The sequence below is a fragment of the Moorena sp. SIO3E8 genome (genome assembly GCF_010692445.1).
Classification (GTDB): domain Bacteria; phylum Cyanobacteriota; class Cyanobacteriia; order Cyanobacteriales; family Coleofasciculaceae; genus Moorena; species Moorena bouillonii.
Genome location: NZ_JAAHHM010000009.1, coordinates 46,192 through 96,580, shown reverse-complemented (window position 1 = coordinate 96,580; position 50,389 = coordinate 46,192). Strand labels below are relative to the sequence as shown.

Sequence of the window (50,389 nt, the reverse complement as noted above, 5' to 3'; positions counted from 1 at the left end):
TTTCAGACTTTTGCTCTTACGATTAGCGATACCACAAGCCTGAAGACATCTAGCTAGTAGCTATTACGGGTGGTTTCACCCATAGTTATGGCTACCATGGTTTTTTACTTGAGCTGACAGCAAGAGAACTAGTGATTTCAGCTCATCTACATTTGATAGAGTTGGGAAAATCAAAAATGGTAGAATTTGTTCTATTTAATTACCCATTCTTGATTTATTTTATAATCTTTAGATTTTATTTATATTTCTCTGGAGCTATCATCCCCAATTCCTCCTATTTTATATTTCTTAAAAAACGTCAAGTTTATGGTTAGCCAAGGTTTTTCTATGGTTTGGGGCAAGTTAATCCCTAGGCCCTTGGCGTATCTTAAAGTTTTGTAATGTAATTTTTGATTTTGAATTACATGAGAATTTTTGGCTATTAACTCATCCTTCCTCCCAGGTCATCTGCGATTGTTGATCAAGAACTCGGCGACATCAATCACCAAACTTGGCATCTTTGCGGTGCGACCCGTGGCGAATTTAATTCTTAATGGGTCAAGGGCACCGGAGACGTTTTGAAGCTAGAAGCTACTTGCAACTTGCTCCTAAATGCGACGAGATTCAAGTCATCTCCATGGGGGAAAACCTTGAGGTGTTTGGTTAGGTGTAATGTAAATTTATTAACACATAACCCTCTTAACACCTAACACCGGGACACTAATTTACTCCTTCTACCTTGGCGATATCCAGAAGTGTCTTGAGTACCGAGTCAGGGTTCAAGCTGATGGAATCAATTCCCAACTCCACTAAGAAGCAGGCAAATTCCGGATAGTCACTTGGTGCTTGACCACAAATACCAATCTTGCGGCCATTTTTCTTGGCTTTTTCTATCACCATCCGCACCATTTGTTTAACTGCTTCGTTACGTTCATCAAAGATATGGGCAACTAAAGCAGAGTCACGGTCTAATCCTAAGGTTAATTGAGTGAGGTCATTAGAACCGATGGAGAAGCCGTCAAAGATTTGGCTATACTCGTCGGCTAGGATGACGTTACTGGGGATTTCACACATCACATAGACTTCTAACCCATTCTCCCCCCGCTTCAAGCCATGTTTTTCCATTTCCGCCAGCACCCGGCGACCTTCATCAGGAGTGCGACAGAAGGGAATCATGGGGATAACGTTTGTGAGTCCCATCTCATCCCGTACCCGTTTGAGTGCCTTACATTCCAAACCATAGGCTTCCCGGTAGATTTCATCACAGTAACGAGACGCCCCTCGCCATCCTAGCATCGGGTTCTCTTCTTTGGGTTCAAACTGTTTACCCCCTAAGAGATTGGCGTATTCGTTACTCTTGAAATCTGACATCCTGACGATAACTGGTTTGGGATAGAAAGCAGCAGCGATGATGCTAATCCCGTTGGCTAGTTTATCCACAAAGAAGTCAGGTTTATGGTCATACAATGCTGTCAGCTGAGCAATTTCTTCCTTGACCGATGGATCTTCGAGTTTATCGAAGTGAATCAACGCCATCGGGTGTGCCTTAATGTGATTGGCAATGATGAACTCAAACCGGGCTAACCCCACCCCATCGCAGGGAAGAAAAGACAGACTAAAGGCTTTCTCTGGGTTACCCACATTCATCATGATTTTGGTGCGGGTGCGCGGTAGGTTGTCAAGGGGTGTTTCTTGCACCTCAAAGGGCACTAACCCTTGATAAACCTTGCCTTCATCTCCTTCTGCACAGGAAACTGTCACTGGTTGGCCTGTCTTCAACTGGTTAGTGGCATTGCCACAACCCACAATCGCGGGGATACCCATCTCACGGGCAATGATGGCAGCGTGACAAGTGCGGCCTCCTTGGTTAGTGACGATAGCACTCGCTCTCTTCATGATAGGTTCCCAATCCGGATCTGTCTTGTCCGTGACCAATACCTCTTTGGCTTGGAAACGGTCAATCTTGTTGACATCCAGAATTACCCTTGCTTTGCCTTGACCAATCATTTCACCGACGGCGCGACCGGTGACTAGCACAGACGTTGCCTGCAATGTCTCTACATCGCCTTTGAGTTGATAATGACAAATAACATTGGCAGATTTCTGGGATTGTACAGTTTCCGGACGGGCTTGAACAATAAAGAGTTCACCGGTTTTCCCGTCTTTCGCCCATTCAATGTCCATGGGGGTGTAGCTACCCCGTACCTGGGAATAGTGCTCTTCAATGATGCTAGCCCACTTGGCTAGGGTGAAAATTTCCTCATCATTGATCGCGTATTTTCCCCGTTCTGATGGCGGCACTGATATATTTTTCGTCAGTTTCCCGCCGTCATCATAGACCATTTTGACTTCTTTGCTGCCTAGACGTTTGTCTAGGATAGGGCGATAGCCATCTTGGAGAGTCGGCTTGAACACTAGGTATTCATCAGGGTTGACTGCTCCTTGGACAACGTTTTCACCCAAACCGTAAGCTGCTGTTACTAAAGCGGCATTTTTAAATCCGGTTTCGGTGTCGATGGAGAACATCACACCAGACGACGCTAGGTCTGAGCGCACCATTTTCTGGACACCGACAGACAGAGCAACATCAAAATGGTCAAAGCCTTTAACAGTTCGATAGGAGATGGCGCGGTTGGTAAAAAGGGAGGCAAAGCATTTGTGACAGGCTTGCTCAACCCCTTTTATTCCGTGGACGTTGAGATAGGTTTCCTGTTGACCAGCAAAGCTAGCATCAGGTAAGTCCTCAGCGGTGGCACTGGAACGAACTGCTACATCTGTATTGTAATTTGACTGTAGGCAAGTGTCCCGATATTCTGGGTCAAACTGCTCACAGAATTCCTGGGGATCATTCCCATAGCGTTGGCATAGTTGTTGGTATGCCAACGCGATCGCATTGGCTAGTTCTTTTGGGAATGGCGTATTGAGAATTAAGCTTCTCGCTTGCATCCCCCGTTGTCGCAAGTTATTGACATCTTCCACATCCAGGTCAGAGAATCCCTGGCGCAGCTTGGCTTCTAACCCAGCTTTCTCAATAAAATATCGATAGGCATAGGCTGTGGTAGCGAAGCCAGTGGGGACTCTCACTCCTACTGGTGTCAGTTGTCGGATCATTTCCCCCAAAGAGGCATTCTTTCCCCCCACTAGGGGGATATCGGCAATCCCAACTTCCTCAAACCAGAGGACGAAGGCTTTGTCTTTGGCAGATGGTTGGGCTTTTTCTGGAGCAGTGATGACCATATGATGCTTCTCCTAAGCTTGACTTCCAAGGGGAGTACAGATGGTTTTCTGCCTCAATGGGATTGTTCAATGGGATTGTGAAAAGTCCGATGAAGCACCTGAAGTTGTGGCAGTTGCTGAACTAGCATTAACTCAAGGCTTAGCCTGTTCGGCAGACAACGTCACCTTATGACAACCTCACCTTATGACAACGTCCACGAATATGCCATTGTCTTAACTCTAGCCTAGCAATTCGTTTCTCCCCTTCATTGAGCTATCAACTCTATCGGGGCTGATACTACTAGTTTAGAAAATTTTCCTCAAAGGAGGTCATCTTTCTTTACTTTATTTTATATACAACACAGATGTTGTTTAACTAGAAATCAGAAATGATTAAGTATAAGTCAGAAATGATTTAAATTTTTTATAGATATAAACAAGGGGATGAGTTTTAGTGAATTTCCAGGCTTTGGCTTATCTCACCAGATTTTTGTAGTTTATTTGACATAATTTTCCTGGCATTTGTAGTTTATTTGACATAAATTTCCTGGCAGTTGCTATATGGTAAAAAACCTGAGTAAAATAGTAATAAATTTCTCAATACCATTATTTTTCGTCTCTGGTGCAACAGGCACGGAAATACCTGACCGCTAAAAATTACCCCCTTACCCCCTTAGCCCTTCATCTGTTGCATTTCAGCTACAATCTCCTGTACTGGATTGGCGGTTGAGCAATGGATAGGGCAGACTTCTGGGCACTGCTGGATGGCATTCAAGAAGTTGAATGGGTATGCTTCTTTGAGTACAATCACGAAGCTATGTCCAGATGCGCTCCCACAGCGTGAGCAAAGCTGAATCCCTTGAGGATTCTGAGTTGGATTAGATTTAAGCGTTGGATCATTTCCTGTAGCTCGGATCAATTATGATCCAGATGCTTCACAGAAGACGATGCCGGATTTTAGCTGGGTCGAAGTTCCGATCATGACCTGATATAAGTCAACGACCGTTTTAATAAAGTGGGCGTTACCAATAATAATGATGTTACTCCCCCTGACGAAATTTCCATCCTAAGCACTTTGAGTTCGATTGTCACCGACCTCTGAGCCTCAGTGAAACAGTAAAAACACTAAACTCAACGTAAAAGCTGCATATTATCTCCAGTCGAAGTAAAATTACTGCCAAAATGCCAAATACCTACCGGCATCATAGATACTTCTTCTGATGGCAGGTGGTAACCTCTAGATCTAATTATCACCTCAGCATTGACAAAAATGCATAAGTATGGGTATAGCAAAGGGAACAGGGAACAGCGGATCTGGGAACAGGGAACTTGGGATCAAAATTTTTACAATTCCTACAGGGATTGCTATACAAGCAAACTAACATCAATAAGCCACAGTTGTTGAGAAAATCCTGGAGAAATAACTCCCACAACTTACACAAAACTGGACTCCAAAACCTATAACCAAAACCTATAAGTAGTAGGGTGCGTTAATAACGCACCCTACAAGTAGAGTTATTGTGGAATTCCTGCTCTCAAAAAGAGACTAGACTTCTGGTGGAAGTAAGAAAGATTAGTGAAATGATTAGTGATGAATCAGTCTATTTGATCCATCTATGTAAAAAATGCATAATTCCTAAAGCCTTCTTGATGCAAAGCGCGAGTGGGGGAAACCACGCCAGTTGCTCATGGTTTGTTCGCGTTCGCCTTTGGCGTGGCCTACGGCCAAGCGTCGCCAAAGGCGATAGTTACCGTAAGACAGGCTCGCCTTGTCTTGATGCAGTCGCTCATGGGGGAAACCCCCAAGACCGCGCTGCATCGCTAATCAATAAGTTAAAACCCATGCATCTGCATAGCCTACCAACCATAAAGGCTCAACGTAATCAGGTTTCGTCTGCGGGGGAACCACGGCAGTCGCTCATGGGGGAAACCCCCAAGACCGCGCTGCCTCCCCAAGACCGCACTGGCTCCCCAAGACCGCGCTGCATCGCTAGAATGTTAAGCCTGTCGGTCGCAAAGCGTGAGCTTTGCTCAATCGCAAAGCGTGAGCTTTGCTCAATCTCTACTTTGTATCTGTAGTTACTGGAGTGGCTGTAGTGGTTAACTCAATGCTTGGGGTTGCTACCCCTTGAACTACCAACACTGAGCAAGGAGCATGGTGAACAACATAGTTACTGACACTCCCGAGTACCATTTCTTTTAAACCCCCAAGCCCTCGACGACCTAGAACAATTAAATCCGCACCCCACTTTTGGGCTAGATCACAAATTCCTACACTCGGATCTGCCAATTGACAAGATACTTCGGCAGCGATACCATGATTATTGGCCTGTTGAGCATAACTCCTAAGCCACTCTTTGTTTTCCTCAACGTGTATTTGCAGATTTTCTTGGTGAACCTTTCGCAGACTACCATAGAGGTCTACATCAGCTATGGTGCCAAGACCTACGTAAGGAGTCATCATTTCCTGACGTTCCCAGTTAAGGAAGTGTACTAGCATCAGAGTACTCTGTTCCTTTTCGGCTAGGTCTAGGGCGTTTTCAAACACTGCTTCTGCTTGGGATGAGCGGTCGATTGCTACCAGAATTTTTTTGTAAGCCATGATTAGTTTTTCCTCGCCTCTTAAAATTATTCAGATGGGGGCTCGAAGATATGGAATTTAAGTACTTGCAGAAAATAAATTAAGGGTTGCCCTTGTCTAGTAAAGATAGGGAAGATGTGTAAGATACTGAGGTTCGCGCTTGAGCTATAATCCCTGACATTGAAGACGTTGAGTGAATAGTTTCTTGTAGTCAGTGGTGTAGTCAGTGCCGTAGTAAGATGCTACTCAATGTGATAGGGTTCTATAATTTAATTCTAGAAAAACTACTCACAGATATTAAATACTGGTTAACCATTTGTAACACTTATCGGCCTAGTTAAAAAAAATAGCAATGGGATGATCATTAGTAAGGTGAATGATTAAGAAAGCCTAAACGTAGAGAAAACTAGAGTTATTGCCCAAATGCTGTTACCGTACGCAATAATAAGGTGAAAACCAGGAAATGAAGGGACTCGACTGAGGTGAATCAGCCACTAACTCGACCACTCCGTCGTTATTAATAATCCATCGATTAGCTTCAATAACTCTAGACCGACGCCAGTTACCTGCATTAGAAGCATTGGAAGGTAAGATAGGATTTTTCCGGCGGCGAGCGCTGTGGCGAGGTAATGGACGTAAATCCACCCACAGGGTTTCACCCCGAAGCGGTTTAGTGGGGTCTGTGGGTAAACCACCCCGGCCAAATTGGGTAAATTGATTGCCATCCGAGGTACCGCAACCAGTGGCAACTAGGAGTTTGAGATTAACAAAATTTTCCGGTAGCTGGAATAATCCTGCGCTAGGGTCATCCGAAGGTGCATTAATTTCGACAGTACCGCTAAAGGAAGCTCCCAGTTGGGAAGAGGCGGTAATATCACTATCTGGAGTTTGTTGTTCTCTAAATTCAGTACCAAAGATGCCTAAAGCATTGATAATCACTCGTCCCCCAAAGCTATCTTCAGCATTGGCGGTGATATCGCTATTGTCTAAGGCAACTAGCAAGTCAGTATCAATAGTAATGTTACCGCCAGTGGCATCACCTTCGGCATTGGTAGTGATGTTACTGCGATCGCGCATCAAGATTAGCTGGGAATCCAGATTAATATTGCCGTTATCCCCAGCATTGACTTCAGCAGAAAGGGTAGCTTGATCTAATACAATCGAGGAGGCCGTAATGTCGAGATTACCGGCCTTGGCATTATCCCCATTACCACGAGCACTGACGGAAATTTCGGCACGATCACGAACTCTCAAGTTGTTGCTGGTAATGGTCACCGAACCGGCAGCTGAGTTTTCCTCAGAGAAGGCCGCAATCCGACTAGGAAACTGACCATCCTCTGAAATCCCAGTGACTTCTATGTCATTAACTTGGAGGAAGATATCCCCAGCTTCACCATCCCCTAAGCTAGAAGCAATCACCTCTCCACCATCACTGACCTCTAGCTCAGTTGCCCGAATGGTAATAGTGCCAGCATCCCCAGCTCCACGGGTAGAAGAGGACAATGCGGCTTCATCACTGACCAGCAAACGCTCAGTTTCAATGGTTAAATTGCCGCCAGGGCCGGTGCCGACGAGTGTAGCTGTAACCAAAGCGCTGGGAAATATACCATCAGGTGAGGTACCAATGGCTGAGACTTCCTTAGCTCTAACGGTTACACTGCCCCCATCCATATTATTCCCCCGATTAATCGAGCGGATTTGAGCGCCATCACGCAACTGCAAAACTCGAGTTTCAACAACCACTCTCCCTGCATTTCCAATTGCTCCAGGTCTGGCGTTGCTATCGATGCGCCCACGCTCTTCAACGGTTGTACCTGAGAGCATCACAGATTCTGTGGCGGTAATGGTAATCTCACCAGCATTACCGGAGCTAAAGGTGTCGGTACTTACAATACCCCCGTTCAGCTGTAATTGTTTGGTATCAATTACTAGGTTACCGGCATTTCCACTATCCCGGGCAATGCTTGAGATTAACGTTGATGCATTATTCACTTCCAGCAATGAGCCAACATTTAAAGTAATATTGCCACCATCACCAGCATCAAAGGCATCGGTGGAAATTCTGCCACCATTGTTCAGTATCAATTTGTCAGTATTAATTGTTAAGCTGCCACCATGGCCTGTACCTGTCGATTCCGAGAATAAGCCGCTCCTGGCTTCCACATTAAGATTAAAGTTAGCCCGATTGAAGGGGTCTTCCGGTAACGAGACTCCCTCCGTGCCCAGGTTTTCTAGAGACACTTGCAGGGTGTAAGTGTCCCCCACTTCTGGGGTTGCACCCTCGATCAATTCATTATTACTAGCATCAGAGGGGAAGGCACCAACTCCGAGTAAGTAAACCCCTGGCTCAGTGATGGTGGTCTCAATTAAGGAGTCTGTGCTGAAACTGCCAAAGACTTCTCTACTGCCACCAGCACCATCAGCAGCTTGAGAATCGTCATTGACTTCTAATAATTCTCCTGTACCTTGATTAAACAGGAAAATCTTGGTATCTACGTTGCCGTCTTCCCCTGTAAAGCCATTGTCAATGTCGAAAATAGCTCGACTGTTGCCATTCGTGATACTGAAGGAAAAGTAATCAACTTGATTTTCCGCTGCACCCAATACGGTGGTGCCATTAATAATCTGTTCTGGAGTCCGTTCAATGGAAACATAGGGAATTCCCAATGGTCCGGATTCAGCTACGTTGGGATTCGGTTCAGTAATAAACTCTAGAGGATTTAAGTCAAAGGTGTCTAAGTCTAAGAAAGGATTAGGGACAAAATCCCGACTTTCCCCAGATATGGTGACGCTTTCGCTAGCGTTAATGGTGATATCTCCAGCATTTCCGATGTTGGTGGTAGCAGTGATAATTTGTCCACCAGTTTCCAAGACTAAGTTATTGAGATTGAGTGCGATCGCACCGCCATTACTACTAGTCCGCGTAACTGTACCGATAAATCCCCGATTAGCTAGATTCAGTGACCCTTGGGCATTGTTAATGGTAATGTTGCCTCCAAAGCCACTAGTGTCAGCAGCGGAACGAGTCAGAATCCCGCTAAATAACCCATCCTCAGTAAAACCGGAGATATCAATGGCACCATTGGCATTAATCTCAATATCTCCTGATGCCCCATTGCTATTGGTAACGGTTTGAATTCTTGAGCCACCAGTGATGGTAAGAGCGCTAGTGGTTAGCTGAATGTTTCCGCCATTGCCGATGGCTGAGGTTAGTAAATCATTAGCAATCAAACTCTTGTCAATAAGATTGGTATTGCCTCTAGCGTTAATGGTAATGTTGCCAGCTACTGCATCTGGTATCGATGTCCCTGAAGTCAATCCAGCTTGTAAAGTGGATTGAGACATGTCGAAATTCGCACCATTGATGGCAATAGTTCCGCCATTTACTGAGGTCACATCTACCAAGCTACCGTTAGTCAACGAAACATCAGCTCGTTGGACTCCATCGGGAAAACTAACGGATGTCGCACCATTGAGCGTAACGGTTCCTGGATTAGATAATCCTCCTAATTCCACTTCCCTGGCACTTCAACGGTGGCACCATTGAGGTTAACTTCACCCCCAAGTAAAGCCATGGTTTGCCCAGTGTCGATGCCTAAAGTAGCTCCTATCACGTTGACTGAGCCAGGATTGCTACCATACCATATTGCAAACCCATGGGAATATTAATGGTTAACAATGGTGGAGCATTTGGATCACTAGCGCTAAAGTTGAAATCATTGTCAAATATTGCACTATCAGCAGTGCTAGCGAAAAAGGAGCCTGCTACATCTAAGCTCGCATTAGATCCAAATGCAATACCATTAGGATTCAGCAAGAATAAATTAGCGCTACCGTTTACTCCCAAAGTCCCCAGAATTTGAGAGAGGTTGCTACCAGTGACACGAGTCAAAATATTGGTAATGCCATCGGGATTAGCAAAATAGACTCGTTGACCATTACCAACATTAAATTCTAAAAAACTGTGGAAGAGGTTACTATCTCGTATTGCTCCCCCTTCAATTAAATCAGCTACTGCACCACGGATAGTCTGATTGGGAGTAACCTGAGAATTTTCATCCCCCAAGGTACTATCTGGGGTAATTTGAGCGATAGTGGGTAAGGCGAGTAATAACCATAGACTACTAACTTCGAGCAATGCCACTAAGCCTAATTGCATTAGTGAAATGGTATCTCTGGTTCGACTTGCGATGAGGTAATTAGTGTTGTAGTGCTTGCTAGATAAGGGATTAGTTTTGTGGGCAAAGGGGAAGCGTACGCATTTCATAGATAGACCTGACCGATTAGTCTCAGTCTTAGATTTCCCAGCACTTTTGCTCAGAGTAACAACTGTGATAAACTCAGAGCTTGCAGCTTTAGCAAAGGCAACAGGAACCCACCCCTAACCCCTCCCAGGAGGGGAAAAGAAGGAACAGGTAACAGTAATAATATTTGATTTTTTCAGTACTTAAATTTATTTTTATGACTTACGATATTAAGTCTATTTGTACTGCAGCAAGATTTAATATCAACAAAAAGTTAAGTCTAAAAAAAACTATAAATTATTAATTAAAAGCATAGTTTTACGATTTTTAAGTAGTTGTATAATCGTGCAAAATCTCAGTATTAATTCTCCCCTATATCCCCACACTCTTACCCCGATTCCCGATTCCCGATTCCCGATTCCCGATTCCCTTTGCTATAACTAATTATTGATGTTCAAGCAAGCATGGAAGCCTTGACTGAGATGGAAGGAAATCAAGACCAGCAACATCCTCAGGAAAAACGCGATCGCGAAATAGTTAACCGTCTTTTACAACAACAACCCAATGAATACAACTTGGCGGAATTAGCCCGACTGCGGATTCGCTATGACAGCTTTCCCGGTGCTAGAGCGATTCAAAGGGACTTGGATTTACTGCTCCAGCGATGGCAACTGACAGAACAACAGCTTTTTGAGAAAACCCTTCAGATTCATCAAGAGGGTCTTGCGTATAGACGAGACAACAGTTCTGGAAGCCAAGATGACTGGACTTAAGACTTCTTTGCTGAAGTCGCGAATAGGGAGTAGGGAGTAGGGAGTAGGGAGTAGGGAGTAGGGAGTAGGGAGTAGGGAGTAGGGAGTGGTAAAAAATCATTTTGGTTTTTCAGTACTGTCACAAGCCTTTTATGATAAATTTCCACTTAAAAAACTCAGAAAGCTTACTGTAAAAGCGATGCAGAGGTGCGACCCGTGGCGAATTTAATTACGGGTCAAACGCACCATTACGGTCTTGGGGAGGCAGCGCCGACCTGCGGGGGTCTCCCCCATGAGCGACTGCATCAAGACAGAAAAATTAGGCTCTTCAACTAACAAAATTTACTGAATACGGCCTCTTGCCACTGTTCCCTGTTCCCTGCTCCCTGCTCCCTGCTCCCTTTACTAAATTCATTTCATTTAACCGATTTCCTAGGGGCTGGGGGTAAAAGCTTAAACATCTGTTTTTCTTGATTCGGTTGAAGCTTCTGATCAGCTGGAGCTATTGGATCGATCTGAGGTGGATCGATCTTAGGGGGGGACTTAGGGATGGAAACGGTTTTAGCAGGATCATTAGACGAGGCGGTGTCTATAGCAGTATTGAGAGCTTCCAGTTGTTGAGATATCAAAGCCTGCTGTTGCAGCTGCTCGGTAGAAGACACTAAGCCGCTGAGTCCATTAACTAAATCCTTGACATTGCGGCGAAAAGCTGGATCCCCAGTCAGATCATCTAGGTCAGCGGTAATCTTTTGGGCATTTTCAAAGGTAACTCGTGCTGAGTCTAGGGTTTGTTGTAATACCAGTAAATTAGTAGGACTGTTGAGAGTATTGGAAACATTACGTAAGTTAGCAGATGCTTGGGCAGCATTAGCCGATAGGTTTTCTAAGTTCCGCAGCATCTGTGATACATCCGTTTGATAAACCGCTGAGTTAACCTGATTCGCGGTAATAGTTAAGTTGCTGGTCAATACACGCAGATCTTGACTGGCCTGAGAGATGCTATCCAAGGTGGTCACCAAATTTCCCCGATTGCTGACCAATAGTTGATTGGCAGAGGTAATCAACTGATTTAGTTCCCTTGCCGTTTGGCTGTATTGCTCAGACGTACTAGAAATGCTACTGGTTGCCAACCCAATTAGACTAGATGTTTGATTGGCAGCACTGGTCACAGCATTCGTTGCGTTGGACAAGCCTGCTACCTCTTGCCGCACTATCCGGGACAACTGGGTCATCTCTTTGCTAAGTTCTGACACGTCTCTGGCGGCATTGGAGGCATTTTCCGCAAGACTATTGATTTTGTCAAAAAAGGCTGGATCACCGAAGAGTTCAGCAATGCGATTTCCGTTCCGTAGGAGGTCAGCAAAGGTGGAACCCACATCACCATTAATCTGATCTTCTTCACAAATAACTAGGGAAGAATTACATTGTGCTCCGAAGGGTGTAAGACTTTGAGCAGTTGCAGGTAATTGTCCTAGGGGCATGATATCCACATTGGTAGCACCAATTAAACCCGATTGATTAGCTTCAACCTGGACTTTGCGGGGGATTAACAATCCAGGGTCATCAATTTCAACGGTGACATTGACCCCATTAGTACCGGGTTCAATGTTAGTGATTCTCCCAACTTGGACACCGCGATAGCTAACTGATGCCCCCACTTGCATCCCAGCAGCGTTGCCAAAATTGACAATAAATTTATAGCTCTTTCGACCGAAGCTAATCCCACTAATCCATACAACAAGTCCACCGAAAACAGCAAGTCCTGCTACTATCAATAAGCCAACGGAGCCTTCTCGAATCGTCCGCGATCGCATAGTTTAACCTTTTTTACCGTTTCCCCTCACATTTACTATGATGCTTCACCAACCACTGACATCCAAATTTGAACCCACTTGAGCTAGTTTCGAGTAGTCCATTGGGTCAGATAGATGAGGTAAAATCCCCAAAACCTTAACATTGGTTAGACTCTCGATTAAGCTAATCGGAGCCAACTGATTAATTTCTTCGGAGGTACGAGATTGGACGCAATTGAGGACAATGCCTTTGAGGTCAACTCGTGATGAGCGTGCCAGGGCAACATTAGCAACCACTTGTGCGATCGCTCCTAATTCTACCGGCGCAACCAATACCGTTGGCAATCGCCAATCCCTTGCCAAATCTGCCACAATCAGTTCATGAGTCACCGGTGAACCTAGTCCTCCCAAAGCTTCCACCAACACCACATCCCGCTGACTGCGCAGACTAACGAAGCCTTGCCAGACCTTTTCGAGGTCAACCTCTCGTCCTTCTAGATCTGCAGCAACTGGTGGTGCTGCAGGGGTTTTAAACTCCACGGGTGTGATCTCCTCCAGGGTTTGACCCAAGTCAAATAGTTGGTGGTAAATTTCGCGATCGCCAATTCCGGTTTGAATCGGCTTGAATATCCCCAGACTCTCTTGAGGACGGTAAGTCTGCCAATAAGCAGCGATCACAGAAGTCAAAACCGTTTTGCCGATCTCTGTATTGGTGCCAGTAATTAGTAATACGTTCAAGATTGACTCACTTTCAGTCAGTAAGGCTAATATCTACAGCAAAGTTTCTTTCCTGTTTAGCGATTACATCTACTATATACTCACCAGCAATAGGCAGCTTACCTTGCCACCGTTGCACCCCTGAAGCCTTTGCCACTAACTTCCCATTGGGATAGCGGATAGTTAAAGCCACATCACTTTCAATAACCTCTAGCTTCAATTGCTGACCCTGTTTAGCCTTCACCAAGTAGCGCTGAATCTTCTGGGGGCTAGTGCGACCCAGTAGCCGCAAACGCTTGGTTCCCTGTAACAAATTGACCCGTTTTATCTTATACTCAGCAGTTGGTTTAGGTTCTGGTTTCGGCTTCGGTGCTTCTGTTAACTTTAATCCTAGCTGATAATCGCTATCCGGTAGACCCTTAACTGGACTCAGTTGAATCGTGTAGTTGCCGGTGAACAGAAATTTCCCTTGCCATTGCCGCACCCGCTGAGCTCGATTGTCCACTGGTTTTCCGTCCGGGCCAAGCACAGTCATCAAAACCCCTTCATCACTGAGATATGCCTTGAGGGTTTGGTCTTGTTTACCCTCGATAATGTAGTTAATAGTGTGATTAGCCTTTAAATTGCTGGATTTTGAAAGGGTTTTACCAGCAGAAAGCTCTAGACGCTGACTGTAGATTTGAGGCTTACTCAGGGTTGGACTAGCGCTAGGTCTAGGAGTAGGAGTCGGACTAGGACTAGGACTAGGACTCACTGACACCTTAGGACTAGGGGATTTCCCAGTGTCCTGCTGATTAACATTGCTCACCCATACCCAAGAGCCTATTCCTGCCAGCGCTGCTAGTCCTGTAGCTATCCCAAGCAACGGCCAAGGACTATTCCAGATAGAGTTACCCGTGGCTTGAGACATCACCGGTTCACTCGGTTCTCCACCTCTGGCCTCCCTGGGTGTCCCACCTTGAGCTGATGCCACCGTTGTGCCAGGTATTGGCTTGCGCTTTGGCAGTTGCGGAGTTAACCCAGAAGCTTGAAAGGCATACAAGACTTCCCTAGCGGATTGGTAGCGATCGCTTGGTTGATCACTAAGCATCCGATTTAATATCTCAGCTAACTCATCGCTAACCCTAGCCCAGGGACGCCAGTTCCAAGTCAGATTAGCATCATCGACAAGTTCTTCTGGTTCTTTCCCAGTCAGGAGCACTATCGCAGTCACTGCTAGGGAATAGAGGTCACTACTCGGATACACCTGACCGGTCTGAATTTGCTCCCTGGGAGCGTAACCGCTTTTGCCAATACTAGTTGTTGGTGTGGGAGTATCTGGCAATTGAAGACGAGTTGCCAGTTCCTGTACCACACCCAAATTAATCAAAACGGGTATACTGTCTGTTTCCCCCATGATGATGTTATCGGGTGTGATATCTCGGTGGATAATCCCTTGGCTGTGGATGTAGTCCAAAACTGGCAAGGATTGCTGCAATAGCTGACGCACTTCCGTTTCTGATAAAACTCCCAAGTTGGTCGGGCTAGCCATTGGCGGTGATTGCACTTCCCGATCCGGATTAGAAGATAGAGGTTCACTTTGATTAAGAAGGGCTTTGCGTTGTTCTAGGAGGTCACCATAGGTTTTTCCCTCTACGTAGTCTCGCACCAGAAACAGCCGTCCTTCCTCTTCAAAGGTAGCTCGGAACTGAGGAATTTGCGGGTGTTCAATTTTATACAGGATACCTGCTTCTTGTTGAAACAGTTGCCTTGACTTATCTAGATTATTAGTTTCTGTCTGAGGGGGAATAAATTCTTTCAGGACACAAGGTTCATTGAAACGCCCTTGATCCTCTACCAGGTAAGTCCGATTGAATTCTCCTTGGTCAAGGACACGGAGCAAATGGTAGCGATTTTGCAGAATAGTTCCAGAAGCAATCGGTGGTTCCATCGGTGGTAGATCACTTGTTACGGACAATGAGGCCGGAGCAATATTCTTGAAGTTTAGACTTTATTCTGTTGCTTTGGAACTCCATCGATGGATTCCAACCCTTCCGTTGAGCCACAGAGTTGAGCCAAAGATAAGTTGATCAGCATATATATCAGGGTTTAGCCAACACTAGACTCCAAACACCCTTATGGTGTACAATCCGCAACCAGACCTTACAAATATCGTTATTAGAAAGCCTAACACTGAAAACTCCGCCACAAAGCGAGCGGAGATGAAAGTGTAAGCGCGACTTTAGTCGCCTTGAAGAAAATAAAAACAAATACTTGCTAATTTGTGCTAGGCATGTTAGCATAATAATATAACAGAAGAGGTCGAGTTCTGATGATTATACTTGAGTTCAAGGCATACGGAAACAAAACACAGTATCAAGCCATAGACAAAGCTATTCGGACTGTTCAGTTTATACGGAATAGCTGTCTTCGTTTGTGGATGGATAATAAAGGGTTAAGCAAATACGACTTAAATAAATATTGCAAAACCTTGGCCAAGAATTTCCCTTTTGCCAACGAATTGAACTCAACAGCTCGACAAGCTGCGGCTGAAAGGGCATGGTCATCAATCGCTCGTTTCTTTGAAAATTGTAAAAAGAAAGTACCTGGAAAGAAAGGTTTTCCTAAATTCCAGAAGCATTGTAGATCGGTCGAGTATAAACAGTCAGGATGGAAGTTGTCTCCTGAGAAAAAATCGATCAATTTTAGCGACAAGAAAGGAATCGGAAAACTGAAACTCAAGGGTACATGGGACTTGTGGCGCTTTGATAAGAAGTTAATCAAACGAATTCGCATAGTCAAGAGGGCTGATGGTTACTACGTTCAGTTTTGCATCTCTGTCGATGTAAAAGAGCAATTAAATCCTGCTGATGCGACTGTGGGACTGGATGTAGGATTGAAAGAGTTTTACACTGATTCCAGGGGCAAAACCGAACCTAACCCTCGTTTTTACAGGGCTGGGGAAAAGAAGCTAAAATTATATCAACGTCAAGTTTCTCGAAAGAAGAAAGGCTCATCCAATCGTAAAAAAGCGATTAATAGACTAGGCAGACAGCATCTTAAAATAAGTAGGCAACGTCAAGAACACGCCAAGAGACTGGCTCGTTGCGTAATCCGGTCTAACGACCTGGTCGCCTATGAAGATTTAAGAGTCAATAATCTAGTAAAAAATCACTGTCTTGCTAAATCTATTAATGACGCAGGTTGGTATCAATTTAGGAGATGGTTGGAGCATTTTGGTAAAAAATTTTGCAGGATAACTGTCGCAGTAAATCCTGCTTATACAAGCCAAAATTGTTCTGAATGCGGCGAGGTCGTGAAGAAGTCACTGTCAACCAGGACTCACATCTGTAAGTGTGGCTGTGAATTAGACAGGGATCACAATGCCGCAGTCAACATCCTTAACAGAGCCTTAGGTACGGTGGGGCACATCGGAACCTTGGTCACAGACCAGAACGCTTGTGGAGAATTGGCCTCTACTCTTCCTGACTCCGGTTTGGTTGAGCAAGCTGACTCGTTGAAGCAAGAATCCCCGCGTCTTTAGACCGGGGAGTGTCAAGTTGCTTTGGAACTCCATCGATGGATTCCAACCGTTCCGTTGAGCCACAGAGTTGAGCCACAGATAAGTTGATCACTATATACATCAAGGTTTACCCAAAACTAGACTCTAAACACCCTTATGGTGTAGGATACCGAATTAGACCTTACAAGTATAGTTATTGCGTAATTGCTGTAGGGAATAGTAAATAGGGAATAGGGAATAGTAAATAAATAGGGAATAGGTAAAAAATTCTCTGTACCTAATGAATAGGAGAACCGCTATATATGTTGTTCGGGTTTATTAGAACATCACTACATGTTCATTGCTATCTTATTTTGGGGTAGAACTATCTTAAATAACTACCTTACTTGAGTAGATATACAGTTGTTCTAATTAAGTACAATAGTTAATTTTCGTATTTTAGTAAGAAACTTAAAAAAAACTGCTTGAGTTCTCAGGTTCGTATGATAGCAAGACACTATATATAGTGTCTTTAGTCAACACCTCTGTCAGGTCAACGCTATAAAAATTAATAAAATATTAATTAAATTTAAATAAATAATTATAAAAATTATTATAAAAAGGATATTCTTAGAATGTTAAGATCGCGTTGAAATAAGCTTCGAGGGTTTGCTGTGAGCAGTTCAGTTACTTTAGAGCTTCAACCTATTCTGCCCCAGATTGCCGCTAACAATCGTTTAAGACTATTTTCTGGTTCGGCAAATGTTTCCCTTTCTCAGGAAGTAGCACGTTATCTAGGCCTCGACTTGGGACCGATGCTACGGAAACGATTTGCTGATGGGGAGCTCTATGTCCAAATTCAAGAATCGATCAGAGGGTGTGATGTTTACCTCATTCAACCGACTTGCTATCCGGTCAATGATTACCTGATGGAGTTACTGATTATGATCGATGCTTGCCGTCGAGCCTCAGCGCGGCAAGTTACTGCTGTAATTCCTTACTATGGTTATGCGCGAGCAGACCGTAAAACGGCGGGACGTGAGTCCATTACAGCCAAGCTGGTGGCTAACCTGATTACTGGAGCTGGTGCTAATCGCATTTTGGCAATGGATTTGCACTCCGCTCAAATTCAAGGTTATTTCGATATCCCCTGTGACCATGTCTACGGTTCACCAGTATTGCTACAATATCTTGCTTCTAAGCACCTAACTGATCTAGTAGTAGTTTCGCCCGACGTTGGTGGTGTGGCTAGAGCCAGAGCCTTTGCCAAAAAGCTATATGATGCCCCCCTTGCCATTATTGACAAGCGCAGGCAAGCTCACAATATCGCTGAAGTGATGAATGTGATTGGGGATGTCAAGGGCAAAACTGCGGTGCTAGTCGATGATATGATTGACACTGCTGGCACGATTTGTGAAGCTGGCAAAGTACTGCGTCAAGAGGGGGCTCGCCAAGTCTATGCTTGTGCAACCCATGCCGTGTTTTCGCCACCAGCTGTAGAGCGCCTCTCTAGTGGGGTGTTTGAAGAAGTAATTGTTACCAATAGTATTCCACTACCGGACGCCAAACGGTTTCCACAGCTGACAGTGCTTTCAGTGGCTAACTTATTGGGTGAAACCATCTGGCGTATTCATGAAGACTCTTCTGTCAGCAGTATGTTTCGTTGAAAATCCCCCCTACTCCAGGGGGGATTTTTAATTTTAAAAAGTTGTATTGAGTGTTGAGTTTTGAATAGATACAAGCAATGGTTAAGGGTTAACCAAGAACGCAATTGGATATCAGCCAAGAATCAATTAGCCACAGGAAATTATTCCTTGCTCCTGTATGGACTAACATCTAACTCACCATTAGTTTTAAATACTACTCGAAAATGACCAAGGGGCTTCTGGGGTACTAACCCAGTCCCTTCGCCACCAATTCCAGCTGCTGCTGGCTTGATTAGGCGTTCTAGAGGAGTTTCTTGGGAGTAATCCCAAGACTCTTTATCAATTGCTTCATAATCAGCAATGATACCCTCTTCAGTCACAGCTACTCGATACGTTAAATCTTTAGGATAGCTGGAGGTTTTATTCCAACTGTCACGAATTTGCTGAGACACCTTGCCTTTCAAATCGTTAATGACAGCGCTGTCAGTAATTTCTGGACCTAGGGTAATCTTACCCATATAACCATTCCAAGGACTGATTTCGAGAATCCCTTCGTCTTCCCCTTGTTTAAATAACACCTGAAACTGAGCAATAGGTTCTTGGGTAGCAATATTGCCTGTAGTTTTGGTGTACAGCAATTCAGGTAGGGGGGTTTGCTCTGCCCCATCCAAGGGTGTGCCCTTAACGGGTTTGTAGCCTAAAATCGCGCCATCTCTGCCAACACTAACCTGATATTTTAAATTCCCAGCAAACTGTTCCCGGTTCCCCCAAGTTCGAAAAATTCGCTTTTGCAGGCTTCTTTGTATATACCGCAACTCTGTGGGATCAGTAATTTCTGGTGCAGTTGTGAGCACTTTTTCTAGCTCCTCGATGGAGAGTGGTGTTCCCTTTGGTGTTGGTGTTGGTGTTACCTGAGGGTCACTCTCCCCAGTTGGGGTAGTAGTTTCATTGGCATTTTCCTCTGTTCGGGCAGGTTCGGGTTCCCGTACTTCTGGAATCGGTACAAAGAAAAATGCGATCGCAGCTAGAGCCAAACTTGCCATGCCCAGTGCAGCGGGGGCAGTACGCTCGGTTACGGGTTTTTCAGCTTGGCGATAGTGCTTAGAAACGGGCTGCAACGAAACACTAATATCTGGTAAGGTTCGTCCATCAGCCAAAAACTGGTCAATCGCCTCAACCAAGTCAAACAACTGCACTGTGTTCAAATCTACATGGAGAGGTTTAGCTGAGTTGGTCATTGCTCCTGACCCAGAAGTATCTAGCAGTGTCAGTCGATGCAAATTCTTGTCCTCGACTTTCTGCAGATGCACCTTAGCTGGTTTCTCACTATGGGGTTGGGGGTGAGGCACTTTAGACAAAAATTGCTGAGCATAGCTGCTTACACTATGTACCAAGTCCTCAAAAAAATCCCGCCCACCACTGAGGGGTTGGTTCATAGCCCCTAAATGGCATTCCGCATTAGTTAGAGTTGTCAGCAATGGTCGGGGATCTGGCTGTAACCCACCCCCTGTGGTACTATTACTCCAACCCTCCAGGATAAGGGTACAGTTGGGAAGACTGTACTGGCGTCGAATTGTCATCGGCTGTTCCTGCTGAAAAATCCCCTTCAACCTCTTAGACTAGCATTGAGGGAATGGGTAATGGATAATGGGTAATGAATAATGGGTAATTGATAATGGCTAATTGATAAGTCACCTGACTATTACTTGATACTTGATGGCATGGCGATAATCAGCAACGGCAACATTCAAGGCAATTCCCCATCAAACAAACTAGTCCATAATCTTTGTCTTCCAGAAGTGCCTGTACAGAACAGAAGCTCACTCAATAGAGAAATTGCCAGTTGATTCAACTTTTCTTCAGAGTTATAGGCAGCAACTTTAGAGCGACGGGGGTTCATCCGGCTGCGAAAATGAGCCTGGAACCTTTCCAAATACTTATATAGGCGAAAATGTTGTTCTAGAGGCACCTGCTTTTCCAGCAGTTGTTGATAAGCGGTCAACAACTGCCTAATCAGAACGGTCATTCGGCGTGCCATATGACTAGCAATCACCACTAGAGCCTTAGCTTCTTCTGGAGTTAAAGGACGTCGTGTGTAAGAGCGCCGCCAGGGATTGGTAGAGCGCATACGCCACAGGACAACACGATTTTTAATAATGTCCTGAAGTTCCAGCTCTCTAGCCGCCAATAGCATCGCCTCAGAACCTCCCAGTTCCAGAGCTTCAATGGCTAGTAAAATTAGGTCAATATGCAACCGAGTTCGTGGTGGACAGCCCTGAGCTGGAATCCTGAAATCAGGTAGGCTATCTAAAATTATTGGCTTTGACTGGGAAGCAGGACTATTGGTCAGCATTACGGTCCGTCGAAAGATTCACTCTAATAGCGCTTATCCTACAGCGAAAACCTTTTGAATAGATTTGTTCCAAGGAATCACACAAGGTTCAGCTTTCTAGTGTACGCTTTTACAGAAAGGGAATGGCAAGCTATAGTTTGATTCAAACCCGATTGATAACTAACTTCACCTACCGATGGATTTAAAATCTCTGATTCGCGATATCCCTGACTTTCCCAAACCAGGGATTGTATTTCGGGATATCACTACCCTCCTGAGAAATCCAGAAGGACTGCGCTACACTATCGATACCTTAGCTCAAAAATTTCAGGAAGCAGGAGTAAGGGCTGATTATGTCGTGGGTATGGAGTCTCGTGGTTTTATATTTGGACCACCTATAGCTTACCAACTCGGGGCTGGGTTTGTCCCAGTGCGCAAACCGGGTAAGCTACCAGCACCGGTATACTCGGCTGAGTATGACCTAGAATACGGCACAGACAAGTTGGAAGTCCATCAAGATGCTTTCACACCTAACTCCCAGGTTGTGATTATTGATGATTTAATTGCTACTGGAGGAACAGCAGCAGCTACAGTCAACCTGGTAGAACAAGCAGGCGGTCAAGTGGTAGGTCTTGGCTTTATCATCGAATTACGGGATTTAGGTGGACGTCAGCAACTGCCTGATGTACCCCTGATCACCCTGGTTGACTATTAGTTAACCATTATACTTAACCATTACTTATTAGTCATTGCTCAAAAGATAAGTTTATAAGAATTAAGAATTAAGAATTAAGAATTAAGAATTAAGAATTAAGAATTAAAGGACTTTAAAGCAATGACGAATGACTAACAACTAACGACTATTATATGACTTCTTCTACTAGAGATTCTAGCATTATCAATCGGTTTGATGGGGCTTGGCATAGACTAAAACTTCTGGTCACGAGTGAGACCTTTCTGTACGTGGTCAAGCGGCTGTTGCAGGGTCTTTTGACCTTGCTGTTGGCATCTGCTCTAAGTTTTGCCATTATTCAGCTTGCACCGGGAGATTTTCTGGATACCCTCAGGCAAAATCCCAAAATTTCCCCGGAACGAATCGAGGAACTCAAGGAGCAATTTGGTTTAGATCAGCCAGCAATTGTTCAGTATGGGCGTTGGCTACTACGAGTTGTGACCAAATTTGACTTTGGTACCAGTTTCGCTTACTTCCGTCCTGTGTCATCTCTGTTATTGGAGCGGATACCAGCCACCTTACTCTTAGCAATAGCCTCAATCTTTATTACTTGGGCGATCGCAATTCCTCTCGGTATCCTGGCTGCTGTCAATCAGAATCGCACCACTGACCGATTTCTACAAGTCATTAGCTACACAGGTCAGGGTTTCCCCAGCCTAATCACTGCTCTGTTGCTGCTCATCCTTGCCCAGAATCTTTCCCCCTTATTTCCTGTCGGTAGTATGACCAGTATCAATCATGATGATTTATCCGCCATTGGTAAGGTTTTGGATATTGGCTGGCATATGATTTTGCCAACTATTGCTCTATCCATTACTAGTTTTGCAGGTCTACAGCGAATTACTAGGGGTGAATTACTTGATGTGCTACGGCAAGACTACATTCAGACAGCCCGTGCTAAGGGACTCCCAGAAAATCGAGTTATCTATGTCCATGCCTTGCGCAATGCTATCAATCCTCTGATTACCATCCTTGGCTTTGAGTTTGCTTCTCTACTCAGTGGCTCATTTATTGCTGAAATTTTCTTCAACTGGCCAGGTTTAGGTCGTTTGATTTTACAGGCGGTAACTGCTCAAGACCTCTATCTGGTAATGGGAAGCTTGATGATGGGGGCTACAATGCTGATTTTGGGTAATTTGTTAGCAGACTTGCTGCTGAAAGTAGTTGATCCCCGCATTCGTCTGGAAGATTTGAAATAGAGAATGGCTAATAAAGTTTGAAGTTGAAAGGATTAAGGATGAACTCTTTGTTGCTTTGTCCGAAGTTACCTTTTTAGGTCAATTTTTGTTGACAACCCAAATAGAATAAAACCTTTGATAAAATTAGGAAAAAAAAACTGAAACGATTGTCCATCCTGCCTTCTGCCTTCTGCCTTCTGCCTTCTGCCTTGCTGTAAGGACGTGCCTCAGGACTATTTTCAAGATGTTTACCCAAATTCATTATCTGATTCTTTCTAGAAGGAACGGTCGTTATCTGGTTGCCCAACCCAAAGCTGGTAGCCCAGAGGCTGGCGCTGGATATCTGTTGATGTTTCGCGAACACTTTGATGCCCTGAGTTATCTCAATACCCACGCTGCTGATTTAGCTGACGAATTTTCTGTAGAGTCGGTTTCAGGGAGTCAGTTGAAGAATTTGCTTGAACGGTGGGGGTTTGTTGGTGTGGGTGTTGTTCAAGATCCATTGGTTCCGCAAATTGAGTTTTTTTCTTACGGATAAGGGCTATTAGGTGACACAAGCAGACTATTCAACTAGCCCAAAAAATAGCGATCGCATTTGCCCAAGCTCTCTGGCTTGACTGGGGATAATTCATAGCCCTAACCTCAAAGCAGCTGCTGAATCACCGATAGAGCAATATAACCGTCGTTCCGTGATTAATTTTTTTGAACAGGCAATGATTGGGAGGGCTGGTTATTCTCTGATTGATATTTCCTCTTGCTTGTTGATCACGACAACCATCACACCGCTGCTGGGCATATTGTTAATATGCATAGATTTTGTTTAAATTTTATTAAGGAGTAAATATAAGGAGTAACTATGAAAGACCTCACTGCTTATCGAAATATCGGTATCTTTGCTCACGTGGACGCAGGCAAGACAACTACAACAGAGAGGATACTAAAACTTACCGGGAAAATCCACAAAATTGGTGAGGTTCACGAAGGTGCAGCTACAACGGACTTTATGGAACAGGAACAAGAGCGCGGTATTACTATTCAGTCTGCCGCCACCAGTTGTTTCTGGAAAGACCACCAACTCAACATTATTGATACTCCAGGTCACGTAGACTTTACAATTGAGGTTTATCGTTCTCTGAAGGTTCTTGACGGTGGCGTTGGTGTTTTCTGTGGCTCAGGTGGTGTAGAACCCCAGTCAGAAACTAACTGGCGCTACGCCAATGATTCAAAAGTTGCTCGGATTATCTACGTAAACAAACTTGACCGTCTCGGGGCTGATTTCTACCGAGTGGTTAAGCAGGTAGAAGATGTCCTTGGTGCTAAGCCTCTGGTAATGGTACTGCCGATCGGAACTGAGAACGATTTTGTGGGTTTAGTGGATTTGCTAACCCGTAAGGCATGGGTATGGGATGAGTCTGGGGATCCCATGAACTATGAGATTCAAGATGTTCCCGCCGACATGGTTGATGATGTGGAAACCTACCGCGAGCAGTTAATTGAAATGGCTGTGGAGCAGGATGACGAGGTGATGGAACAGTATCTAGAAGGGGAAGAACCAGATATCGAAAGCCTTAAGCGTTGCATTCGCAAGGGAACTCGTGAGCTGGCTTTTTTCCCTACCTACTGCGGTTCATCCTTCAAGAATAAGGGAGTGCAGTTGGTACTTGATGCTGTAGTTGACTACCTGCCGAATCCCACTGAAGTCAAACCCCAGCCAGAAATCGATCTAGAAGGTAACGAAACCGGTACACTTGCCTATGTTGACCCAGAAAAACCTTTGCGTGCTTTGGCATTTAAGATCATGGATGACCGCTTTGGTGCTCTGACCTTTACCCGTATCTACTCAGGAACCTTATCCAAGGGTGACACAGTACTTAATACCTTCACCGGTAAAACTGAGCGTATTGGTCGTTTGGTAGAAATGCATGCGGATTCCAGGGAAGAAATTAACTCTGCCCAGGCAGGTGATATTGTTGCCATCGTTGGGATGAAAAATGTCCAGACTGGGCATACCCTCTGTGACCCGAAAAATCCTGCTACTCTTGAGCCGATGGTCTTCCCAGACCCCGTGATTTCCATTGCGATCGCACCTAAGAAAAAAGGTTCGTCTGAGAAAATGGGCATTGCCCTAAGCAAGATGGTTCAGGAAGACCCATCTTTCCACGTTGAAACTGACCAGGAAAGTGGCGAAACGATCATTAAGGGCATGGGTGAGCTGCACCTAGACATTAAGGTTGATATCCTGAAACGGACTCATGGCGTTGAGGTGGAGGTAGGTAAGCCCCAGGTGGCATACCGTGAATCCATTACTAAGCGCATCGAAGACAGCTATACCCACAAGAAGCAGTCTGGTGGTTCTGGTCAATATGGTAAAATCGATTACGTTATTGAACCTGGTGAAACCGGTACTGGCTTCCAGTTTGAGTCCAAGGTCACTGGTGGTAATGTCCCCAGAGAATTTTGGCCTGCTGTGCAAAAGGGCTTTGAAAGCAGTATTCAAAAGGGTCTGTTGGCTGGATTCCCTTGTGTGGACTTCAAGGTTACCTTGACTGATGGTGCTTACCACCCCGTAGACTCATCGGCTATAGCCTTTGAAATTGCGGCCAGGGCTGCTTATCGGCAATCCTTTGGCAAGGCTTCACCTCAATTGTTAGAGCCAATTATGAAAGTGGATGTATTCACACCAGAAGATTACATGGGGGATGTAATTGGTGACCTCAATCGCCGCCGTGGGATGATTAAGTCTCAGGAGAAAACTCTTACTGGTGCTCGCATTAAGGCAGATGCGCCTTTGAGTGAGATGTTTGGGTATATTGGTGACCTGCGTACTATGACATCTGGTCGTGGTCAGTTCTCGATGGAGTTCTCCCACTACGCCCCTTGCCCAAATAATGTGGCAGAAGAGGTAATTAAAGAAGTGAAGGAACGCGAGGAAGCCGCTAAATAATCTTTTGATTTAACCAGAGTTCCTGGCTGGTTTTGGACTGGCCAGGAACATCATGTTATCAATGATTAAGTCTGTGCCATCACCATGCCCATCAAGGCAATCACCGAAGCATTGTAATCAATAGCATATTCATTAGTAGCCCAAGACCGCTCATCATCCACATAACTCAACATTCCCAACCCTTTAGGCGCAATCCCATCCTGGGCATCAGTATTAGGACCCCCTACCATCAGACCAGGGATGACAATTTTTTTAGCTCGGGAAATCCGGTGATGAACATTACGCACCGAGTTGCTACCAACACCGGTAATAAAGCAAAGATTAAAATGATTGCGCCCCAGCAAATAATCTAACTGCTCAACAGCTGCCTTATAGTAGCCTCGATTCCCAGTGATGCGGTAGGCATAGAGTAGAGTAATTCCTTCTTCAGCTACCTTGTGATTAGATGCCCAATGGAATTTATCAATAGCTAAACGGTAGCCACTACGGTTAATCTTTTCCATCAGACTATCCGCCCTTCTCATCAGCCTAGCTGTGATTTCTAATTTCAGTTTGTCTGACCCCTTCCTTTGTTTCTGCACCAAATAGTTAACCATTGCTAGAGGAGAGGGATCTTTCCAACCAAACTCACCATAGTCGAAGGCGGTGATAGTTTTAGCTAAGTATTTCTCGTAGCTAGTCTTCCCTGTAGTAATATACAGTTCTACGGCTGCCCAGAAGCGGTCATCTTGATCGGTTTTTAAGGATTCTTGCTGATCCCACTCTCCAAAAAGATACTTACCTGAACCGGTGTCATCTCCTTCTTGCCAATCCACCTTCATAGATCGCTGTTTTCGGAGAAACCCCCAGGCTTTCTGTGCCGCTTGTAAGTAGGTTTGAGCCTGTTGCTTGTCAAAGGGAGTATAAACTCTAGCAGCCATTGCCATTACTGCTGCAAACTTGCCAGTTTCAGGTGTAGAGATACCAAAAGTGTACCGTGGCTGAGTATCTTGATTGGGTAGAATTTCCCCTGGCCAATTCTTTCCTGACAACTTGCGGTAGACAGCACCATCCTCCCGCTGCATCTTCAACAGCCAATCTAATCCTACTTTGACCTCATCGAGTAGATCAGGTCTACCATTGCCGCTTTCTGGTATAGTTAATTGGTTGTCCCTAAATAATTTAGGATATTGCTCGTACAAGCTTAACAACCGTCCGATGGTGACTGTCATTGGCGCAACATATTTAGCAAAATCCCCAGAATTATGCCAGCCACCTTGGGCAGATTTGAAGTCACCAGCTTTATGAAACTCATCGTTGTGGGCAATAATCCCATCTTTGAGATGGCAGGGGGGATGTTTTACTCCAGATACTGAATCATTTACAGCAACACCGCACCGTTGCAAATAGTATGACCGGAGTAGCTTTGTAAAGGTATCCTTATAGATTTGCTTACCAATGCCAAACGGATAAGACTGACTATAGCCGTATTTGAGGTAATAGCTACCTGATTTATCGAATTTAGTAAAATCAATAACTCTAATTTTATCATTACTGGCTTTATCGTTTACGGAGTTTCCCAGGTTGGTCACAAAAACCGTTTTGTGAGTGATTAAATCAACCAGTTCAACCTGCTTCTTTTCCGAATTGGGGGCATTGATTAAGAAAGCCAACTTAGGCCCAGTTGGGTAATAGCCTATTTGATTGATAACAATTTTTCCTCTAGCTGCTGGATTATAGGGTTGAGCATTAAGCTTGGAAAAAAATCCATAAGCGATCGCACTAATCCAGCCAATAATAAAAAATCTTCTATCTATTTTCATCGTGAAGCTTTTACTTCAATGATATCTTGATTATGGGTCTTTTGGAAATTTTCCAGAACGAACCTCAGTACTAAACTCCTGCACGGCTTGGGTAATTACCTGGCGCAAATTAACATAAGACTTAGCAAAGGGTGGCTGGCGCTCGGAAAGTCCTAGTAAATCCGCTGTAACTAACACCTGCCCATCACAGTGGGGTCCAGCTCCAATGCCAATGGTGGAAATAGTTAATTTTTGTGTAATTGACCTTGCCAAATCGGGGGGAATATGCTCTAAAACGATAGCAAAGGCACCAGCTTGCTCCAATGCGATCGCATCCTGCAAAATCCGCTCCCCAGTTTCCGGTGTTTTTCCTTGTTGCCGTAAACCTAGCAGATTAATAGACTGGGGTGTTAAACCTACATGACCCATCACCGGAATTCCCACAGCCGTAAGCCTCCCCACGGTTTCAGCCATGGCAGGATATCCTCCCTCCAACTTCACTGCCACTGCCCCAGTTTCCTTCAACACTCGACCGGCAGAGTGGATTGCCTGCTGAGGACTTTCCTGATAACTCAAAAACGGCAAATCACAAACCACTAATGCCCGTTTAACACCGCGACACACCGCTTTGGCATGGTGAATCATGTCATCAAGGGTCACTGGCAGCGTTGTGGAGTAACCCAGCGTAACCATTGCTAGAGAATCCCCGACCATGATTATGTCTACTCCCGCTTCATCCAACAGTTGAGCGATCGCATAATCCGCAGCAGTCAGCACCACAATCTGGCGCTCATGTTGTTTCCATTGATTCAACTGCTTGATAGTAACTGCCATAACCAATAAGAGTTTCGGTAAATTGGATTAATAATTCTCAAAGATGCTTATAAAAAGAGTAAACCGAAGTATGGGAATCTTTGCAAAGGTAAGTATTCAGCCGTCAGCCGTCAGCCGTCAGCCGTCAGCCTTCAACCTAATGCAGCGTGCGCCTAGGGCATAAGCTTAATGCTGATAGCTGATAGCTAATAGCTCATAACTGATAGCTGATAGCACCTCAAGTAGCATCTCAAGTAGCGCACGCTAGGGGCATAGCCATTGGCCGTAGGGCAGGCTACTTGAGGTGCGAGCTTTTGAATAAAATAAGCTGACCACTGACCACTGACCACTGACCGCTGACCAAAGAAGGTTGAACAATCCTGGTTGAGTAGGGAATACTAAGAATGAAGCTTCCTTGATCAGGTTCCCTATGTCAGAGCCTCTAATTTCTGCCATCATCTGCACCCACAATCGTGAAGAATATTTGGGTGCAGCCATTGATAGCTTGCTACAGCAGGATTTTGCCGATTATGAAGTAATTGTGGTCGATAATGCCTCAAGCGATCGCACCCGTAACATAGTTGACCAACGCTTGGACAACTCTCGACTAAACTATGTTTATGAACCCGTACTTGGTTTATCCGTAGCTCGTAACACCGGGGCTGCCACTGCCTCTGCTGCTATTTTAGCTTATCTGGATGATGATGCCGTTGCCAGTCCCCGTTGGCTTAAGACAATTTATGAAGCTTATCAAAGTAACGAAAAACTAGCAATTGCTGGTGGTAAAGTAACCCTATTGTGGCCAGATGGCATTACCTCTCCCTCCTGGTTATCACCAGACCTAGCCGGAAATTTGGGAGCTTATGACCTAGGTGATTCCCTAATGAAGATCCAAAATGCTGGTTTGACTCCCAGAGGTTTAAATTACTCGATCAGGCGGACTTTCCTCAATAAAATCGGTGGTTTTGATGTCAATTTAGGTCGTGTGGGTAAAAATCTGTTATCTAATGAAGAGTTACATATGACAGAATTAGCTCTCCAGGATGGTTGGCAGGTTGCTTATCTGCCTGATGCTCTAGTAGCTCACAATGTTGCCCCAGAACGAATCAATAAACGTTGGTTTTTGAATCGTGGTTGGTGGCAAGGTATTAGCGAGTGTTACCGTGAACAATTGGTTGGTCGTGCTGGTACTGCCCAATTTTTACGGGGAGGTGAACGAATGATGCGAGGAATCTACAAATCCTTGAAGCACTTCCGCAATCCAGCTCTGCGCTTTGATAATTTGGTTTATGCCTATGGTCAAATCGGTTATCTGAGTGCAGTAATTAAAGGAATGCTACAAAGGAGCAACTCCTCTGTATCCCACAACCAGTCCAGTAATTAATGAGACTGGATAAGAGGTAATCTTATATTATATAGCAATCCGTGTAGGAATTGAGAGAATGTTTGTTCCCTGTTCCCTACTCCCTGCTCCCTGCTCCCTGTTCCCTGTTCCCTGTTCCCTGTTCCCTTTGCTATAGCACAGATAATTTTGGTTGATTGTTGACTGTTAACTGTTGACTGATAAGCCTTAATTTTAGTTAAGGTTTGCTGTTAGTTATTCTAGGCCAATAGACTTTTCATAAAACTTCCACAATTGCAGGTGTTTAATTATGAAATCCCCTAACACTAAACTTCCGGTATCAGTTCTAATTCCAGCCAAAAATGAAGAGGCTAATTTACCAGCTTGTCTTGAGAGTGTTAATAGAGCGGATGAAGTCTTTGTTGTCGATTCCCAAAGTAGCGATCGCTCCATTGAAATTGTGGAAGAATACGGTGCAAACATAGTTCAATTCTATTTTGATGGGTTTTGGCCCAAAAAGAAAAATTGGAGCTTAGAAAATCTTGAATTCCGCAATCAATGGGTATTAATTGTTGATTGTGACGAGCGCATTACTCCAGAACTTTGGGATGAAATTGCTGTGGCAATCGAAAATCCTGATTATAACGGCTACTATATCAATCGTAGAGTATTCTTCCTCGGGAAATGGATTCGCTTTGGTGGCAAATATCCAGACTGGAATCTACGGTTGTTTAAGCACGAAAAAGGTCGCTACGAAAACCTAAAAACGGAAGGAATTCCCAATACTGGAGACAACGAAGTCCATGAACACGTTGTCCTAGAAGGCAAAGCTGGCTATCTTGAAAATGATATGCTGCACATTGACTTTAAGGACATTTACCATTGGCTAGAACGGCACAATCGCTACTCCAATTGGGAAGCTCGTGTCTATCTGAATCTACTAACAGGTAAAGATGACTCTGGCACCATCGGGGGAAATCTATTTGGAGACGCAGTGCAGCGTAAGCGGTTTCTGAAAAAAATCTGGGTTCGACTACCGTTTAAACCATTACTGCGATTTATTTTGTTTTACTTTATCCAGCTGGGCTTTTTAGATGGAAAAGCTGGGTACATTTATGGACGCCTGTTGAGTCAGTATGAGTATCAAATTGGGGTCAAACTCTATGAGTTACAAAAGTTTAGCGGTAAGCTGAATGTAGAAAAAACTGAACCAGCACAGACACCAGTAACGCCAAAGCCATCAGTTGTCTCTCCAAATACCTGAGTCTAGATTATGACTAATGACTTAAGTAAACTACCAGCTTTAGATTTAGCACCCTTAGTTGATTTACGGCAGTACGACCAATCTTGGTTTGACCGAGGACGTCCGGGCTGGTTAATCTTACTCTGGTGGTTGGTGCAAGCGATCGCATTTCCCTTAAGTCCTCATAACTTCAATGGCTTCCGCCGATGGCTGCTACAACTATTTGGAGCCAAGATTGGTACTAATGTCATCATTCGACCCACGGCTCGTTTTACTTACCCGTGGAAAGTAGAAGTTGGTGACTACAGTTGGATTGGGGATGATGTGGTTTTCTACAGCTTGGATAGGATTCGCATTGGTAGTCATTGCGTTATTTCTCAAAAATGTTACCTCTGTACTGGTAGCCACGATATGAAAGACCCAGCCTTTGGTTTAATCACATCTGAGATTAGTGTTGGTAACGGAGTTTGGATTGCCGCCGATTGCTTCATTGCGCCCGGTGTTCAAATTGGAGCCAATGCCGTTATTGGTGCTCGTAGCACTGTGTTTAGTAATATCCCAGAGCAGCAAGTATGCTGGGGAATTCCAGCACGTCCCCGCTATCGACGGGAAATCGAGGAGATAGGGAATAGGGAGTAGGGAGTAGGGAGTAGGGAGTAGGGAGTAGGGAGTAGGGAGTAGGGAGTAGGGAGTAGGGAGTAGGGTTAAAAGTGTGGGAAGTGTGGGAAGTGTGGGGAGGGTGGGGAGATGGGGAGATCTTACAAGGGTAAGTAAAGCAGATCCGGAAAAATTGCTGGATAAGTTTCCGGATTTTCATTTTGCCAAAAGAAAAAGATAGTGGACCACTTTAAGTCAGGATTCGATAGTCATGGTTCACAAATTCATTTTCCAAGGTTCAGCTTACCTGTTGTCAGCGTCCGTGATGTGGCAAATGCTTCCCGCAACAGCCGGAATAGTACCTCGGAAGCATGACAATAGCAATGTTAGCACCTTCGAGATTGCTGGATTATTCGATGAGCTCCGCGAAATCCGTCGAGATGTTCGAGAGGTAACGAATACCATTCGTGAAGGCAGGCGTATAATCCAAGGCACACGCAGAGTGGTTGATGAGTTTGATCAACTTGGGGACGACCTCAACTCTGGACGAGTGGCAAAGTCTTCTAACAATAATCCTTGTCGCAAAAATGGGTCTCAGAAATCCGTTGCTATCAATGAGCAGGTGATTTGCACCAAAGACGGAGCCTATGAGTTAAGTCAGGAATTGCGTAAGGTACTGATGATGACACAAACTCGCAACCTATATATTGATGAGTTTTACGGCACGTTTTTGGACAAAGTCTTTAATCGTCCTATTGAGTTTATGTTCGAGAATAAGGAAGAGATGACCTTAGAGAATCTTACGAAAGTGCTTGCTCTCTATGATCAGAAACGGTGGGATTATAGCAAAATCACACAGATTCTTTTCTCTCCGTCTACTAGTAAGGCAACCTTGATGTTTGGAAAACGCACCGAACCGGAAATTGTATCTGTCCCTGATTCCATTGGTGAGTTCTCAGATTCCGTATTTAAAATAAAATCTAAGTCTCCATTGAATCAAGAATAACTTGACAGGTAAGCTATCAGCGGTCAGTGGTCAGTGGTTAGCCGTCAGCTTATTTTATTTCGGACTTACGAAATTTAGTGGGTTTTGCCCCCCTAGCCCCCCAATTTTGGGGGGTAATGATGTCAAAGTCCCCCAGAATTGGGGGATTTAGGGGGCACTTGCCTAAGTCCTGTTATTCAAAAGCTGATAGCTGATGGCTGATAGCTGATAGCTGATCGCTGATAACTAATAGCTGATAGCCTTAATCACTAAAACTAATTTGTGGTCCTTTTGGTACAATCCCAGAGGGATTAATAAAGGGATGACTCCTATAATAATGATCCTTAATATGGTCAATATTACAAGTTTCTTCTACCCCTGGCTGATGATAAAGGTCTTTGAGATAATTCCACAAATTGGGATAATCGAGAATTCGTTGCCAATTACATTTGAAATGGAAATAGTAAACTGAGTCAAAGCGTAGCAGAGTGGTAAACATACACCAATCGGCTTCTGTAATGCGATCGCCACAGAGATAACGTTGTTTACCTAACACCCCTTCCCAATAGTTAAGGGCATCAAATAGTTCAGTTACTCCTTCTTCATAAGCTTCCTGAGTAGTAGCGAATCCGGCTCGATACACACCATTATTAATAGGTTGGTAAATGGCATCAATGGTTTTATCAATCTCTTCCCGTAAATTCTCCGGATAAAAGCTGATATCCGACTGAGCAATCCCGTCGAACTCTAGGTCAAACATCCGAATAATCTCACGGGATTCATTATTAACAATTGTGCCAGTTTCCTTATCCCAAAGTACTGGAACCGTCACCCGTCCGGTACAGTTAGGGTCAGCTTTGATATAAACTTCCCGCAGATAGCGAGCACCATTGACTGTATCAGGGATACAACCAGGCCCATTGGAAAATTCCCATCCATCTTTATCCATCAATGGGTCAACAATGGAAAGGGTAATTGCTTCCTCCAATCCCTTTAAGGTTCGCATAATCAGAGTGCGGTGCGCCCAGGGACAAGCATAGGAAATGTAGAGATGGTAGCGTCCAGAGGCTGGTTTATAGTCTGTGGAGCCATCAGCACGAATCCAATTACGGAACTTCGTAGGATTACGCATGAATCGTCCTTGGGGGTCTTGCTGATAGGCTTCGTTAGTCCATTGTCCGTTAACGAGCATCCCTGTTGCCATAGTTTTCCTCTGTTCGTGTAGGGTGGCCAACGGCCATGGTATTTTTTTTATACTATCTATTGCTGAGGGAAAAGGGAGTCGGGAGTCGGGAGTCGGGAGTAGAAAGATAGAATAGTTCGGATAGTTTTAAACTATGACTGGTTTTGCATCTTTTAGGATTGTATAGTACTACGCATTAAATTTAGGACATTGATACAAGCTCAAAAGCTGTTGTATGTAGTCAACTTTTGCCTCTTGCCTCTTGCCTTGCGCGTAGCGCTATACAAGATATTGAACACTGTGGCATAGTGACACGCATTATATAATCCATGCTAAAAATGATTAGAACCAAGCGCCTGGATTACCAGATGAGTTATAAATAGATAAATTTTGCTAGAGATTTTTGCTCTATCGATCGGGTGCATCTCACTTTTGCTGTTTGATCCGGTGGGTGGAACGGGAATCTTGCCCGTTACAATTTTCGGGCGAGCCGTGCCAACAAGGCGCTCAGAGGCTGAAAATCAGGGCTAGCCCGTCCCTAAACCACCACTAGCAACATTTAGGTGCGACCTGTGGCGAATTAAATTCGCCAAGGTCAAGGGCACCTTTACAAATATCAGATGCAACCTATCGATCTTTGGAGGAGTGAAAAGGTGTCGGAAGAGAACACTATAGGACTTACGGAACTGATTGAACAGGTCAAGCAGGAACTACTCATAACTTCCCCTGACCAAGAGGCAGACATCCCGCTTTTGAGCGTAGATTCCGTAGAGCTGGAGCTACAAGTTACTGTTAAGAAGGAAGCCAAAGGCGGGGTAAAAATTTATGTTCTTGACTTAGGCGGGGGAGGAAGCCGGGATGATGTGCAGAAGGTCAAGGTTAAACTTTCCCCTCTTGTGAGTAAGGAAACACTTCTGAAAATCTACAGGAAGCGCTATCCAGATCGCTTAAGGGAACTAGTCGAGCAATCTATTGAAGGGACTTTAAAAGGCAGTGAGGACAATTTAAGCGATCAGTTCTGAGCAAACCTAGACTAACAGATTAAATGGAACTATTTGAGCTGTATCTATCTCCCATCAATGGGACTCGGTTCAAAGCCATCGTTACCCAATCTCCTGTCGGTGAGGGTGAAAGCGAGTCAGAGTTACCCTTTATTGAGGGTACGAAAGACTGGAGGATAAGTTTAATCAAGGCTCTGGAGAGTACTAGTTTTAGTTCTGAAAACTTTTGTGAAGAGGGAGAACAGGAGTGGCTGGTCAAAGCAGGTATTTTGGCTTCTGACCGCAATACTTTCCATCCTGACTATCAAGCCAACATTGGCAGAGCGCTCTATCGGGTACTTTTTCCCTCAAACAGTAAAGTAGAAAAAGCTCTCCAGAAATCTATCAGTCTGGCTGAGGATAAACACACACAACTGCTGATTCGGCTCAAGTTTGAAGCTGATGTGGTACAGCGTTCTCGGTTGGCGGATTATCCGTGGGAATTACTGCATAACGGGCAAAAATTTTTATGCCATCATCAGGTTGGGTTAGCACGATACATTGCTCACGACACCGCCCCTCCGTCTTTACCCCGTGTTGAGCAGGTGAATGTGTTGCTGGTTTCATCGGCAGCTTGTGACTCAGACTTGGGACTCAAGCCGCTTTCAAAACAGGAACAGCAAGCAATCCATGATGGTCTGGAGAAAGCTAGTGTTGCCGGACATATTCGTCTGAGTGAGCTATCTTATCCTACCCTCAAAGAGCTAAGAGCTTATCTGACCGAACATCAAGGGGATAAAGCTCCCCAGGTACTCCATTTTGATGGACATGGTTTGTTTGGTAAGCGCTGCTCCAACCAAAAGTGCCGTACTATGCACAAGGGTATAAAACGTGAGCGATGCCGAGCTTGCAAGGCACTATTACCGGAGCCTCAAGGGTATTTGGTTTTCGAGGATGACTATGGCAGACCTGATTATATCAGCGGTTCGGAGTTAGGAACATTACTCCAGCAGTCGAGCTTAAACGATAGCATTAGCCAAAGTAGAGGCATATCCCTTTGTGTGCTGAGCGCCTGTCAATCAGGCATGGCAGTAGCAGGGGAATCTGCGTTCAATGGTGCGGCACAAAACCTGGTTGGTCACCGAGTCCCTGCTGTGGTAGCGATGCAATACTCTGTCAGTGTTGAGAGTGCTAGCAATTTTGCCGAACAGTTTTATCGTTCTTTAGGACAGAAAAATTCACTGGCTGTGGCTGTCAGTCAGGGACGAGAGGCCATGGGAGTGGAAAACAACCAGTGGTATCGTCCGGTACTTTACCTGCGCTGGCCAGAAGGGGGTCAACTATTTGCCACTCCCCCAACATCTGCTGGTATTTTACCTGCAAGTATTCCCTCAAACCTGCCCCGCAGTGGTGTGATTAAATTTGTTGGACGTGGCAAAGTTCTTGAAACCCTACACCAACAATTGCAGCAGACAGAACGAGTTGGTATTTGTGCGATCGCTGGCATGGGTGGTATTGGGAAAACAGAATTGGCTCTGCAATACGCCCTGGTTCATAAAGAACTCGGTACTTACCCTGGTGGTATCTGTTGGTTACGCACGGAGGAAGCAGGAGTAGGTCTTGACATTGTCAGCTTTGCTAAGGTGCAGTTGAATATGCAGTTACCATCGGGATTGGATTTGGAGGAGCAGGTAGCTTACTGTTGGCGAAACTGGCAAGAGGGTGAAGTGCTACTAATCTTGGATGATGTTAGAGACTATCTACAAGTCAAATCCTATCTTCCACCACCTGAGCCACGGTTCAAGGTACTGTTTACTAGCAGGAGGCAATGGTTGGGTGAATCCTTTGAAACACTTTCCTTGGATGTTCTTTCTGAAGAAGCAGCTACAGAACTGTTGACTTCATTAGTTGGAAAAGAGCGTATTGAGCAAGAACTTGACCAAGCCAAACAACTGTGTTTGGAGTTGGGATTTTTGCCCTTGGGCTTGGAGTTAGTAGGACGATATTTAAAACGCAAGCCACATTTGTCTATAGCTCAAATGCGGCAGCGACTGGGACTAGAGCATCGTTCGCTACAAAAGCCATCTGGGGAAATGACGGAACAAAGGGGAGTAGCTGCAGCTTTTGAACTCAGTTGGCAAGAACTTGATCCACTGGCTCAGCAATTAGGTTGTTTGCTCAGTCTATTTGCACTGGCTCCCTTTGCTTGGCAATTAGTTAACCAGTGCTTGCCTGACTCAGACGAAGAGGATTTAGAGGATATCCGAGACTATGCCCTTACAGAATATAGTCTGCTGCAACAAACTGGGGAGGAAACCTACAGCCTACATCAACTGATTCGGGAGTTTTTTCATAATAAATTGAAGCAGTTTGAAAATGGAGAAAAGGCGAAGCAAGTCAATGAGCTGAAACAAAATTTATGTTTTGTAATGGTAGCTGTTGCCAAGACAATTCCAGAGTATCCTAACCAAGAATTTTTGCTGGAAGTAGAAGATATTATCCCTCATGTTGAAGAGGTTGCCATAGCATTAAGGGACTATCTAAGTGAGGCAGATTTTATTACACCTTTCCAAGGGTTAGGAAGATTCTACGAAGGAAAAGGACTTTATAGTCAGGCAGAGATATGGTACAAGGGATGTCGATATCAGGTTGAGGAACGATTTGGTGCTGAGCATTTTTATCTGGCTACGAGTAGTAATAACCTAGCATCTATTTACCAAGCTCAAGGACAATACTCTAAAGCAGAACCCCTCTATAAACAAGCATTGGAGATTAGGCGCAAGCTATTGGGACAAGAACATCCTGATACAGCAGAGAGTCTAAACAATCTAGCTTTACTTTACAATTATCAGGGGCGTTATAAAGAAGCGGAACTTCTCTATAAACAAGCATTAGAGATGAGGCGCAAGTTATTCGGAGAAGAACATCCTGATCTAGCAGAAAGTCTCAGCAATCTAGCTTGGCTCTACCAGGATCATGGGCGTTACGAGGAAGCAGAATCCTTGTTTTTACAAACCTTGGAAATGCGACAACGCTTACTTGATACAAAGCATCTTCGTATTGCAGATAGTTTTAATGCTCTGGGATCTTGTTACTACCGTCAAAAGCGGTATGAAGAATCAGAAAAGATGTATTTGCAAGCACTAAATCTGTACAAGGAACTTTTTGGCGATAAACATCGTGATGTTGCTATGGCTTCAAATAGTTTGGCTTTAGTCTACTCTGAGCAGGGGAAATACAAGGCAGCAGAACCATTGTTGACAAAAGCATTGGAAATTCAGAAACACATATTAGGAGAGAAGCACCCTGATGTGGCAACTGGACTCATTAATCTCGCAGCTTTATATGAGGATTTAGGTAATACAACTAAAGCTGAATCTCTATACCAGCAAGTGTTAGAAATGAGGAAGCAACTGTTAGGGGAGATGCACCCTGATGTGGCAATTACCATGAACAACTTAGCCAAGTTTAACTACAATCAGAAACGATATGAAGTAGCTAAGCCACTTTATAGTGATGCAGTAAGGATTTTAGAAACAAAGTTAGGATCTAATCACCCCAACACTGTTAAGGTTAAGAACAACCTGGAAGATTTAAAGTCAGTGATGGATAGCAGAGTCGATTAGATGGTTTGTAACTATTTGGTTTCACATGCTACTGTGATACATCCATTAAGGTAAACCCTGCCCAATTGATTGGATCTTGATATTGCTTGTTGTTTTTAACTGCGAGCATTGCCTTGCGTAAAGCTTGAGGTTCATCAATTACTCTGCCCTGGGCAGCTTGTATTCTCATTTCGGCATAAAACTCAGACATTAGGATTTGGGTTGCTTGATCTGGTACTGACCAAAGAGAAACAGCTACACGAGGAACTCCAGCTAGACCAAGAGATAGGGGAAGTCCTAGCACTGTACTGTGCCCAAACTCACCCTGTGCAGTATTGCAAGCACTCAAAACAGCTAAGCTGGCATTCAGTTTTAGATTTAAAATTTCCTGAGAGGTGAGGTAAGAATCATACAATTTAATGGCACCAGGTAAAGAACCTTTAGTTCTAACTATATGCCACGTTTTCTCTTTTTCTCTATCAAACCAGAAACTATAGGATACACCATTACTTATTTCTTTAGAATTTGGAACTCCTTCTATCCTGTGGACACCTATGCTGTTTTTTCCTGTTTCTATGACCATCATCACATCTCTTGGTTCGGAGGGTCGTACATCCAAGACACCATGTGTAGCAAAGTGCAGAATCTTAGCATTACTGATTCCAGAAAGAACAGTTTTTTCATTAGCTTCGTTTCCTATCAGAGCATGAGATCCTGATCGCACAGCGATAATTCTAGCTTCAATTCCAGCTTTTGGCAAGTTAGGTACATTTCCATCAGCGGGGTTTCCTACAATCAGGATATCTCTACCTCTAGGAAATCTATCCAAAGGGCGGCGTTTATGAAGGAGACTGTGTAGATTCGGAGCCGTCCGAATAGTATGTTTTTCAATTAAGTAGCGACCATCGGCATCTTTGAGAGCAGGGAAAGGCACTAAGAACATAGAATTTTGTGGTATGAAAACCACATGCTCTTCAGGAGATGCAGGCAATAAGTCTTCTATAGGCTCAATAAGACGTTGGTGTAGTTGTTTAAGTTTTTCTTGATGGTAAGACTCAGGTACAACTCTTTGATCTCGATTTTCCTCTGGATTTCTTAGTCTGATTTCACGAACTGGTTGACTTGATTCTTTTCTTTCATTTCCTCGATCTACATAAGAATAAGCTGCTCTATATCCACTTTCAACAAGTTTATCCAAAGAAATATCATAAGGAGTAAAATCTATTTGTTGGAAATGTAATTTACCTGTCGGCTGAGCAATCCATGCAAAAACTTCTGTTTGCGAAGCCACTGAATAGTACACTATTGTCGCTTTTTGTTTTTGAGCAATTCTCCTAAAATCCTTATAAGATAAATTATCGGGAAATGTCGGTTTTGGTAATAACGTGTTATCGTATAGTTTGCCTTCCTGGTATACCTCATCGCTTAGAGCATAGGCAGCAAAGGGGACAATTCTAAGTAGCTCAAGATTGCGAATTAATTGGGCAGCTTTGAAGGCTTCTTCTTCAAACTTGTCGTCCTTCCCTTGTGCGACAAATACTCTTTGCAGTAGTTGTAGAGTTTCTACTTCTAAACTGTGAACATCTTCCACAGTATCCACTCTAAAGTTTGATATTTGGTTAACATCATTGTCGTCTTGTGAAGAATTATCTAAACTATAATCTTGATTTTGTAAATTTGGTATCAATTTTTCTAAAATAAAATTTGGTTGTTTCAATTGTTCTAGAACATCGTCACTTACATCACGATGTACTTGTAAAACTGCTTCTGAAGGATTATGACTATCCCCTTGAATGAAAAGATACATTATTCTGGCATATAAATTATCCAATGGTTTCTTACCTGTAATGGTAGAAACAGAGAAACCTTTGTGACGTGTTTTAGGGTTCTTAAACCCTCGTAATGAACCAGCATCTAATAAATTCAAAGCCATTTTTAGTGATTTTTCGGCCTCTGAATATTGAGCATTTTTATACTGTCGATTTCCTTGCTCAAAAAGTTGCATCGCTTCTCTTAGATTACGTAGTATTGGAGATTTATTATAGCGGTCTACATCTGCCTCTGAATATAATTTAGGATTTGAATAATCCGCCACACTCTTAGTTGGCAAATAAAAATTTACACTCAGGATGACAGAAGCAGAAATTAGTGAAGTTAATAGCCTAGTAAGACTTTTCTTGGCAAGGTACATATTTACTAGTAACGCTCATGATTATTTCACGATCCGAGATTTTAACTACTGCCTTGGTTAAACCCACTTCCCGCACTTCAACTTGGATGCATCTCATTAAAGCCTGATTGACCCGGTGGGTGGAACCGGCATGTTGGTGGAATGGGCATGTTGGTGGAACGGGCATGTTGGTGGAACGGGCATGTTGGTGGAATGGGCATGCTGGTGGAACGGGCATGCTGGTGGAACGGGCATCTTGCCCGTTATCAATATTTTCGGACGCCCTGTCCCAACACTGGCTACCAAAAAAATGAAGACTCGCCCTTGGGTGGTGCGTTACGGGGCAGGCTGTCTCAAAACTGGCCCTCGGTGTTGAACATGATGGCAAGCCCGCCCCTCACGCACCCTACGCACCCTACGCACCCTCTCAATAATCAAGCCTAGAATCAACTTCCTTCGTTGACAACTCTCTTGTAATAGGTTTGAAGTGCGGAATGTCGATCCGTAAGCATTCAGGTGTAGAGATTGACAAAGTCACCCCACTCACTTCAAAAGCGGAATCAGAGACAATTCGTGAGAACGCTGCCTGACTGCTAAGGACACAGCCTGACTCAGGAACTTTATGGTATTAGGGCTTCTACTGGATTCCTCAGCGGTTGGATTTTCACCAACTTAACTAACAAGTTTCAGATATTTCTATCTGAGGTTAATCCCCCAAATCCTTTTCAGGATAAGGTTTCTAACCAACAAATCGCACACTCATCTCATACCGGAATAATTCCCGAATAATTACCCTTAATCAAACCCTGGCCATCTTCCCAAACGCCCCAAACTTCCCACACGCCCCAAACTTCCCATCTCCTGTGTGCCAGAAAATGTTAAGTTAAGTATCAAAACGTGTCTTTTCTTTACAAAAGACCAGATCACCCTATTGGTGATCTCTCACCTCCCACGTATCAACAAAAAACTATTACAAGGATTCAGCCATGGTTAGTAAAGTCCAAAAGACTGAAGCACAGTGGAAAGAGCAGCTAACACCGGAACAGTATAAAGTCACCAGACAGAAGGGAACGGAAAGAGCCTTCACTGGAGAATACTGGAACAATAAGGAGAAGGGTATCTACAAATGTATCTGTTGCGGCACAGAGCTATTTAACTCCGATACCAAATATGATTCTGGGACAGGTTGGCCTAGTTTTTACGCACCTATCAAAGAAGAGAATGTGAAGGAGGAACCGGATAACAGCCTATTTATGCGCAGGACAGAAGTGTTGTGTGCTGTCTGTGACGCTCACCTAGGTCACGTGTTTAGCGATGGACCACAACCAACTGGCTTACGCTACTGTATGAATTCTGCTTCCCTTAGTTTCGAGAAACAGGATTAGAAAAACAAGATTAATCAGATCAAGTCACCTGAGTTTAATTGGGAAAATCAATTATGGTCTGTCGATAAAACTGGGGCATTCCGGTATCAAAATACTTGCCTTTAACTAGATAACCGGTTATGCCCTCTTCTTGTCGCAATTTATCAAGACAGGATGTGAGCTGAAATTCACCTTTTTCACGGATATTGTGGTTGATGTGGTCTTCAAGATAGTCAAAAATTTTCGGCTTAAGTACATACATACCAAATACCGCTAAAAACTGATCCTCCGCCATTCCTTCCATATGGAGATGGGCTCGCGCATACTCAAGACTAGGCTTTTCATAAAGCTCTGTCACACGCAACTGTGATTCTGACTCTTCCCAAATCCCAGTCACACAACCGGCTTTATGAATAATCTCTCCTGGCATTACGGTCAAGGCAACAACGCTGTGATCAACCTGGTTATAAACGTTTAGAACTTGACTAGCACAGGAATTTTCATGGTCAGAAGCGTAAACATGATCCCCCAGCAACAATAGAAAAGGCTGATCATTTACCCATTCTTTGGCACAAAATACAGCATGACCATAGCCTTCTTGCTCCTCTTGAATCAGAAACGTAATTCTCTGGCCTAAATCCTGTAAATATTGGCTGTATGCTTGGTTTTCTGGAGAGAGTTTCTCGAAGAGTTCGGGTTTGGGGGGCGACTTAAACAAGTCTTCAAAATGTTTGCGATCGCTTTTTTGAACCACAATCCCCACTTCTTCTATCCCAGCATTGACCGCTTCTTCCACAATCGCCATGATCACTGGTTTCGCCCTACCATCCCGGTCAATAATCGGAAATAACTCTTTTTTTACCACTTTGGTGGCTGGAAACAAACGGGTTCCAAAACCCGCTGCGGGAATTACAGCTTTGCGAACATTATTGGTCTGCATAAATCGTTAACGTCAAAGATTCCATGTGGGGAAAATCACGCTCAAGAATTTTAATTAACTTTTGTTGACTTTCCTTGTCTTTAACAATAAATTGTGCACTGCCATCCCCTTGAGAGCCAACTCCCTTTCCCCCTAGGATATAAGGTTGAATTGGTTCATAATTCAGCATTTGGTGCAACACTCCAGCAGTTAATTGCTCAGGGCAAGCAGGGATAAGATAGCGGTCGAATTCAGCTTGTGCCTGGTTCATCAAGCTACCAATCCGTTCAGCATCACCCTTTTCCAGAGCCTCAACTGCCTCCTGAGTAATTTTAGAACTTATTGCACCAAGATAGTGCTGAACATTCTGTTGTATTTCGTTAGTGGCAAACGGATAGCACTGATTCAGTTTACCGAGGATTTCCTGAGTATTTTTGCTAGCCCCGAGGTCTACAATTACAAAAAATAGATTCCGAGGTACCTTGAGTTCACTAATATCGGTGTGTTCACCATCAAACATCATCATGATGGGTCGATTTCCATAAGCACAGGCGAAATCCATCCGACCACATTGGGAAGGGGTGGTGGTTTCCCCTAGATAGGCTAACTCCATTTCCTCTTGGAGGGTCATGTTTAAGTCATACAGGCGATTGAAGGCGCGGGCAACTAGGACGCAAATTGCGGCACTTGAGGATAGCCCTTTCTTGATCGGTAAGTCAGTGCGGTAATTATCGATTTCAATTCCACCGACAGGATAGCGACAGAGACACTGGTAGGCAACCCCAGCAGCATAACTAAAAAAACCGCCTTTTTTAGCAACAGCGAGCAGAGCACTCCTTTCCATTGGTAAACTAATAGAAACGGTCGGTTTACCCTCACTCAGGGAAGTACGAATAATCAGCTCGGTCCGATCAGATAAGACCAAAGCATAAAGTCCCTGATTGGTTCCGGTGATTAGGGTGTAGCCCCTTTCGAGCTGGGGATTTAGGCAGCGATAGCCTCCTGCCCAATCACTATGTTCCCCAAATAGACAAAGGCGACCTGGGACAAACAGTTTCATCACTGAGTTAAATGTATAGCAGTCTTGATTGGAATACAATACAGCCGGTGATTGCAGTAGGAGCTTCCGAGAGGCTACAGTGTATTTTAATGAGCTGCAAAGCACTATATAAAGAACTATAGTATGACATTGCCATCAGAGGGATTGCATTCAAAGACGGCAAGATACCATCAGACGGGTAAACTCTCGATAGAGGGTCCTACCGATCAATGCTACTTGGTATTAACTAGAAATTTTGAAACCTCTATGTGGGTAGATATAAATAAACGTAAAGTGGGGTAACTACATGGAACGTTTTATGTTAACTACTGCATGCAAGCCTTGGCTGTGCATCCCTAAAGTCAACAATCACTAGTCAACACTTAACACTCTACATAGTTACCCAGTGATTCAAATCACGCTTTACTGGCAGAAGGTTAACAACTTATTAAAACTTAAATCACCCCTGCTCAACCTCAGATATTTGATTATGAAGAATGCCAGGAAAAATTTCATCAGGGAAATCTAGCATGACAGCTTTGATTAGTTTGGAAACCTCCCAGACCAGTGCTTGTGTCACTGCTTGGCTCAGAAAACACACCCTTTATCTAGGGTTCATTGGTCTTTATGTGGTAGAATTACAAAGTATGTTGGCTCACCGGGGATATTACTTTGGTCCATTAGATGGTGTGTTTGACACAGAGATTGAATATGCTGTGCAAGGCTACCAGCAAAAGGTATTTCTCAGAGCAACTGGTATTGTAGACCAAAAGACCTGGGAAGCTCTTCTGAGCGGTACTCCGGTCAATATGCCAATTCTACGTCCTGGCAGTTTTGGTGAGGCTGTCAGAAAAGTCCAAGAAGTACTTTGGATTAGTGACTACTATAGCGCTAAGATTGATGGCATCTTCGCTTCCCTGACACTCGAAGCAGTGCAACGCTTCCAACTGGACAAGGGTTTGCTAGGCAATGGTGTAGTTAGTGAACACACCTGGAATGCCTTGAGCGAGATGCCTCGCTATGTCTATTAGGCTATGTCTATTAGTGCGTTAGTCCTGTCGTAAAACATTGATACCAAGTTGCGATCAATCAAAGATATGATCCTTTGAACTATTTAGGGAGTGAGCAGGTGAGCAGGTACTAGATATGAATGCAACTTAGGATGACTAGCGGCGGTTGGGAGAGATGGGGAGCAAGACTTACGGATATGAACGCCAAACTGTAAGCTAACTTCGGTAAGCTTACAGTTCTGTTCCTGTATCTTTCCCCGGAATTGATTTAGCCATCAGTGGCAAGAGGCGATCGCTTGCCTTACCATCCAATCGCAACATTTCTACATCGTTAAAAATACCCAAATTTCCCCAAATTCAACGGCAAGCATCAGAGCTATACTACCATCTTGTTTAACTGAGTTATTAGCACATTAGACTTAATAACGGCAACTATGTTATGTTAATTTTCATGAAGCTCCTGAAAATTGACATAACAATATGAACCTGCCAGAGTCTGTTAAATTTTGGTCTCAATTCTTCCACCCCTTACTGATGTGGGTGCTCCTAGCGGCAGCCTTCTATGCTCTTTATCTGGGCTTGAAAATCCAAAAGACTAGAACGGCGGAAGGTGAGGAAAAGAAAGCGCTAGTTAAGGGTCAATATAATGTTAAGCACCATCTTGTTGGTTCAGCGTTGCTAGCAATGATGGTACTCGGTACCATCGGAGGTATGGCAGTAACCTACATTAACAATGGCAAGTTGTTTTTTGGACCCCATTTGCTGGCTGGTTTAGGCATGACCGGAATTATTGCTACCTCTGCCTCTCTAACACCATTAATGCAGAAAGGTCAAACTTGGGCTCGCTATAGTCACATCGTCCTGAATGTTGCACTCTTGGGACTATTCAGCTGGCAAGCCATCACCGGTATGCAAATTGTCCAGAAGCTTCTTAGCAATCCGTAGATGATTTAATTTACCTAGGGGTGTGGTCTTGGTAAGCATTCAGCTATCAGCCGTCAGCCGTCAGCTTATTTTATTCAAAAGCAAAATTAGTAGCCTAAGCTATGGGCATAAACTGTTCGGTGTAGCGTGGCCACAGACCTTTAGCTGTTCACGTAGCACCTCAAGTAGCCCATAAGCTGATAGCTGATAGCTGACCCCTTATAATAAAACTAACTGTAAATTTTACTGCTGTCGTGATTGCTTCGGTATAGGTAGACCATTACTGCTGTGGAAGTCTTCCTGTACCTTGTGGGTTAAACGCCGGGAAACTTGACGCACAACTTGCTGCAAAATTCCGTTGCCTGTGCGTTGAATCAACGACTGAGGTAGTTTCTGAATTGCCTTGGGAAACCACATATCAACACTTAGGTCAAGATGCCACTCCACGCGGGTTATCGCTGATGGTATGGACTCCGATTCCAGCTGATGGTCTTGAAAATACTCCCTTGCTGGTACTTCTACTAAGGTCTGAGATGCCTGGAAATCAAGCTCATAGCCTGGACTGACGTAATTGGATATGGGAATTGTCCGAATCTGATAGGAATTTTCGTCAAGAGGTACCCATTCCAAACCGATTTTTGGCTCTACCCTATAGCCAAACGCCCCAAAGCTACCAATGGTCAAGATATAGCCATTGTCTGTGAGCAGTTCTACTTTCATAGGATGAGCGCAGCGACAAAACCAATCCTGGTGAGTATTTAGATAGGCACTCACTTGCTCAGCTGAAGCATACATCTCCATACAGTCTTGAAAATGACACTGAAACCGAGTCGGCTCACTACCTGAGTAAGACCCTGATGGAACAATAGGGTCAGTGTTGGCCTTTATAGCAGGAGTATTCAAATCGACCTGTTTTGCCTCAATTGACTGATGGTTAATAAAATGCGATCGCATACATCATCCTCTTCATGTGATTGCCTTGTGACTAGTTCAGAAACTAGTTGAGAGCCTAGTTGAGAAATGTCCATGGGTCGCTCTTGCTGATCCCACTCCTCTGGCTGAGTTAATCAGGAGTCGGACACAAACAAGTTGAGCTATGTAAACAAGTGTAAAGTTTTGGAGCCTGATCTAGCTGGGTGTCTGGTGATGCGAGATCAGTTATGAGATCAGTTATTAGATCACTGACTATAGCGGGTTCTAATTAGATCCACCCACACAGTCTTAGAAGAACACATGACGAAGGAAACTTATACAGAAACTTATACAACCGAGAGGTTGGGGTTTACGGAAGCGATGCAGCGCGGTCTTGGGGGTTACCCCCATGAGCGACTGCATCAAGACAAAATCCAATAATTCTCGATTGAATGGCCTAGTTTAATTTTCACTCAGAATAACTGGTAAACTGGCTAAGCTACTAGGTGAATTGTACGGAAATTGCCATGAAAGCATGTGTAGCTGGAGCAACGGGAGAAACAGGAAAGCGGATTGTACAGGAACTGGTTATGCGTGATATTCCTGTACGGGCTTTAGTGCGAAATTTAGAGTACGCTCAAGAAATATTACCACCAGCTGCAGAATTAGTGATGGGGGATGTGCTCAAACCTGAGAGTATCAGTGCTGCGATCGGAGATAGTACTGTAGTGCTGTGCGCCACTGGTGCTCGCCCTACCTTTGACCCCACCGCACCCTACAAGGTGGATTACGAAGGCACTAAAAATTTAGTAGATGCTGCTAAGCAAAAAGGGGTAGAACACTTTGTATTGGTTTCCTCCCTCTGTGTGTCCCAGTTTTTCCATCCCTTAAATCTATTCTGGCTGATTCTGGTCTGGAAGAAGCAAGCAGAGGAATATATCCAAAAAAGCGGCTTGACCTACACCATTGTGCGACCAGGTGGTCTCAGAAACGAAGACAACTCAGACCCGATTGTTATGTCTGGGGCAGATACTCTATTTGAAGGTAGCATACCTCGCACCAAAGTAGCAGAAGTTTGTGTTGAGGCGCTGTCGGAACCGGAAGCTCGGAATAAAATAGTAGAAGTGGTTAGCTCAGCAGAAGCTCCCGATCAAAGCTGGGAACAGCTATTTTATGACGTGGGTTGAGTCAGTGTTGAGCGTTCGCTCAAGCGCGGAAGCGAAGCTTCCGGAGCGTAGCGTGACGTTCGGTTAATCGCATTTTGTGAACACTATTAAGTTCACAGTATTAACACTAGTAAGGATTAGTCAACTGAGTGTCTTCATCACCCCGACAGAAGTACGGAAAATTAAGAGGATTTCCAAATACTTCCTATAAATTTACACTCAAAGGATTATTTTACAATATTTCAGCCTTAGCGATAGTGAGCTTATTATTGGGAATTTATATCAGACATGTGTTTAATAGATGGGCTTACTACCCGGTTGAGCGTACGCTATCTGATTATCCTACCAGTATTCATGGCACGCCTCCCTTAGTGATGAGGGGGGGAGATCCTTACATTCGCGCCCTAATGCGTACTATCACCGCTAGTGAAGCTAATGACCCCCAACCCTACACGATTATCTATGGGGGTCAACACGTTTCTGATTTAAGGCGTCATCCTGAAATATGTGTTCCCATAGTCGCTGGTCCTAATGTTGGAAAATGTAGCACAGCAGCGGGACGGTATCAGTTCCTTGATTTTACCTGGGAAGCAAAGGCACAACGCTATCACCCCAGACCCTCAGGCTTTTTGTTTTGGAAGCAGTATAGCTTTGAGGCACACTTCCAGGATGCTGTGGTTCACGATTGGCTCAAGGATAGTAGAGCCTGGGGGATGGATATTCCCAAAGAATTGCGGCAAGGAAATTTAGATAAAGTGTTGCGGCGGTTGTCTGGTACTTGGACAAGTCTAGGTTATGGAATAGAAACCAATAGCATGAGTAAACACTTGCCAAAGGTTTATCAACAGATGCTTGAGGAAGAACTAAACCGCTAATCCTTCATTATCGCATGCTTGCAGAAAATTAACAAATTTTTTTTAAGCAGTTCTTAATTTTGTATTGAGAACTGCTATAAAAAGCAATGACTAAGGGCTAAGGACTAATATAGCGCTACGCTTAGCGTCAGAAGTTAGAACTCAGAAGTCAAAGGTGCGCTTTCCGTTCTCCTACGGAGACGCGGGGCGCGTTTCTCCGTAGGAGACGCTACGCGAACGGCGAATTAAATTCGCCACGGGTCGCACCTAAAAGTAAGCTATGACTAAGTTTCGTAGTTTAGGAGCGATGCAGCGCGGTCATGGGGGAAACCCCCATGACCGCGCTGCATCAAGACAATGTCAAACATCTTAATACGTAGTGCTATAAATAACTATTTTATTAAATTTTACCAGAGCAAAAATTGTCGATAATTATTCCTTTGATAACGCCAAAATTACTTCATTATTATTCACACATTTTTTAATTATACCTAGTATTTATACAAGCTAATTGACTGACAAAATTATCCTTAGCCAAAGATAAAATCAGGGAATAGAATAGGCAAGCTTGTGATGATGAATCCCTAGTAAAGACTGAAAAGCATTCTAGGTCAGATTATCCTGAATTCTATCAGTTAACCCGTATAAGTAGTCAACAGCGATAAATTATAATTATTGTTCAGTAAATAAAAATTATGGTTAAAATTCAAGCTGAAAACTTTGAAAATCGAAACATTTTTGAAATTGAGGATAATAACGAGGCTGAGGGTGGTTCACTAATCAGAATACCCGATGAATTTGGTCCTAATCCCTCCTCTGGTAGTGCTACCACAACCTTTAATTTACCTACTGGTAACTACGAAGTTAGGTTAGGTTACCTGGATGAGTCTGATGGACAAAGCCCCATAAATATCACTATTGGCAATACCGACTTGCCAACATTAACTTTGGATAATGATGGTGATAGTTTTGTCAATGAACAAATTAGCAGTACCGTATTCATCAACAATGGAGACGAAATCACAATTAACGGTACTCGTGATCGCCAGGAATATGCCCGAATTGACTTCATTGAATTCATTCCACTCGATGAGAATCTGATTGCAGTAGATGACACCGCTACCACTCAACAAAATACAGAGGTAAATATTGATGTTTTAGAAAATGACACTGATCTTGACGGAAACAGCACTCTGACCATTGTCACTGATGCCAATAATGGTACTGCAGTAGTGGATGACAATGGCACTGCTGGAGACTTCAGTGATGATTCTGTGATTTACACTCCTGAGGATGGTTTCAGTGGACCTGACAGTTTTACCTATGAGTTAAGCAATGGTCTAACTACTCAAACAGCTACTGTTGACATTGACGTTACTCCTGTTGACGAGAACAGTCTGATTGCAGTAGATGACACCACTACTACTGAAGAAAATACAGCGGTAACCATTGATGTTTTACAAAATGACACTGATATTGACGGAAACGGCACTGTAACCATTCTCAATGATCCCAGCAATGGTACTGCAGTAGTGGATGACAATGGCACTGCTGAAGACTTCACTGATGATTCTGTGATTTACACTCCTGATAATGGTTTCAGTGGAGCTGATAGTTTTACCTATGAGTTAAGCAATGGTCTGCTTACTAAAACGGCTACTGTTGACATTGACGTTACTGCTGCTGTTGACGAGAACAGTCTGATTGCAGTAAATGACACCGCTACTACTGAAGAAAATACAGCAGTAACCATTGATGTTTTACAAAATGACACTGATGTTGACGGAAACGGCACTGTAACCATTCTCAATGATGCCAGCAATGGTACTGCAGTAGTGGATGACAATGGCACTGCTGAAGACTCCACTGATGATTCTGTGATTTACACTCCTGATGATGGTTTCAG

The 50,389-nt window shown here is 44.1% G+C and carries 41 protein-coding genes and 1 pseudogene; 21 read left to right on the top strand and 21 right to left on the bottom strand.

Features of this window, described 5'->3' with window-relative positions; all coding sequences use genetic code 11:
- Positions 1-699: 699 nt before the first annotated feature.
- Positions 700-3,216, bottom strand: a complete 2,517-nt coding sequence (gene ppsA / locus F6K46_RS06310; protein WP_293054345.1) for a phosphoenolpyruvate synthase — start codon at positions 3,214-3,216, stop codon at positions 700-702.
- A gap of 40 nt (positions 3,217-3,256) precedes the next feature.
- Here ppsA and F6K46_RS06305 point away from each other — a divergent pair, with 40 nt between their 5' ends.
- Positions 3,257-3,388 carry a hypothetical protein gene (locus F6K46_RS06305; protein ID WP_293017798.1) on the top strand — a complete coding sequence of 44 codons (132 nt, stop codon included), beginning with the start codon at positions 3,257-3,259 and terminating at the stop codon, positions 3,386-3,388.
- 480 nt (positions 3,389-3,868) lie between these two features.
- Here F6K46_RS06305 and F6K46_RS06300 read toward each other — a convergent pair.
- The 5 genes and pseudogenes from F6K46_RS06300 to F6K46_RS06280 all read right to left on the bottom strand — a co-directional run bounded on the left by F6K46_RS06300 (position 3,869) and on the right by F6K46_RS06280 (position 10,043).
- Positions 3,869-4,177: pseudogene (locus F6K46_RS06300) on the bottom strand (adenosine-specific kinase).
- Between the two features lie 654 nt (positions 4,178-4,831).
- Positions 4,832-5,014 (bottom strand): hypothetical protein, encoded by a 183-nt coding sequence (locus tag F6K46_RS06295; protein ID WP_293054348.1) that lies wholly within the window; start codon positions 5,012-5,014, stop codon positions 4,832-4,834.
- 243 nt (positions 5,015-5,257) lie between these two features.
- Positions 5,258-5,797 (bottom strand): universal stress protein, encoded by a 540-nt coding sequence (locus F6K46_RS06290; protein ID WP_293054351.1) that lies wholly within the window; start codon positions 5,795-5,797, stop codon positions 5,258-5,260.
- A 408-nt stretch (positions 5,798-6,205) separates the two neighbouring features.
- On the bottom strand, positions 6,206-9,292 hold the full coding sequence (locus F6K46_RS06285) for an S-layer family protein (protein ID WP_293054354.1): 3,087 nt from the start codon (positions 9,290-9,292) through the stop codon (positions 6,206-6,208).
- A gap of 94 nt (positions 9,293-9,386) precedes the next feature.
- Entirely contained in the window at positions 9,387-10,043 is a 657-nt protein-coding gene (locus F6K46_RS06280; protein WP_293054357.1) for a filamentous hemagglutinin N-terminal domain-containing protein, read from the bottom strand.
- 441 nt (positions 10,044-10,484) lie between these two features.
- On the opposite strand from F6K46_RS06280, the gene F6K46_RS06275 reads away from it, so the two are divergent.
- The gene (locus tag F6K46_RS06275; RefSeq protein WP_293054360.1) at positions 10,485-10,793 is read left to right on the top strand and encodes a DUF3288 family protein; all 309 of its coding nucleotides are present in this window, start codon (positions 10,485-10,487) and stop codon (positions 10,791-10,793) included.
- Here F6K46_RS06275 and F6K46_RS06270 read toward each other — a convergent pair.
- The 4 genes from F6K46_RS06270 to F6K46_RS06255 form a co-directional block, all read right to left on the bottom strand.
- Positions 10,790-10,915 (bottom strand): hypothetical protein, encoded by a 126-nt coding sequence (locus F6K46_RS06270; protein WP_293054363.1) that lies wholly within the window; start codon positions 10,913-10,915, stop codon positions 10,790-10,792. The two genes, F6K46_RS06275 and F6K46_RS06270, sit on opposite strands and share 4 nt — an antisense overlap.
- Before the next feature lie 273 nt (positions 10,916-11,188).
- On the bottom strand, positions 11,189-12,586 hold the full coding sequence (locus F6K46_RS06265) for an MlaD family protein (RefSeq protein WP_293054366.1): 1,398 nt from the start codon (positions 12,584-12,586) through the stop codon (positions 11,189-11,191).
- Positions 12,587-12,631: 45 nt separating this feature from the next.
- Positions 12,632-13,303 (bottom strand): dethiobiotin synthase, encoded by a 672-nt coding sequence (gene bioD / locus F6K46_RS06260; RefSeq protein ID WP_293054369.1) that lies wholly within the window; start codon positions 13,301-13,303, stop codon positions 12,632-12,634.
- Positions 13,304-13,316: 13 nt separating this feature from the next.
- The gene (locus tag F6K46_RS06255) at positions 13,317-15,212 is read right to left on the bottom strand and encodes a serine/threonine-protein kinase (protein WP_293054373.1); all 1,896 of its coding nucleotides are present in this window, start codon (positions 15,210-15,212) and stop codon (positions 13,317-13,319) included.
- Positions 15,213-15,593: 381 nt separating this feature from the next.
- On the opposite strand from F6K46_RS06255, the gene F6K46_RS06250 reads away from it, so the two are divergent.
- Entirely contained in the window at positions 15,594-16,805 is a 1,212-nt protein-coding gene (locus tag F6K46_RS06250) for a transposase (RefSeq protein WP_293054376.1), read from the top strand.
- Positions 16,806-17,437: 632 nt separating this feature from the next.
- Positions 17,438-18,430 carry a ribose-phosphate pyrophosphokinase gene (locus tag F6K46_RS06245; protein WP_293054379.1) on the top strand — a complete coding sequence of 331 codons (993 nt, stop codon included), beginning with the start codon at positions 17,438-17,440 and terminating at the stop codon, positions 18,428-18,430.
- Between the two features lie 140 nt (positions 18,431-18,570).
- Here the strand turns inward: F6K46_RS06245 and F6K46_RS06240 are convergent, their stop codons facing one another.
- Positions 18,571-19,989: a DUF4335 domain-containing protein gene (locus F6K46_RS06240; RefSeq protein WP_293054382.1), complete on the bottom strand. Its 1,419-nt coding sequence runs from the start codon at positions 19,987-19,989 to the stop codon at positions 18,571-18,573.
- Between the two features lie 167 nt (positions 19,990-20,156).
- Entirely contained in the window at positions 20,157-20,762 is a 606-nt protein-coding gene (locus tag F6K46_RS06235) for a DUF3038 domain-containing protein (RefSeq protein ID WP_293054385.1), read from the bottom strand.
- A gap of 175 nt (positions 20,763-20,937) precedes the next feature.
- Here F6K46_RS06235 and F6K46_RS06230 point away from each other — a divergent pair, with 175 nt between their 5' ends.
- The 4 genes from F6K46_RS06230 to fusA all read left to right on the top strand — a co-directional run bounded on the left by F6K46_RS06230 (position 20,938) and on the right by fusA (position 25,596).
- Positions 20,938-21,456: an adenine phosphoribosyltransferase gene (locus F6K46_RS06230; protein WP_293036320.1), complete on the top strand. Its 519-nt coding sequence runs from the start codon at positions 20,938-20,940 to the stop codon at positions 21,454-21,456.
- Positions 21,457-21,608: 152 nt separating this feature from the next.
- A complete protein-coding gene (locus F6K46_RS06225; RefSeq protein ID WP_293054388.1) occupies positions 21,609-22,673 on the top strand; it encodes an ABC transporter permease in 1,065 nt (354 codons plus the stop codon).
- 223 nt (positions 22,674-22,896) lie between these two features.
- On the top strand, positions 22,897-23,190 hold the full coding sequence (locus tag F6K46_RS06220) for a hypothetical protein (protein ID WP_293054391.1): 294 nt from the start codon (positions 22,897-22,899) through the stop codon (positions 23,188-23,190).
- Positions 23,191-23,508: 318 nt separating this feature from the next.
- Positions 23,509-25,596, top strand: a complete 2,088-nt coding sequence (gene fusA, locus F6K46_RS06215; protein ID WP_293017829.1) for an elongation factor G — start codon at positions 23,509-23,511, stop codon at positions 25,594-25,596.
- A 65-nt stretch (positions 25,597-25,661) separates the two neighbouring features.
- Here the strand turns inward: fusA and F6K46_RS06210 are convergent, their stop codons facing one another.
- The 3 genes from F6K46_RS06210 to F6K46_RS06200 all read right to left on the bottom strand — a co-directional run bounded on the left by F6K46_RS06210 (position 25,662) and on the right by F6K46_RS06200 (position 28,688).
- A complete protein-coding gene (locus tag F6K46_RS06210; protein ID WP_293054394.1) occupies positions 25,662-27,398 on the bottom strand; it encodes a glycoside hydrolase family 9 protein in 1,737 nt (578 codons plus the stop codon).
- A gap of 30 nt (positions 27,399-27,428) precedes the next feature.
- Entirely contained in the window at positions 27,429-28,211 is a 783-nt protein-coding gene (gene panB, locus F6K46_RS06205; RefSeq protein ID WP_293054397.1) for a 3-methyl-2-oxobutanoate hydroxymethyltransferase, read from the bottom strand.
- Between the two features lie 243 nt (positions 28,212-28,454).
- Positions 28,455-28,688 carry a hypothetical protein gene (locus F6K46_RS06200; RefSeq protein WP_293054508.1) on the bottom strand — a complete coding sequence of 78 codons (234 nt, stop codon included), beginning with the start codon at positions 28,686-28,688 and terminating at the stop codon, positions 28,455-28,457.
- Between F6K46_RS06200 and F6K46_RS06195 the strand changes: the two genes are divergently transcribed.
- The 3 genes from F6K46_RS06195 (at position 28,621) to hpsU (ending at position 31,414) form a co-directional block, all read left to right on the top strand.
- Complete coding sequence (locus tag F6K46_RS06195; protein ID WP_293054400.1) at positions 28,621-29,574, top strand: glycosyltransferase family 2 protein; 954 nt, start codon at positions 28,621-28,623, stop codon at positions 29,572-29,574. The genes F6K46_RS06200 and F6K46_RS06195 overlap by 68 nt on opposite strands.
- A 268-nt stretch (positions 29,575-29,842) precedes the next feature.
- Positions 29,843-30,796 carry a glycosyltransferase family 2 protein gene (locus F6K46_RS06190; protein WP_293066839.1) on the top strand — a complete coding sequence of 318 codons (954 nt, stop codon included), beginning with the start codon at positions 29,843-29,845 and terminating at the stop codon, positions 30,794-30,796.
- A 9-nt stretch (positions 30,797-30,805) separates the two neighbouring features.
- On the top strand, positions 30,806-31,414 hold the full coding sequence (gene hpsU / locus F6K46_RS06185; protein ID WP_293066842.1) for a hormogonium polysaccharide biosynthesis acetyltransferase HpsU: 609 nt from the start codon (positions 30,806-30,808) through the stop codon (positions 31,412-31,414).
- Here the strand turns inward: hpsU and F6K46_RS06180 are convergent.
- Positions 31,323-31,592, bottom strand: coding sequence for a hypothetical protein (locus tag F6K46_RS06180; protein ID WP_293066845.1), 270 nt, complete (start codon positions 31,590-31,592; stop codon positions 31,323-31,325). The genes hpsU and F6K46_RS06180 overlap by 92 nt on opposite strands.
- Before the next feature lie 51 nt (positions 31,593-31,643).
- On the opposite strand from F6K46_RS06180, the gene F6K46_RS06175 reads away from it, so the two are divergent.
- On the top strand, positions 31,644-32,378 hold the full coding sequence (locus tag F6K46_RS06175) for a hypothetical protein (RefSeq protein ID WP_293066848.1): 735 nt from the start codon (positions 31,644-31,646) through the stop codon (positions 32,376-32,378).
- A gap of 241 nt (positions 32,379-32,619) precedes the next feature.
- Here the strand turns inward: F6K46_RS06175 and F6K46_RS06170 are convergent, their stop codons facing one another.
- A complete protein-coding gene (locus F6K46_RS06170) occupies positions 32,620-33,561 on the bottom strand; it encodes a glutathione S-transferase family protein (protein ID WP_293066851.1) in 942 nt (313 codons plus the stop codon).
- A 632-nt stretch (positions 33,562-34,193) separates the two neighbouring features.
- Between F6K46_RS06170 and F6K46_RS06165 the strand changes: the two genes are divergently transcribed.
- Positions 34,194-34,562, top strand: coding sequence for a trypco2 family protein (locus tag F6K46_RS06165; protein ID WP_293066854.1), 369 nt, complete (start codon positions 34,194-34,196; stop codon positions 34,560-34,562).
- Positions 34,563-34,585: 23 nt separating this feature from the next.
- The gene (locus F6K46_RS06160) at positions 34,586-38,146 is read left to right on the top strand and encodes a tetratricopeptide repeat protein (RefSeq protein WP_293066857.1); all 3,561 of its coding nucleotides are present in this window, start codon (positions 34,586-34,588) and stop codon (positions 38,144-38,146) included.
- A gap of 28 nt (positions 38,147-38,174) precedes the next feature.
- Here the strand turns inward: F6K46_RS06160 and F6K46_RS06155 are convergent, their stop codons facing one another.
- On the bottom strand, positions 38,175-40,316 hold the full coding sequence (locus F6K46_RS06155) for a CHAT domain-containing protein (protein ID WP_293066860.1): 2,142 nt from the start codon (positions 40,314-40,316) through the stop codon (positions 38,175-38,177).
- A gap of 136 nt (positions 40,317-40,452) precedes the next feature.
- Between F6K46_RS06155 and F6K46_RS06150 the strand changes: the two genes are divergently transcribed.
- Both F6K46_RS06150 and msrB read left to right on the top strand, forming a co-directional pair.
- The gene (locus tag F6K46_RS06150; protein WP_293116837.1) at positions 40,453-40,671 is read left to right on the top strand and encodes a hypothetical protein; all 219 of its coding nucleotides are present in this window, start codon (positions 40,453-40,455) and stop codon (positions 40,669-40,671) included.
- Between the two features lie 610 nt (positions 40,672-41,281).
- Positions 41,282-41,680, top strand: coding sequence for a peptide-methionine (R)-S-oxide reductase MsrB (msrB, locus tag F6K46_RS06145; RefSeq protein ID WP_075901973.1), 399 nt, complete (start codon positions 41,282-41,284; stop codon positions 41,678-41,680).
- 34 nt (positions 41,681-41,714) lie between these two features.
- Here msrB and F6K46_RS06140 read toward each other — a convergent pair whose 3' ends face one another.
- A complete protein-coding gene (locus F6K46_RS06140; RefSeq protein WP_293054408.1) occupies positions 41,715-42,599 on the bottom strand; it encodes a UTP--glucose-1-phosphate uridylyltransferase in 885 nt (294 codons plus the stop codon).
- Positions 42,586-43,638 (bottom strand): GHMP kinase, encoded by a 1,053-nt coding sequence (locus F6K46_RS06135; protein ID WP_293054411.1) that lies wholly within the window; start codon positions 43,636-43,638, stop codon positions 42,586-42,588. The genes F6K46_RS06140 and F6K46_RS06135 overlap by 14 nt, the downstream gene beginning before the upstream one ends.
- A 509-nt stretch (positions 43,639-44,147) precedes the next feature.
- Between F6K46_RS06135 and F6K46_RS06130 the strand changes: the two genes are divergently transcribed.
- Complete coding sequence (locus F6K46_RS06130; RefSeq protein WP_075901967.1) at positions 44,148-44,648, top strand: peptidoglycan-binding protein; 501 nt, start codon at positions 44,148-44,150, stop codon at positions 44,646-44,648.
- 459 nt (positions 44,649-45,107) lie between these two features.
- Complete coding sequence (locus tag F6K46_RS06125; RefSeq protein ID WP_293054417.1) at positions 45,108-45,572, top strand: DUF4079 domain-containing protein; 465 nt, start codon at positions 45,108-45,110, stop codon at positions 45,570-45,572.
- A 222-nt stretch (positions 45,573-45,794) separates the two neighbouring features.
- Here the strand turns inward: F6K46_RS06125 and F6K46_RS06120 are convergent, their stop codons facing one another.
- The gene (locus F6K46_RS06120; RefSeq protein WP_293054420.1) at positions 45,795-46,505 is read right to left on the bottom strand and encodes a DUF1997 domain-containing protein; all 711 of its coding nucleotides are present in this window, start codon (positions 46,503-46,505) and stop codon (positions 45,795-45,797) included.
- A gap of 485 nt (positions 46,506-46,990) precedes the next feature.
- On the opposite strand from F6K46_RS06120, the gene F6K46_RS06115 reads away from it, so the two are divergent.
- The 3 genes from F6K46_RS06115 to F6K46_RS06105 all read left to right on the top strand — a co-directional run.
- The gene (locus tag F6K46_RS06115; protein WP_293054423.1) at positions 46,991-47,650 is read left to right on the top strand and encodes an NAD(P)H-binding protein; all 660 of its coding nucleotides are present in this window, start codon (positions 46,991-46,993) and stop codon (positions 47,648-47,650) included.
- Between the two features lie 128 nt (positions 47,651-47,778).
- The gene (locus F6K46_RS06110) at positions 47,779-48,504 is read left to right on the top strand and encodes a glycoside hydrolase family protein (protein WP_293054426.1); all 726 of its coding nucleotides are present in this window, start codon (positions 47,779-47,781) and stop codon (positions 48,502-48,504) included.
- 674 nt (positions 48,505-49,178) lie between these two features.
- Positions 49,179-50,389: Ig-like domain-containing protein (locus tag F6K46_RS06105; protein WP_293054429.1), on the top strand; the 1,211-nt coding region annotated here is incomplete at its 3' end.

What these genes read in the sequence shown, in the direction of transcription:
- F6K46_RS06305 (WP_293017798.1), top strand. Translation starts at nt 3,257, where the DNA reads ATGGTTTTCTGCCTCAATGGGATTGTTCAATGGGATTGTGAAAAGTCC.
- F6K46_RS06115 (WP_293054423.1), top strand. Translation starts at nt 46,991, where the DNA reads ATGAAAGCATGTGTAGCTGGAGCAACGGGAGAAACAGGAAAGCGGATT.
- F6K46_RS06140 (WP_293054408.1), bottom strand. Translation starts at nt 42,599, where the DNA reads ATGCAGACCAATAATGTTCGCAAAGCTGTAATTCCCGCAGCGGGTTTT.
- F6K46_RS06240 (WP_293054382.1), bottom strand. Translation starts at nt 19,989, where the DNA reads ATGACAATTCGACGCCAGTACAGTCTTCCCAACTGTACCCTTATCCTG.
- F6K46_RS06220 (WP_293054391.1), top strand. Translation starts at nt 22,897, where the DNA reads ATGTTTACCCAAATTCATTATCTGATTCTTTCTAGAAGGAACGGTCGT.
- F6K46_RS06290 (WP_293054351.1), bottom strand. Translation starts at nt 5,797, where the DNA reads ATGGCTTACAAAAAAATTCTGGTAGCAATCGACCGCTCATCCCAAGCA.
- F6K46_RS06225 (WP_293054388.1), top strand. Translation starts at nt 21,609, where the DNA reads ATGACTTCTTCTACTAGAGATTCTAGCATTATCAATCGGTTTGATGGG.
- msrB (WP_075901973.1), top strand. Translation starts at nt 41,282, where the DNA reads ATGGTTAGTAAAGTCCAAAAGACTGAAGCACAGTGGAAAGAGCAGCTA.
- F6K46_RS06255 (WP_293054373.1), bottom strand. Translation starts at nt 15,212, where the DNA reads ATGGAACCACCGATTGCTTCTGGAACTATTCTGCAAAATCGCTACCAT.
- F6K46_RS06210 (WP_293054394.1), bottom strand. Translation starts at nt 27,398, where the DNA reads ATGAAAATAGATAGAAGATTTTTTATTATTGGCTGGATTAGTGCGATC.
- F6K46_RS06265 (WP_293054366.1), bottom strand. Translation starts at nt 12,586, where the DNA reads ATGCGATCGCGGACGATTCGAGAAGGCTCCGTTGGCTTATTGATAGTA.
- F6K46_RS06200 (WP_293054508.1), bottom strand. Translation starts at nt 28,688, where the DNA reads ATGGCTGCACCCAAATATTCTTCACGATTGTGGGTGCAGATGATGGCA.
- F6K46_RS06125 (WP_293054417.1), top strand. Translation starts at nt 45,108, where the DNA reads ATGAACCTGCCAGAGTCTGTTAAATTTTGGTCTCAATTCTTCCACCCC.
- F6K46_RS06175 (WP_293066848.1), top strand. Translation starts at nt 31,644, where the DNA reads ATGGTTCACAAATTCATTTTCCAAGGTTCAGCTTACCTGTTGTCAGCG.
- F6K46_RS06275 (WP_293054360.1), top strand. Translation starts at nt 10,485, where the DNA reads ATGGAAGCCTTGACTGAGATGGAAGGAAATCAAGACCAGCAACATCCT.
- F6K46_RS06180 (WP_293066845.1), bottom strand. Translation starts at nt 31,592, where the DNA reads ATGAAAATCCGGAAACTTATCCAGCAATTTTTCCGGATCTGCTTTACT.
- F6K46_RS06160 (WP_293066857.1), top strand. Translation starts at nt 34,586, where the DNA reads ATGGAACTATTTGAGCTGTATCTATCTCCCATCAATGGGACTCGGTTC.
- F6K46_RS06120 (WP_293054420.1), bottom strand. Translation starts at nt 46,505, where the DNA reads ATGCGATCGCATTTTATTAACCATCAGTCAATTGAGGCAAAACAGGTC.
- F6K46_RS06295 (WP_293054348.1), bottom strand. Translation starts at nt 5,014, where the DNA reads ATGCAGCGCGGTCTTGGGGGTTTCCCCCATGAGCGACTGCATCAAGAC.
- F6K46_RS06230 (WP_293036320.1), top strand. Translation starts at nt 20,938, where the DNA reads ATGGATTTAAAATCTCTGATTCGCGATATCCCTGACTTTCCCAAACCA.
- F6K46_RS06195 (WP_293054400.1), top strand. Translation starts at nt 28,621, where the DNA reads ATGTCAGAGCCTCTAATTTCTGCCATCATCTGCACCCACAATCGTGAA.
- F6K46_RS06280 (WP_293054357.1), bottom strand. Translation starts at nt 10,043, where the DNA reads ATGAAATGCGTACGCTTCCCCTTTGCCCACAAAACTAATCCCTTATCT.
- panB (WP_293054397.1), bottom strand. Translation starts at nt 28,211, where the DNA reads ATGGCAGTTACTATCAAGCAGTTGAATCAATGGAAACAACATGAGCGC.
- F6K46_RS06130 (WP_075901967.1), top strand. Translation starts at nt 44,148, where the DNA reads ATGACAGCTTTGATTAGTTTGGAAACCTCCCAGACCAGTGCTTGTGTC.
- F6K46_RS06190 (WP_293066839.1), top strand. Translation starts at nt 29,843, where the DNA reads ATGAAATCCCCTAACACTAAACTTCCGGTATCAGTTCTAATTCCAGCC.
- F6K46_RS06135 (WP_293054411.1), bottom strand. Translation starts at nt 43,638, where the DNA reads ATGAAACTGTTTGTCCCAGGTCGCCTTTGTCTATTTGGGGAACATAGT.
- hpsU (WP_293066842.1), top strand. Translation starts at nt 30,806, where the DNA reads ATGACTAATGACTTAAGTAAACTACCAGCTTTAGATTTAGCACCCTTA.
- fusA (WP_293017829.1), top strand. Translation starts at nt 23,509, where the DNA reads ATGAAAGACCTCACTGCTTATCGAAATATCGGTATCTTTGCTCACGTG.
- F6K46_RS06235 (WP_293054385.1), bottom strand. Translation starts at nt 20,762, where the DNA reads ATGCTGACCAATAGTCCTGCTTCCCAGTCAAAGCCAATAATTTTAGAT.
- ppsA (WP_293054345.1), bottom strand. Translation starts at nt 3,216, where the DNA reads ATGGTCATCACTGCTCCAGAAAAAGCCCAACCATCTGCCAAAGACAAA.
- F6K46_RS06250 (WP_293054376.1), top strand. Translation starts at nt 15,594, where the DNA reads ATGATTATACTTGAGTTCAAGGCATACGGAAACAAAACACAGTATCAA.
- F6K46_RS06170 (WP_293066851.1), bottom strand. Translation starts at nt 33,561, where the DNA reads ATGGCAACAGGGATGCTCGTTAACGGACAATGGACTAACGAAGCCTAT.
- F6K46_RS06155 (WP_293066860.1), bottom strand. Translation starts at nt 40,316, where the DNA reads ATGTACCTTGCCAAGAAAAGTCTTACTAGGCTATTAACTTCACTAATT.